Raw genomic sequence first — 57,671 nt, forward strand, 5'->3', positions numbered from 1 at the left:
CGTCACCGGGAAGACTCGTCACCCGCCGACGATAACGCCTGATCCGACGGTTCGGCGCGCACAACGCACCGCAGGGGCCGGTCCGTTCGGACGGACCGACCCCCGCGGGGAACTACCGGGTTCGCATTACTGCATGACGGCCATGGCGAGCGCGCGGCGAGCACGCATGGAGGCGCGCTCGGCCCGGCGCTGCATCCGGCGGGCGGTCGCCAGGCGGATCGCCTGGCGTTCCTGCTCGGCCTCGTGCAGCCGGTCGTGCATATGCGCACGAGCCAGGGCTTCTGGGATGAGTTGCATCTCTCGGGTCCTGTTCTGACGCGAGTCGTTCGCGTCGGTGGTGGTGAAGTCTGGGATCGCGGAGCCTGCGGGCTCGCTGGTGGACGGCTTCATCGGGGCCTGCTTCGTGGGGTCGTTCGTGAGGGGGCGGTCGATCGTTCCTGCGATGTTCATGCTGTGACCGGGTTCTTGCGCGGGCGGCCACGCGGCCGCTTCCGGGCGACGACGACACCCTGGACGAACAGCTCCCCACCCCAGACGCCCCAGGGCTCGCGCCGCTCCTTGGCGCCGGCGAGGCAGGCCTCCATCAGCGGGCAGGTGCGGCAGAGGGACTTGGCGTACTCGACGTCGGCCGGCGACTCGGCGAAGAAGACCTCCGGGTCGTAGGAACGGCAGGGGACGGGTACGCCGAGGTTCTCGATGGCGTCGTCGAGCGCGGTGAGCGCGGTGAGGGGGATCAAGGCGGAGTCCTCCGTGGAGCCGGGCGGGGGGATCGTTTCGGAAGGCGGTACGGACGGGGCGTGCGCTTCGAGTTGCACGGTTCGTCTTCCTCGTCTGTTCGGTCCGGCCCTGTTGGACCGGTAGTCGCTTGGTACCGGGTTCTTTTCTTGTCCCGAGACCCCTTCGCTCCGCTCTCCCCGTTCGGGGAAAACAGAAGGGCCGCGGATCCCGGATGGGGTTCCGCGGCCCTGAAGGCGCCGACCTGATCGATGATCAGGCTGGATCACTCCAGGGTTCTGGCCCACGGAAGGCCCACATCTGGTGGTGCTGCGTCGTCTGCTTCCGGAATCCGGCACCGGCCGCCGCAAAGGCATAGGCGTGCGCCTGTGCCACTACTGCTTCCAGTGCCTTGGTCGGTCGCTCGTTGCGCTCACGGACGGGAAGGACCGCGAGAGACATGGAGGACGCCGGACGGACGGCAGGAATGCCGGACAGACCGGTGCCCAGGTTCGAAACGCCGAGCAGGCACGTGGAGACGACCGAGAGATCGGTCATTTTGGCGGTGCTGATGGCCGTGGTGCTGTTGATGCTGATCACTTCAATCGCCTCCTCTCGGCGTCTCTGGGGACGGCGGCGCGAGCCGCTGTCCGACGGAAATGCAAGTAGAACACGGAATCGGGGCCTCCGAGAAGGCCTCCGTCCCCGTGGCTAAGAACCTATGGGGATTGCTGGGGCATGCGCAAACTATTTTTCCGACGAGTTGGAATCAGTCCTCGTCCTCTTCTTCCGTAACGTCCTGGCCTGCGCAGATGGTCAGCACATCGGCTCCGTAGCGATTGAGCTTGCGCAGGCCGACACCCGGGATCCGCGCCAGCTCGTGCTCGTCGTCGGGCACGGCCTCGGCGATCGCCATCAGCGTCTTGTCCGTGAAGACGCAGAAGGCCGGCTGGCCGCTGCGCTGGGCCTGTACGGCACGCCAGTCGCGCAGCCGCTCATAGAGCCCCTCGTCCATGTCGGAGGGGCAGTCCTCGCAACGCATCAGCTTCAGCTCGCCCGCGTCGGTGAGCGTGCGCCCGCACACCCGGCAGCGCGCCGGGGTGCGCTGGGTGCGTCTCGGCGCGGCACCGACGGGGCTGGTGAAGCCGCGCTCGACGCCTCCGGAACGGCCGCCGGCGGTTCGCCCCGTCGTGGCGGTGGAGCCGGGCCGCAGCCCGTCGAGGAAACGGCTGGGGCGGCGGTTGGGGCGGCCGCCGGGCGAGCGGGAGAGCGACCAGGAGACATGGAGACGCTCGCGGGCGCGGGTGACGCCGACATAGAGGAGCCGGCGCTCCTCCTCGATCTCATCGTCGGTCTTCGCGTAGGTGATCGGCATCATGCCCTCGGCGACACCGACCAGGAACACGGCATCCCACTCCAGGCCCTTGGCCGAGTGCAGGGAGGCGAGGGTGACACCTTCGACGGTCGGGGCGTGCTGGGCACCGGCCCGCTCGTCGAGTTCGGCCACGAGGTCGTTCAAGGTGGCGCCGGACCGCGCGGCGGCGAAGTCCTGTGCGAGGTTCACCAGGGCGGCCAGCGACTCCCAGCGCTCCCTGACGGCCCCGGAGCCGGCCGGGGGCTCGCTGGTCCAGCCCTCGCCCGACAGCACGGCACGCACCTGGGAGGGCAGGGTGACCGCGTCGTCCAGCCGCGCGTCGTTCCCGCCGAAGCGGGCCGCGCCCCGGAGGTTGACGATGGCCCTGCGCACCTCGGGCCGGTCGAAGAACCGCTCGGCTCCCCGCAGCTGGTAGGGCACCCCGGCGTCGGCGAGTGCCTGCTCATAGGTCTCGGACTGGGAGTTGGTGCGGAACAGGATGGCGATCTCGCTGGCCCGGACGCCCGCGTCCATGAGCTCCCGGATGCGGCGGGCGGCACCCTCGGCCTCGGCGGGCTCGTCGGTGTACTCGGTGTAGACGGGCTCGGGGCCGGGCCGGCGCTGCGAGATCAGTTCCAGCCGGTGGTCGGCGGCGCGGCCGCGGGCCTGGGCGAGCAGGCCGTTGGCGAGATGGACGACCTGGGGGGTGGAGCGGTAGTCGCGGACCAGCTTGACGACGGTGGCGCCGGGGTGGCGGGTGCGGAAGTCGAGCAGATGGTCGGGGGTTGCGCCGGTGAACGAGTAGATCGTCTGGCTGGCGTCGCCCACGACGCACAGATTGTCGCGCCGCCCGAGCCACAGCTCGAGCAGGCGCTGCTGCAGGGGGCTGACGTCCTGGTACTCGTCGACGACGAAGTGCTGGTACTGGGAACGGACCTGCTCGGCGATGTCGTGCCGGTCCTGGAGGATGGCGACGGTCAGCAGCAGGACGTCCTCGAAGTCGATGACGGCACGGTCGCGCTTGAGGTCCTCGTAGGCGGCGTAGAGCTGGGCGATCTCGGCCGCCGCGCGCGGGGTCTCACGGCCGGCCTTCGCGGCTGCGAGGGCGTAGTCGGAGGGCACGGTCTGGGTGACCTTGGACCACTCGATCTCGCCGGTGACGTCCCTCAGCTCGCCCCGGTCGAGGCGGATGCGGCAGGCGGCGGCCGCGTCGGCGACGAGCTGGATCTTGCGGTCGACGAGCCGGGGCATGGATCCGCCGACGGCTTTCGGCCAGAAGTACTGGAGCTGTCGCAGGGCCGCCGAGTGGAACGTACGCGCCTGGACGCCCGAGGCGCCGAGCTGGCGCAGTCGTCCGCGCATCTCCCCGGCGGCGCGGTTGGTGAAGGTGACGGCGAGCACGCTGGAGGGCTGGAGGATTCCGGCGCGCACCCCGTAGGCGATGCGGTGGGTGATCGCCCGGGTCTTGCCGGTGCCGGCGCCCGCCAGCACGCACACCGGCCCGTGCAGGGCGGTGGCCACCTCGCGCTGCTCGGGGTCGAGCCCTTCGAGCACCGCGTCGGCCGAGTCCGGTGTGCGCGGGAAGAGCGTGGAGTGCGTTGCTGCTGTCACACCGCCATGCTGCCAGGTCGGCGGAGACGGGTGAGCCGGTTGTCCACAGGCAGGTAGCCGCAGTCGTACTAATGCGGCAGGCGTCACCTGGCCGGGGACCCCGGGTCGGGAATGGCGTCCCGGTCGCATACGTTCCCTCTTCGGACGACCTCTTCCCCGAGCCACCGAAGGAGCGCGCGAGACATGCAGGGCACTGTGACGATGTACAGCACCACATGGTGCGGTTACTGCCAGCGGCTGAAGAAGCAGCTGGACCGCGAGGGCATCGCGTACACCGAGATCAACATCGAGCAGGACCCGGAGTCCGCGGCGTTCGTGGAGAAGGCGAACGGCGGGAACCAGACGGTTCCCACCGTGCTGTTCGCCGACGGTTCGACGCTCACGAACCCGTCGCTGGCGCAGGTGAAGCAGAAGGTCGGCGCGTAAGCACCGCGGTCATGGAGGCGGTTCCTGAGGCAGCTCAGGAACCGCCTTTTCGTGGTGTGTTCCACACGGCCGTGCGGCGCCGGGCGCGTGATGTCAGACGAAGCTCCTCGTCGGCAACGGCTTGCCGTACCAGAGCTCGATCAGACGGGCCGCGATCGAGATGCCGTACGGCGGCAGGACCTCGCCGGACTCGAAGGCGGCCTGGAGTTCGTCGCGGGAGAACCAGCGGGCCTCGTGGATCTCGTCGCCGTCGACGTTGATGTCGGTGGACGTGGCGCGGGCCATGAAACCGAGCATGAGGCTGGAGGGGAACGGCCAGGGCTGGCTGGCGACGTACTCGACCGGGCCGACGGTGATGCCGGCCTCCTCGAAGACCTCGCGCCGCACCGACTGCTCGATGGACTCGCCCGGTTCGACGAAACCGGCCAGCGTCGAGAAGCGGCCCTCCGGCCAGTGCACCTGGCGGCCGAGCAGGATGCGGTCCTCGTCGTCCGTGACGGCCATGATCACGGCCGGGTCGGTGCGCGGGTAGTGCTCGGCGCCGCAGGCGGGGCAGCGGCGGATGTGGCCGGCCGCGGCGATGACGGTCCGCTCGCCGCAGCGGGAGCAGTAACGGTGGGTGCGCTGCCAGTTCTCCAGTCCGACCGCGTGCACCATCAGGCCCGCCTCGCGGGCGGACAGCAGCAGGCCTGCCTCGCGCAGACCGGCGGGACGCGCGGACTGGTCGATGCGGCCCGGCAGGGAGTCCTTCTGGAGGGCGAAGTAGCGGACGCCGTCCTCGTCGATGCCGAGGAAGTAGCGGTGCGCCTCGGTGAGGGGGGCTTCGAAGGACGGGGTCATGACGAGTTCGGTACGGCCGTCCGGTGTCTCGTCTATGAGGACCTGACCGCCGGAGACCACGAAGCAGCGGGTCGTGGGGTGGCTCCACGCCGCCGCGAGCCAGGCCTCGTCGAGCCGGTGGTGCGCGGCGCGGTCGATGCCGCTGGGTGCGGTGAGCGAGACGGGACGGTCGGCGGTGTGGTCGGTCCAGGTGGTCACGGGTGCTTCCAACTCCCCCGGTGCAGCGGATTGTTTCGGCGGGCGGTGCGGCGGGACGTACGGCGTGGGGCGACCGGGTCCGGCGGGGCTTCGCGGTGCGGGGCCCTTTCAGTGTGCCCCGCGCGCTGCCGTCCGGGCGGCGCCGGAGGGTCAGGGCGCATGGCTCCAGTGCTCGGCGAGATCACCCCACAGGTAAGCGGCGGTCTCGACGCCCTTGAGCAGCAGGTCGAGCTCGACCTTCTCGTTCGGCGCGTGCCAGCCGTCGGAGGGGACGGAGATGCCGAGGAAGAGCACGGGTGCGCCGAGGACTTCCTGGAGGTCGGCGGCGGGACCCGAGCCGCCTTCGCGTGTGAAGCGGACCGGCTTGCCGAAGGCCCGGCCCATGGCCCGTACGACGGACTGCAGGGCCGGGTGGTCCAGCGGGGTCAGGCACGGGCGCGTGGCGGCGGCGAAGGTGATCTCCTGGCGGATCCCGGCGGGTACCTGTTCGGCTGCCCAGGCGCGGACGATCTTCTCGATGTGGCCGGGGTCCTGGCCCGCGACCAGCCGGAAGGAGAGCTTGACCATGGCGGAGGACGGGACGATCGTCTTGCTGCCGGGGCCTTGGTAGCCGCCGCCGATGCCGTTGACCTCGGCGGTGGGGCGGGCCCAGACGCGCTCCAGGGTGGTGTGGCCGCTCTCGCCGTGGGTGGCGTGCGACTTGGCGGTGCGCAGCCACTGCTCCTCGTCGAAGGGCAGCTCGGCGAAGAGTTCGCTTTCGCGGTCGGTCAGTTCGACGATGCCGTCGTAGAAGCCGGGTACCGCCACGCGCGCGTGCTCGTCGTGCAGGGCGGCGACCAGGCGGGCGGCGGCCGTGGCCGGGTTGGGGACGGCGCCGCCGAAGGAGCCGGAGTGGATGTCCTGGTCGGGACCGTGGAGCCGGATCTCGCACTCGGCGAGGCCACGCATGCCGGTGCACACGGTAGGAGTGTCCTCGGACCACATGCCGGTGTCGGAGACGATCACGGTGTCGGCGGCGAGCCGGTGTGCGCGCTCCTCGACCAGCGCGCGGAAGTGCGGGGAGCCGGACTCCTCCTCACCCTCGACGAGCAGCTTCAGGTGCACCGCAGGGGCGGAGCGGCCGGTGGTGGCGAGGTGGGCGCGGACGCCGAGGGTGTGGAAGAAGACCTGGCCCTTGTCGTCGGCCGCCCCGCGCGCGTAGAGACGGTTGTCGCGGACGACCGGCTCGAAGGGGTCGCTGTCCCAGCCGTCCTCGCGGGCGGCGGGCTGGACGTCGTGGTGGCCGTAGACGAGGACCGTGGGCGCCGCGGGGTCGTCGGCGGGCCACTCGGCGAAGACGGCCGGCGCGCCCGGGGTCTCCCAGACCTCGGCCGTGGGGAAGCCGGTCTCCCTGAGCTTGGCGGCGAGCCAGTCGGCGCTGCGGCGTACATCGGGTCCGTGGTCGGGCTGGGCCGAGACGGACGGGATGCGCAGCCATTCAGCGAGGTCGTCGAGGAAGGCGGCGCGGTGCTGCTCGATGTAGGTACGGACAGCGCTGACGACACTGTCAACGGGATGGCTCATGGTCATGAGCCTATCGGCCCGCACCGACATCCTCATTGGGCGGTTCCTCACAGTTCGCCGGCACGGAACCGTTCGACCGCCCTCCCGGTTCCTGGGTGAGCAGCCGCTCCAGGGCGGTCCGGTCCGGCAGGTTCGTGGGGCGTACGACGTCTCCGGTCCGGACGTACAGGAACGTCGCCGTGACGGATTCCACAGGGACGCCCTGCCGCTCGGCCCAGGCCAGCCGGTACACGGCGAGCTGGAGGGGATCGGCGGTGCGGGTGCGGCCGGTCTTCCAGTCGACGATCTCGTACGTCGTGGTGTCCCCGTCGCTCTGCCGGTACACGGCGTCGATGCGGCCCCGGACCACACGGCCCGCGATGGCGAGCTGGAAGGGCGTCTCCAGGCAGTAGGGGGTGCGGTGGGCGTACTCGGTGCGCTCGAAGGCGTCCTTGAGGGCTTCCAGGTCGCGTTCGTCGGCGATCTCGGCGTCGCTGCCGGGCAGGTCCTCCGGTTCCAGCATCGGCAGGGTCAGGGCTTCGAAGCGGGCCTCGACCCAGGCGTGGAAGCGGGTGCCCTGACGTGCGGCGGGTTGCGGAGGGCGCGGCATGGGGCGCGCGAGCTCCTGCGCGAGCCCGTCGGGGTCGGCGGCCAGGCGGAGCACCTGGGACGCGGTCAGCGACGCGGGCAGGGGGACGTCGGTGACGGCTTCCCGCGCGCGCAGGAGTTCGCCGGTGAGGGCGTCGAGGTCGCGGTCCCAGGAGGCGATGGCGCGGGCTTCCTCGGGGCTGAGGGTTGCCCGTTCCGCGGGGTGGGGGCGTGCCCGAGTGGTGGGGGGCTCAGGAGCGGTGGCCTGGTGCGGGACGGCCGGGCGGTCCGTCGTGAAGGTGTCCCAGTCCTCGTCCTCGGAGACATCCGCCCCGACGCTCCCGTCCTCGAAGGGCGGCTCTTCGCCGTTCGGGGGCTCTTCGCCGTACTGCGGCTCGTCGTCGGGCGGCGGGGGCCAGTCCGGGTCGTCGTAGGTGTCCGGGTCGTGTACGGCCGAGGGGTGGGCGTCCGTGTGGGCGGCGAGGTCCTCCAGGTGGTCCAGGACCGTCCGGGCGGCCGCCCGACGTCGGGCCAGGGCCCTGTCGTCCAGGGGGAGGGGCCAGATCTGGTCCTCGGTCCGGCTGTGCAGCGCGGGGTTCTCCTCGTCCTCGGCGGGCTCGTCGGCCCACGCCTCGATCTCGCCGTGACCGGCCGCGCAGTGGTCGTGCAGGGCCTGGAGGAAGTCGGACGGTCCTCGGGGCTTCTTCTGTGTGGGCCCCCACCAGTGGCCGGAGCCGAGCAGGAGGGAGCGGGGCCGGGTGAAGGTGACGTAGCCGAGGCGGAGTTCCTCGGTGTGCTGGTGGTCCTTCATGGCCTCGTGGAAGGCCTTCATGCCCCGCGCGTCCCAGGAGGTGATGTCGGGGAGGGTCTCGGTGTCGCCGCGCAGTGCGTGCGGCAGCACCTTGCCCTGGGCGGTCCACTTCTCGCGGCCCTGGCTGCTCGGGAACGTCCCGGTGACCAGGCCGGGGACGGCGACGACGTCCCACTCCAGCCCCTTGGACTTGTGCGCGGTGAGCACCTTGACGGTGTTCTCGCCGCCCGGGAGGGCGTTGTCGAGGCCCTTCTCGTACTGGGCGGCGGTGCGCAGGAAGCCGAGGAAGGCCAGGAGGCTCGCCTCGTTGTCCCCGGCCGCGAACGAGGCGGCGATGTCGAGGAAGTTGGACAGGGTCTCGCGGCGGCGGGCGGCCAACGCGTGCGGGGACGCCGACAGTTCGACCTCCAGGCCGGTGACGGCGAGGACGCGGTGCAGGACGTCCATCAGGGGGTCGGCGAGCGAGCGGCGAAGGTCGCGCAGTTCGGCGGCCAGGCGCGCGAACCGCACGCGCGCGTCCGGCGAGAAGGGCAGCCCGTCGTCGTCCTCGTCGCCGCTGTAGAGGGGTGTCTCCAGGAAGGTCTCCAGGGCGTCGGCGAGCGAGATCACCTCGGCGGGGTCGACCCCCTCGACGGCCGCGGCGAGCCGGCGGTCGGGGTCGTCGTCGCCGTCCACGCGCGCGTGGGACACCAGACGCCGGGCGCGCCTTCCGAGGAGGGCGAGGTCGCGGGGGCCGATGCGCCAGCGCGGGCCGGTCAGCAGGCGGACCAGGGCGGCGTTGGCGCCGGGGTCCTGGAGGACCTCGCAGACGGCGACCAGGTCGGCGACCTCGGGCAGGTGCAGCAGGCCCGAGAGGCCGACGACCTCCACCGGGACGTCCCGCTCGACGAGGGCGCCCTGGATCTCGGCGAAGTCGGTCGCCGTGCGGCACAGGACGGCGATCTCGCCGGGCGCCTTCCCGGTCCGTACGAGATGGGCGATGGAGTCCGCGAGCCAGTCGATCTCCTCGGCGTGGGTGGGCAGGAGGGCGCAGCGCACCATGCCGTCGCGCTCGGCACCGGGGGCCGGGCGGAGGGCTTCCACGCCCGCGTGCATGGCGCGCAGGGGTTCGGCGAGGTCGTTGGCGAGGTCGAGGAGGCGGCCGCCGCTGCGGCGGTTCTCGCTGAGCGACTGGCGGGTGGCGGGGCGTCCGTCGGGGTGGGCGAAGTGCTGGGGGAAGTCGTCGAGGTTGGCGACGGAGGCTCCGCGCCAGCCGTAGATGGCCTGGCAGGGGTCGCCCACGGCGGTGACCGGGTGGCCGGTGCCCTCGCCGAACAGGCCCGCCAGCAGGACGCGCTGGGCGACCGAGGTGTCCTGGTACTCGTCCAGCAGCACCACCCTGAACTCGTCGCGCAGGACGCGGCCCACCTCAGGGATGCCCGCGAGGCGGGCGGACAGGGCGATCTGGTCTCCGAAGTCGAGCAGGTCGCGTTCGCGTTTGGCGGCGCGGTAGCGGACGACCAACTCGGCGAGTTCACGGCGGGCGGCGGCCGTCTCGGGGACCTTGCGCAGGGCGTCGTTGGTGAGCTTGGCGCCCTGAAGGGTCAGCAGGAGCTCGGCGTCGTGGGCCCGCACCTGTTCGGGGCGGACCAGGTGCTCGGCGAGTTCGGCGTCGAGGGTGAGCAGATCGCTGACCAGATCGGCGAAGGAGCGGGTCAGGGCCGGGTAGGGGCCGGGGGCCTCGCGCAGCACCCGCGCGGCGAGCTGGTAGCGGGTGGCGTCGGCGAGCAGCCTGGAGGTCGGCTCCAGGCCGATGCGCAGGCCGTGGTCGGTCAGCAGGCGGCCCGCGAAGGCGTGGTAGGTGGAGATGACGGGTTCGCCCGGCGGGTTGTCCGGGTCGATGACGTCGGGGTCGGTGACGCCCGCTTTGACGAGTGCCTTGCGGACGCGCTCGGCGAGTTCACCGGCGGCCTTGTTGGTGAAGGTGAGGCCGAGGACCTGTTCGGGGGCGACCTGTCCGGTGCCGACCAGCCAGACCACGCGGGCCGCCATCACCGTCGTCTTGCCCGAGCCGGCACCGGCCACGATCACCTGCGGGGCGGGCGGCGCGGTGATGCAGGCCGTCTGCTCCGGGGTGAACGGGATGCCGAGGAGCTCCTTGAGCTGATCGGGATCGGTGATACGGGCGGGCATGTCGCAGAGGCTAGCGGCGCGCACTGACAGCGGAGGACGAATCGCCCTTCGGGCCAGAAGATGCGCAGGTCAGCACGTGTGGTGCGACTGATCACACCGGCATGCTCACCTCACTCCACGACGTGCCGTCCCTCCGGCCGGGCGCTGCACGAGGCCCGGAACGCGCAGTGGGTGCAGTGCTGGCCGGCGTTCGGCGTGAACCGTTCGTCGAGGACCTTGCCGGCCGCCGTGGCGAGCAGGTCGCCGACCCACTCCCCCTGCAGCGGCTCCTGTGCCTGCACCTTGGGCAGTGTCTCGCCGCCGTCCCGCTTGGGGGCGCCCTGGCGCAGTTGGACGAGTTCGGCGCCGCCCGGCTCGGGCCGTACGCCGTCGAAGGCCTCGTCGACGGCGCCCTCGCGGACGGCGAGCTGGTAGACGGCCAGCTGGGGGTGGTGTTCGACCTCGGCGGAACTCACGGGCTGCTTGCCGGTCTTGAAGTCGACGACGTACGCGCGCCCCTCGGCGTCGGCCTCGACCCGGTCCATCTGGCCGCGGATGCGCACCTCGACCTCGCCCGCCTCCAGGGTGACGTCGAAGTCGTGCTCGCTGGCCACCGGCGTGCGGCCGGTGCGGTCCATGACGTGCCACTTCAGGAAGCGTTCGAGCGCCACGCGCGCGTTCTCCTTCTCCTGCGCCGACTTCCAGGGCGCGTCGAAAGCGAGCGCGTTCCACACGGAGTCGAGGCGCTCCATGAGGACGGCGAGGTCCGCGGGGGTGTGCCCGGAGGCGACCTCGTCGGCGAGGACGTGCACGACGTTGCCGAAGCCCTGGGCGACCGTCGCGGGGGCGTCGGCCTTCACCTCGCGGCCCAGGAACCACTGCAGGGCGCAGGTGTTGGCAAGCTGGTCGAGGGCGCTGCCGGAGAGCACGACGGGCTGGTCGCGGTTGCGCAGCGGCACCTTGGACTCGGTCGGCTCGAACATGCCCCACCAGCGGTAGGGGTGGGCCGAGGGGACGAGCGGGCGGCCGTCCTCGTCGGCGAGGGCGGCGAGCCGGGCCAGGCGGCGGGCGGCGGCCTCCCTCAGGGTGTCGGAGACGCGCGGGTCGACGGTGGTGGCGCGGAGTTCGGCGACCAGGGCGGCGACCGACAGGGGGCGGCGCGGGCGGCCGGTCACGTCCTTGGGTTCGACGCCGAGTTCGGTCAGGAAGCGGGAGGGCTGGTCACCGTCGTCGGCCGGCGCCTTCACCGCCGTGACGACGAGTCGCTCACGCGCGCGCGTGGCGGCCACGTAGAACAGGCGGCGCTCCTCGGCGAGCAGGGCGCCAGGGGTGAGCGGTTCGGCGAGGCCGTCGCGACCGATGCGGTCGGCCTCCAGGAGGGAGCCGCGGCGGCGCAGATCCGGCCACAGGCCCTCCTGGACGCCCGCGACGACCACCAGCCGCCACTCCAGGCCCTTGGAGCGGTGCGCGGTCATCAGGCGGACGGCGTCGGGGCGGACGGCACGCCGGGTGAGGGTGTCGGCGGCGATGTCCTCGGCGTCGATCTCCTCCAGGAAGTTCAGGGCGCCGCGTCCTCCGGTGCGCTCCTCCGCGCGCGCGGCGGTCGCGAACAGGGCGCACACGGCGTCGAGATCCCGGTCCGCGTTGCGCCCCGCGGCACCGCCGCGCCGGGCGGCCCGCTCCAGACGCCCCGGCCAGGGCGTGCCCTCCCACAGGTCCCACAGCGCCTCTTCGGCGCTGCCGCCGTTCGCGAGCCGCTCACGCGCCTTGCCGAGCAGCGCGCCGAGCCGCTGGGCACCGCGCGCGTACGCGGGGTCGTGCACGGCCAGACGTTCGGGCTCGGCAAGCGCCCGCGCGAGCAGCACGTCGGAGGGCGGCGGCAGGGCGTTGCCCGCGGCCCGCTCCTCGTCCCGCAGGGCACGGCCGAGGCGGCGCAGGTCGGCGGCGTCCATACCGGCGAGGGGGGAGGCCAGGAGGGTGAGGGCGGTCTCGGTGTCGAGCCAGCAGTCCTCCACCGACGGCGCCCCTGAGTCCGCCGGCGACTCCTCGGGAGCGGTCTCGTCGTCCGGCGACGGTTGGGCGGACGCGGCTTCCTCGACCGGTGGCCGCGGCCCCGGTGGCCGCGGCCCAGAAGCGGCCTCCTCGGCCGACGGCCCCGTCATCGAGGCAGCTTCCTCGTCCGACGACCGTTCCTCAGAAGCAGCGCCCTGGTCAGAAGCAGCGCTTTCGTCGGGCCGTACCTCTTCAGGCCGTACGCCACTCTCGGCGGCCTCCGCCGTAGCCACCGCCCTGAGGGCCGTCAGCAGCGGTGCCACCGCCGGTTCGTGCCGCAGCGGCAGGTCGTCGCCGTCGATGTCCAGGGGTACGCCCGCCGCGGTGAGCGCGCGGCGCACCGTCGGGATCGTGCGCGAGCCCGCGCGGACCAGGACCGCCATCTCGCCCCAGGCCACGCCGTCCTCCAGGTGTGCCCTGCGCAGGATGTCCGCGATGTTGTCCAGCTCTGTGCCCGGGGTCGGGTAGGTGAAGACCTCGACGCGACCGCCCTCGCGGACCGGGGCGAGCTCGCGGTGGGCGCGGACCTTCTCCGCCGGCAGCCGGGTCAGGGGCATGCGCTGGGTCACCAGGCGGGTCGCGGCCAGCAGGCCGGCGCCGGAGCGGCGGGAGGTGCGCAGGACCTCGACGGGAGCGGCCCGGCCGTCCGCGCGCGGGAAGGCGTACGGGAAGTCGAGGATGCCGTTGACGTCCGCGCCGCGGAACGCGTAGATCGACTGGTCGGGGTCGCCGAAGGCGACGAGGGTGCGGCCACCCCCGGCCAGGGCGTGCAGCAGCCGTACCTGGGCCGGGTCGGTGTCCTGGTACTCGTCGACGAACACGGCGTCGTACTGGGCGGCGAGTCGCTCGGCGACCTCGGGGCGGCGGGCGAGGAGCACCGCGCGGTGCACGAGTTCGGCGTAGTCGAGGACGCCCTGGAGGTCGAGGACGTCGAGGTACTCGGCGAGGAAGGCGGCCGCGGCCCGCCAGTCGGGGCGGCCGATGCGGCGGGCGAAGGCGTCCAAGGCGCCGGGGCCGAGGCCCAGTTCGCGGCTGCGGGCGAGGACCGCGCGGACCTCGTCGGCGAAGCCGCGGGTGGTCAGGCAGGCGCGCAGGTCGTCGGGCCAGCGCACGTGCGCGAGGCCGAGCCGCTCCAGGTCGGGCTGGCCGGCGAGCAGTTCACGTACGGTCACGTCCTGCTCGGGTCCCGACAGCAGCCGCAGCGGCTCCACGAACAGCTCACTGTCCTGGTGGGCGCGGACCAGGGCGTAGCAGAACGAGTGGAAGGTCGTCGCCTGCGGGGCGCGCGCCGCTCCTATGCGCAGCGCCATGCGGTCGCGTAGTTCGACGGCCGCCTTGCGGCTGAACGTCAGCACGAGCACGCGCGCGGGGTCCCCTCCACGGGCGATTCGTGAGGCCACCGACTCGACGAGCGTGGTGGTCTTTCCGGTGCCGGGACCTGCGAGAACGAGCAAAGGGCCGCTTCCGTGCTCAACCACGGCGCGTTGTGCGGCGTCCAGACGAGGGGGATCCACGCGGGCCGGTGGGGTACGTACCAGTCGGTAAGCGCCACGGTTCCCCTGGCGCACCTGGGAGTGCGACAGACGCCTGGTGGAGGAAGAGGAGCTCACGTGGTTCGCCGGTCCTGGTGGGTGTGCTGTTGGGCGGCCCGCCGCGCGTGGAGGGCGGTGGACGGGGGGTGAGGGGGACGCGTGCAGCCGACGCTACGCCGACGCCGAGTGCGGAAGCAGGGCTTCCGCTTCTTCCCGCACGACCCATGCGGCCCACGCGACCCGTACGTCCCTCACCCCACGAACGTACGGCATGCCACAGACGTGCCGTCTTTCCCCCGTACGGGCCTCCGGGTACTCCCGGGCCCGCGGGATGGCGGAAGCTGTCAGGTGTGACCCTCCGCACGGCCGCCGCCGTCCCAGCGTGCGCGTCTCATGTCGAGACGCGGCAGATGGCCCTCGGCGGCCCTGCTCGCCTCTTTCAGGGGCGTGCCCTCGGCGCGGTACCGGTCGAGCGCCCGCAGTTCGTGCCCCGGGAGCAGGACGCCGTCCGCGCGGACCACACGCCACCAGGGAACGGACCCGCCGTACAGGGCCATGACCCGGCCGACCTGGCGGGGGCCGCCCTCCTCCAGCCACTCGGCGACGTCGCCGTACGTCATGACGCGCCCGGGCGGAATGCGTTCGGCCACGTCGAGGACCCGCTCGGCGTAGTCCGGCAGCGCGTCCGCGTACTCCGGGTGGGCGTCCTGAGGAAGGCTCTGCTCGCTCATCCGCCCCATCCTGCACCACCCCACCGACAATGTGACGGGCTCGCGACCGTGCGTATCCCTCGCCCGAGGACAGCGCTTCCGGCAGACTGTGCGCCCCGCATGTGCACCCTGACACCCCGGTGTGTCGGTGGGGCATGCCACCATCGTGCGGGCGGTGACTGGTGATACGAGATCAAGAAGAGACGATGAAGCCACAGGGTGTGCACCCGGAGGGCGCCGAGAGCACCTCTGACGCTTCGTCGCGCCCCGACACCGCCGACGCCGAGGAAGTGCACGCCGACGCGGTCGAGAGCGACGAACCGCTGCTCCCCGCGCGCGTGCACCGGCCCTCCGATCTGATGCGGTTGCTGGTCGGTGTGCTGGCCGTCGTGGTGCTGCTCGCGGTCGCCGCGTTCGCGCACGGCACCACGTCGGGACTCGAGCAGGACATCAACAAGGGCACCGGACAGGCGCCCGACCTGCTCATCAAGATCGCCGGTCTCGTCTCCAGCATCGCGATCCTCCTGGTCCCGGTCGCGTTCGCGATCGAGCGGCTGATCAAACGCGACGGACTGCGGATCGCCGACGGCGTGCTCGCCGCGGTCCTCGCCCACGGTGTGACGCTCGCCACCGACCTGTGGGTCGCCAAGGGCGCCCCCGGCTCGATCCAGGAAGCGCTTACCCAGCCCTCCCCCGGCGACGTCCACGCCCTCACCGACCCCGTGCACGGCTATCTGGCGCCCGTCATCGCCTATATGACGGCCGTCGGCATGTCCCGCAGGCCGCGCTGGCGGGCGGTGCTGTGGATCGTGCTGATGCTCGACGCGTTCTCGATGCTCGTCACCGGCTACACCACACCGTTCTCGATCATCCTGACGGTGCTGATCGGCTGGACGGTCGCCTACGGGACGCTGTACGCGGTCGGCTCGCCCAATGTCCGGCCCACCGGGCGGACACTGATCGCGGGCCTGCGGACCGTCGGCTTCCACCCGGTCAGCGCGGCCCGCGAGGAGGCGTCGGAGACCGCGGAGAACAGCGACCGCGGCCGGCGCTACTTCGTCACCCTGGAGGACGGCCCGCCGCTGGACGTGACGGTGGTCGACCGGGAGCAGCAGGCGCAGGGCTTCTTCTACCGCGTGTGGCGCAACCTCACCCTGCGCGGCTTCGCCACCCGCAGCAGCCTCCAGTCGCTCAGACAGGCGCTGGAGCAGGAGGCACTGCTCGCCTACGCGGCGATCGCGGCCGGCGCCAACGCACCCAAGCTGATCGCCACCTCCGAACTCGGCCCCGACGCCGTGATGCTCGTCTACGAGCACACCGGCGGGCGCACCCTCGAATCGCTGGCCGAGGACGAGATCACCGACGAACTGCTGCGCAACACCTGGCGCCAGGTGCAGGCGCTGCAGTCACGGCGCATCGCGCACCGCAGGCTCGCGGGTGACGCGATCTTGGTGGATCGTTCCGGCGCGGTGATCCTCACCGATCTGCGCGGCGGTGAGATCGCGGCCAGCACCCTGCTGCTGCGCATGGACGTCGCCCAGCTGGTGACGACCCTGGGGCTGCTGGCGGGCGCGGAACGCGCGGTGGCCTCGGCGGTCAGCGTCCTCGGCCCCGACACCGTGGCCGACTGTCTGCCGATGCTCCAGCCGATCGCACTGACGCGCTCCACGCGCGCGACGCTGCGCAGACTGGCCCGGGAACGGGCCCAGCGCGAGCGTGAGGCCGTCCTGGAGGCGTCCCAGCAGGCCAAGCAGGCCCATCTGGACGAGGCGCCGGAGCACGCCAGGCCCGTACTCGAAAAGCCCGACAAGAAGACCGTCAAGGCGGAGGCGCGGGCGGAGAAGCGCGCCATCGACGAAGCCATCGAAGAGTCGCGCGAAGAGGACCTGCTGACGCAGATCCGCCACCAGGTGCTGCTGATCAGGCCGCAGGCGCCGGTCGAACCGGCCCGCCTGGAGCGGGTGAAGCCGCGCACGCTGATCAGCTTCATCGCGGGTGCCATCGGCGCGTACTTCCTGCTGACGCAGCTGACCCACATCGAGTTCGGGCCGCTCATCGAGAACGCCGAGTGGGGCTGGGTCGCCGCGGCCGTGCTGTTCTCGGCGTGCAGTTACTTCGCCGCCGCCATGGCGTTGCTGGGCTTCGTGCCGGAGCGGGTGGGATTCCTGCGGACGGTGGCGGCCCAGGTCGCCGGTTCGTTCGTGAAGATCGTCGCCCCGGCCGCGGTGGGCGGTGTGGCGCTCAACACGCGCTTCCTGCAACGCCAGGGGGTGCGGCCGGGGCTCGCGGTGGCGAGTGTCGGCGCCTCGCAGTTGTTCGGGCTCGGCTGCCACATCCTGATGCTGCTGTCCTTCGGTTACCTGACCGGTACCGAGAAGACACCGTCGCTGTCGCCGTCGCGAACGGTCATCGCGGGTCTGCTGACGGTGGCGGTGCTCGTCCTCGTGGTCACCTCGGTGCCGTTCCTCAGGAAGTTCGTCGTCACGCGCGTGAGGTCGCTGTTCGCGGGTGTCGTGCCGCGCATGCTGGACGTGCTCCAGCGACCGCAGAAGCTGATCACCGGCATCGGCGGCATGCTGCTGCTGACGGCCTGCTTCGTGATGTGCCTGGACGCCTCCATCCGCGCCTTCGGCAGCGAGGGCACCTCGCTCAGCATCGCCAGCGTCGCGGTCGTCTTCCTCGCCGGCAACGCGCTCGGTTCCGCGGCCCCGACACCGGGCGGTGTGGGCGCGGTGGAGGCCACCTTGACGGTCGGTCTGATCGCCGTGGGGCTCCCCAAGGAGGTCGCCGCACCGGCCGTTCTGCTGTTCCGCCTGCTGACGCTGTGGCTGCCGGTGCTGCCGGGCTGGCTGGCCTTCAACCAGTTGTCCCGGAAGGGCGCCCTGTAGCCCGCGCGGCCCTGGTGGGACAGATACCTCTTACGGCTCGCGCCCCGAGCGTCCTCCCGCGCGCGAGCGCAGGATGGGTTCATGCCGAATCCCCCTCGACTGCGCGCCACCGCCCTGGCCGCCACCGCCCTTCTGCTGGCCGCCACACTGGCGGGCTGCGGCGACGACTCCCAGGACGAGGACCTGTCGGCCCAGAAGCTGAACTGGAAGGACTGCCCGGCTCCCTCCCGGGCCGAGGGCGGGGGCGACGCCCCCTCACCGCTGCCGGGCGGCGCCGAGTGGCAGTGCGCCACCCTCAAGGCACCTCTCGACTGGGCCAAGCCCAAGGGCGACAGGATCGACATCGCGCTGATCCGGGCCAAGGCCAGTGGCGCCGAAGGCAAGCGCATCGGCTCGCTCGTCTTCAACTTCGGCGGCCCCGGCGGCTCCGGAGTCACCACGCTGCCCGCCTTCGGCTCGGACCACGCGAAGCTGCGCACCCGCTACGACCTGGTGAGCTTCGACCCGCGCGGGGTCGGCCGCAGCGCCCCGGTGGAATGCCTGAACGACCCGCAGCTCGACGCGTACTTCGAGCAGGACGCGACCCCGGACGACGCCGCCGAACGCGCCACACTGCTGGACAACACCAAGGAGTTCAACGCGGCCTGCGAGGAGAACTCCAAGAAGATGCTGCCGCATGTGCGCACGACCGACGCCGCCCGCGACATGGACCTGATGCGCCAGGTCCTCGGCGACGACAAGCTGTACTACTTCGGCATCTCGTACGGCACCGAACTCGGCGGGGTCTACGCCCACCTGTTCCCGAAGCACGTGGGGCGCGCTGTCTTCGACGCGGTCGTCGACCCGACGCAAAGCAGCGAGCAGGGTTCGCTCGGACAGGCCGAAGGCTTCCAGCTCGCGCTCGACAACTTCGCCGAGGACTGCACGTCACAGCCCACGGACTGCCCCGTGGGCGACACCGCTCAGGACGTCAGGAACCGCATCGCGAAACTCCTGGCCGACCTCGACCGGAACCCGCTCCCTGGCATCGGGCAGCGGGTGCTGACCCAGACCGCGGCGACCAACGGCATCGCCCAAGCCCTGTACTCGAAGGACTTCTGGGAGTACCTGACCGAGGGCCTTGAGCAGGCGTACGAGGGTGACGGCAGGGTCCTCATGCTGTTGTCCGACTCGATGAACGGGCGCAGCGAGAACGGCGAGTACAGCAACATCGCCGCGGCCAACATCTCCATCAACTGCGCCGACGACAAACCCAGGTACACCGCCGCCGAGGTCGAGGGGAAGCTGCCCGCGTTCCGTGCCGCGTCACCGCTGTTCGGTGACTTCATGGCCTGGTCGATGGTGACCTGCACCGACTGGGCCGTGGCGGGGGCCGCCGACCATCCCGACGTGAGCGCCACCGGCTCGGCGCCGATCCTGGTCGTGGGCAACACCGGGGACCCGGCGACGCCGTACGAGGGTGCCCGCAAGATGGTGCAGGCACTCGGTGAGGGCGTCGGCGTCGAACTGACGTACAAGGGGCAGGGGCACGGGTCGTACGACAGCAGGAACAAGTGCGTCCAGGACGCCGTGAACGGCTATCTCCTCACCGGGAAGGTACCGGCGGCCGGGACCGTCTGCTCGTAGCGCACGCCCGGCTCCGCCTCCACGAAACTGCTGGTCAAAGGGTTATCCACAGGCTCGGACGGGTGTCTCGTGATCGGCCTACCATGGCCGGACCGACGTTCGTGGCTCGACGCGGACGGCTTGGGAGGGGGACTGGAATGGGGCGTTACGTACGGTGGGCGGCTGTGACCGCCGCGGCCGCGCTGCTGGCGGCCGGCTGCAGCGGCGGGTCGTCCGGCGACGGGGCGGCGGCGGAGCGGTCGGGCGGCGCGAGGCCCAGCACGACCGGCGCGAAAGCGCTGCCCGCCGCGCTGACCTCGCAGCAGCCCGACTGGGAGCGCTGCAAGGCCACCGCGGACTCCTCCGCGCCCGGCAGGGACTGGCAGTGCGCGACGCTGAAGGTGCCGCTCGACTGGTCGAGGCCGGGAGGCGAGACGATCGACCTCGCACTGATCCGCTCCAAGGCCCGCGGCGGCGACCGCATCGGATCGCTCCTGTTCAACTTCGGCGGCCCCGGCGCCTCGGGCGTCGCCGGACTGCCCGGATACGCCGCCACCGTCTCCCTGTTGCGCGAGCGGTACGACCTGGTGAGCTGGGACCCGCGAGGGGTCGGCGCCAGCGAAGGCGTCCGCTGTCGCAGCGACAAGGAGACGCAGGCGGCCGAGGCCGTGGACGCCACCCCGGACACCCCGGCCGAGGAGCGGGCGTACCTCAAAGACGCCACCGACTTCGCCCGGGGCTGCGAGAAGGACGCGGGCGACCTGCTGGCGCACGTCTCGACCACCGACACCGCGCGGGACATGGACCTGATGCGCCAGGTCCTCGGCGACACCGAGCTGCACTACTTCGGCATCTCGTACGGCACCGAGATCGGCGGCGTCTACGCCCACCTGTTCCCGGAGAACGTGGGGCGGCTGGTGCTCGACGCGGTCGTCGACCCGAGCGCCGACGCGGTGGCCCAGCGCGAGAACCAGGCCCGGGGCTTCCAGCGCGCGCTCGACAACTACCTGATGTCCACCGGGCAGGACCCCGCGCAGGGCACCCGGAAGATCGCGGACCTGCTGGATCGGATCGACGCGCGCCCATTGGACACCTATTCCGGGCGGAAGCTGACCCAGGTCCTCGCGTTCACCGGCATCGTCTGGCCGTTGTACCGCCAGGACAGCTGGCCCTCGCTGACCAGCGCTCTCGACACGGCCGAGCAGGGGGACGGCTCCGAACTGCTGGCGCTCGCCGACGGCTACAACGAACGGGACTCCTCGGGCCGCTACGGCCTGCTCCCGCAGGCCCAACGGGTCATATCGTGCTTGGACGACAAGCAGCGGCCCACCCTCACGCAGGCGAAGAAGCTGCTGCCCGAGTTCGAGAGGATCTCCCCCGTGTTCGGCCCCTTCCTCGGCTGGGACGCGGCCGGCTGGTGCCACGACTGGCCGGTGCCCGGGCAGTACGAGACCCCGGAGGTGAGCGCGCCCGGTGCGGCACCGGTCCTGGTGATCGGCAACACGGGCGACCCGGCGACGCCGTACGAGGGTGCCCGGAGGATGGCGGACGAGTTGGGCCAGGGGGTCGGTGTGGAGCTCACCTGGAGGGGCGAGGGACACGGCGCGTACGGGAACGGGAGCGACTGTGTGGACTCCACGGTGAACGCGTATCTGCTGAAGGGCACGGTGCCGAAGGACGGCAAGGTCTGCGCCCTGCGCGGGTAGGGGAAAGGGGCCCGGCACCCGTGGTGCCGAGCCCCTCCCGGGAAGCCGTTGGACTAGTAGACCGGCTTGTGCGGCTCGATCTGGTTGACCCAGCCGATCACGCCGCCGCCGACGTGGACGGCGTCGGAGAAGCCCGCGGACTTCAGGACCGCGAGGACTTCCGCACTGCGGACACCCGTCTTGCAGTGCAGGACGATCTTCTTGTCCTGCGGGAGGCCCTCCAGGGCGGTGCCCATGAGGAACTCGTTCTTGGGGATCAGCTTGGCGCCCGGGATGGAGACGATCTCGTACTCGTTGATCTCGCGGACGTCGATGATCTCGATGTTCTCGCCGTCGTCGATCCACTCCTTGAGCTGCTTGGGAGTGATCGTCGAGCCGGCGGCCGCCTCCTGGGCCTCCTCGGAGACGACGCCGCAGAAGGCCTCGTAGTCGATGAGCTCGGTGACGGTCGGGTTCTCGCCGCAGACCGCGCAGTTCGGGTCCTTGCGGACCTTGACCTGGCGGTACTGCATCTCCAGGGCGTCGTAGATCATCAGGCGGCCGACGAGGGGCTCACCGATGCCCGCGAGGAGCTTGATGGCCTCGTTGACCTGGATGGAGCCGATGGACGCGCACAGCACGCCCAGCACGCCGCCCTCGGCGCAGGAGGGGACCATGCCGGGGGGCGGGGGCTCCGGGTAGAGGCAGCGGTAGCAGGGACCGTGCTCGGACCAGAAGACGGAGGCCTGGCCGTCGAAGCGGTAGATCGAGCCCCAGACGTACGGCTTGTTCAGCAGCACACACGCGTCGTTGACCAGGTAGCGGGTCGCGAAGTTGTCGGTGCCGTCGACGATCAGGTCGTACTGGCTGAAGATGTCCATCACGTTGTCGGCCTCGAGCCGCTCCTCGTGAAGGACCACGTTCACGTACGGGTTGATGCCGAGGACGGAGTCACGGGCGGACTCGGCCTTGGAGCGGCCGATGTCGGCCTGGCTGTGGATGATCTGGCGCTGCAGGTTCGACTCGTCGACCTCGTCGAACTCCACGATGCCGAGCGTGCCGACGCCCGCCGCGGCCAGGTACATCAGCGCCGGCGAGCCCAGGCCGCCGGCGCCCACACAGAGCACCTTGGCGTTCTTCAGCCGCTTCTGCCCGTCCATCCCGACATCGGGGATGATCAGGTGGCGGGAGTACCTGCGGACCTCGTCTACGGTGAGCTCGGCAGCGGGCTCGACCAGGGGTGGCAGCGACACGGGGACTCCGTTGGTCGGTCAATCACTACAGTTGTTCTCCCCGTAACACTGCCACGGCCTTCTTCATTCCGAGACACCCGTTCCGATCCGCGAGACGATCTCGTCCCAGTAGCCGGGCATGGCCTCCCAGGGGTCGACGCGGCCGCCGCGGTCCGTGCGGTCGGTGAACCAGATCGTGGCGGCGCCCTGCCAGCGGGCGATCCGCAGTGCCTCCTCGAGGTGCGGTCCGGGCACTCCGTGGACGAGATGGCAGAAGCGGTCGGGCGGGTAGTCGGCGGTCCACTCGGCCACCTGCGACCAGCGGTAGTCGCTCCAGGAGCCGGAGAAGGTGACCAACTGGTCGGCGTTCTCGGCGTAACCGGGGTGGGGGTGGGTGCCGTGGCCGAGGACGATGTGGGCATCGTCACCGACCGCGCGGAGGGTGGAGACGGTGCGGCGGACGTCGGGGAGCGTGGCGCGTTCGGTCGGACAGCGGTCCAGGAGGAAGCCGTCGACCTGGTACCAGTCGATGTAGCGCTGGCCCTCGGAGACCGTCTCGCCGTAGGTGCGGGTCCCGTAGGCGCTGTCGAGGCGGCCGAGGACGCGGACGCCCGCGTTGCGCAGCCGGCCGGCCGCTTCGAGGCAGTGCGGGTCGGGGCGGGCGCCGGGGCCGTCGGCGACATCGAGGACCGCCCAGTGCACGGGGGTGCCGGGGCGGGTCAGTTCGGCCCATTCGGCGGGGGCGACCAGGGGGTGGGCGAAGCCGGGGACGCCGAGGCCGGTGCGCAGTTCGGTGCTCGACGTGCTTGTCTTCGTGCTGGTCAGATGCGGCATGCCGCCTCCATCCAGATGTCGGCGAGAGACTCTTCGAGGTTGATGCGGGGGCGCCAGCCGAGCCGGTCGCGCGCGGTGCGCACATCGGCCTGCTGCCAGCTGCCGCAGCCGTCGGGGTACGGGTACGCGACGGGTGCCGCGTGGTCGGGCTCCGAGCGGGGGTGGCCGATGGTCGCCCTCAGCGGGCCGGGAGGGCCGTCGAGTTCATGGAGGGCGCCGCCGTATCCGGCGACCCGGGCCAGGACGGCGGCGGCGTCGCGGAGGCGGACGGCTCGGCCCGAACCGATGTTGATGACGCCCTGTGCGGCGGAGAGCGAGGCCGCATGGACGGCGCGGGCCACATCGCGGACGTCGACGAAGTCGCGTTGGGCGCCGAGTCCGCCGAGCTTGAGTTCGCCGTCGCCGGACTGCATGGCGCGGCGCATGGCCTCGGCCAGACGGCCGAGCGGTGAGCCCGCGGGGGTACCGGGGCCGGCCGGTGAGAAGACGCGCAGGACGACCGCGTCCAGGCCGGAGCCGAGGACCAGTTCGGTGGCGGCGAGTTTGCTGACGCCGTACGGGCCGCCGGGGCGCGGGACGGCGTCCTCGGCCGTGGAGGAGCCGGGCTGGCTGGGCCCGTACTCGGCGCCGCAGCCGATCTGCACCAGACGAGCTCCGCAGCCGCTGCGGCGCAGGGCCTCGCAGACGGTGGCGACGGCGACCGTGTTGTGGCGGGTGAGTTCGCGGGCGCCGCCGCGGGTGGCGCCGGCGCAGTTGACGACGACGCCCGGATGGACCGCGTCGAGGAAGCGGGTGAGGGCGCCGGGGCTGCCGGACGCGAGGTCGAAGCGGACGTCGGCGTCGTCACCGCGGCCGAGGGCGGTGAGCTGGACAGCGGGGTCGGCGAGCAGGCGGTCGGCGACGAAGCGGCCGAGGTAGCCGTTGGCTCCGATCAGCAGGACTCTCATCGGGCTGCTCCCGGGGCCTTGGGGGGTCGGGAGGTGGTCATTGCGGGTTCTCCTTCGGGAGGGGCTTGCGAGTTGCCTCCGGCGGGACCGGAGGGGGTGCCTGCGGCGGGGGCCGTAGGGGCTGCCTGCGGCGGTGTGTGCGGGTCGGCGGGGCGGTTCCCCCACCGCGGGTGGCGCGGGTGGAAGGCCGCGCCCACAAACTGGGGGTTGCTCTCGCCCACGGCGGGTGGGCGGCCGCGCCTACGGCGGGTGTGTGGCTCGGGGGCGGGTCAGCACGAGTCCTCCGCTCGGGCGTGGGCCGACGCTCTGGTCAGCTTGCGGGCCCCGTGGATCAACAGGGCCAGGGCGCCGAGGCCGCAGGAAAGGGTCTGGATGCCGCCCGCGCCCCAGAGATCCACCAGGGCGTCCACCGGTGCGGCCAGGACGCCGCAGCCCGGCAGACGGGAGGCGAAAGCCGCTGCGAGGGCGGACGCCTGGGCCGTGGCCGCGGCGGTGAGGACCACCCCGGGGGCGTGGGTGAAACCGTGGACGGTGAGGAGGCGGGCGAGGAAGAGGAGCGCACCCAGGGCGATGACCTGTGGGAGGGCTGCTGGTTCGGCCACGGCGGCGGCGGACAGGGCCGACAGAGCCGTCAGGACGCACAGGTACAGGGCGAACGTGCCGAGCAGCAGAGGGCGCACCGAGGCCGCGAAGTCCTCCAGGCCTCGACTGACGGCCAGTTTGCGGCGGGCGCGGGCCGCGAAGAGGTGGGCGGACCAGGCCGCCGGGCCGCAGGACAGGGTGAGGGCGAGGAGGGGGGCCGTGGCCAGGGGCCAGGGGGCGTCGGCGGCGCCGGTGGGCAGGGCGTCGGGACCGCCGGTCACGGCCGCGGCGAGGAGGCCGTCGCCGAGGGCGGCGTAGGCGAGGAGCCAGTACGTCCAGGTGGAGGTGCCGGTGGCGGGGGCGCGGTCGGGTGTGCCGAGGGGGCCGCGGGACAGGGCCGCGCGCACGGCCAGGGACACGGCCAGGAAGCCCACCAGGGCGGCGACCAGCCGGGAACGGCCGTCGGTGAGGTGGATGCCGGTCACCGTGGCCACGCAGAGGGCGCCGGGGAGGAGGGTGAGCAGGGCCCAGTCGGCGCGGGGCCCGGAGGTCTGCTCCACCGTGGGTGGCGGGGTCGCCTCGCCGTCCCTCGCGACACGGGCGTACATCTCCTCGGCGAGGGAGAAGACGTCCCGGTGCCGGAAGCGGACAGCGGTGCGGTCGGTGACGCCGTGGGCCTCCAGGCCCGCCGCGATCTCCAGGGGGTCGACGGCCCGTGCGCACAGCTCGCGGTGACGGTGCATCAGGGCTTTCACCGGGTCGGCGGCGGAACGGCGTGCGGGGCCGGGGGTGGTGGGCTTCAGGCCGGTGGAGACCTCGGGGGCACGCGGGGTGGGCGCCGACGGGGCGTACGGGTCTGCGTCCTCGGAGGAGTCGACCGTGGGCGGGTCGGTGTCCTCCGGCTCAGCCAATTCGGGCACCTCGGGCTCGCCGGTCACCTCGGACCTGCCGGAGACCTCGAACTCCCCCGACACCTCGGGCGCCCCGGAGCCCCACGCACCGGGGCTGCCCGGGGTGTCGGGGCGGTCGAGTTCCACGTCGCTCATCCGGTCGCTCCTTCCGGGGCGGCGAAGGGAGGCGTCGCGCGGACCGGTGGTCCCGCGGCCCAGCCGGGGCCGCCTCGGGCCACGACACGAGTGCTGTGCTCGGTCCAGCGGCCGGGTACATGGGCTTCGGCGGGTGCGGCGAAGGGCAGGGGCTCGCCGGTGTTGTCCAGGACGACCCGGCGGACCGGGGTGTGCGAGACGATCTCCAGGTAAATGCCGTGAAATGCCGTGATGTTCTGTTCCACGGTGAACAGTTCGAGCGCCCGGGCGCGTGCGGCGGCGCCCAGGCGCTCTCGGCGCTCGGGGTCGCGCAGCAGCGTGACGCACGCCTCCGCGAGCGCCTTCGGGTTGCGGGGCGGGACGACGAGCCCTGTGCCGCCGATGACCTCCACGACCGCTCCGACGTCGGTGGACACGGTGGCCCGGCCGCAGAACATCGCCTCGACGAGGGTGATCGGGAAGCCCTCGACGACACTGGACAGGACGGTGACCGCGCCCGAGGCGTACGCGTCGGCGAGGGTCGGCACCTCGGGCCCGCCGATCTCCTCGAAGCAGACGGGGTTGTCGCCGACGGCGTGCAGCCCCTCCGCCTCGTCGGGGAAGAGCTGCGCGGCCAGCGCCTTGCAGTGCCCGAGATAGGCCGCGCCCTCGGGGCCGGTGGGCGCGCCGACGATTCTCAGCCGGGTCTTGGGCTCCTCCTTGCGGACCTCCGCGAAGGCGTGGAGCAGGGAGATCAGGTCCTTGGCGGGTTCGATCCGGCCGACCCAGACCAGCGCGTCCGGGTCCACGCACTCCGCGGACTCGCCCACCTCCGTGAAGCGGGCGGCGTCCATGCCCGGGTAGACCGTGCGCAGCTTCGCGCGGTCGGCGCCACAGCGCTCCTGCCAGCGGCGGGCGTGGGTGTTGCCGGGCGTGACGACCGCCGCCCGCCGGTAGGTCTCGGTGGCCAGCCGGCCGTGGAAGGCGGTGAGCAGGCTCCGTACGGCGGGCGGGGACTCGGTGTCGGCCAGGTAGTGCGTGCGCAGCCGTACCCCGTACTCCGTGACCAGCAGCGGCACACCGCAGAAGTGGTGCGCGAGGAGCCCGGGCAGGGCGGCCGGGCCGCCGGAGGTCGCGTGGCACAGGTCGACCGCGCCGAGGCCGTCGTCCTCGTACCAGTCGAGGGACAGGGGGCGCAGGGCGCGCTCCAGGTGTCCGGCCACGGCGAGCAGCTCCGGTACCCGCGCCGCGCGCGCCGTCTGCCGGGCGCCGGGCGCACGACAGGCGCGCTCCAGGGCTCGTACGGCGGTCTCGGAGCGGAGCGCTCCGACCAGCCCGCCCTCGTCGCGGGCGAGTTCGGCGAGTCCGTACAGGGCGTTGGCGAAACGGTCCGCCTCCGTGGCCGACGACTCCCCCGAGGTGTCGCCGACCGCCCCTTCGCACAGTGCCGACGCCAACTCGCCGTACGACTCGGCGAACCGACGGCGCGCGCGCCGCCCGTACACCACGCCGTCGTCCTCCGCGGTCCACAGCGGGGCCGTGATGACCCTGCCGACCTGCGGTGGCAGTTGGACCCAGCCCTCGTCCTCCTGGTGCTCGCTGCGGCTGAGCGCATAGATGTCGAACTCATGCTGCTCGAGCCCGCGCACGAGCCGGTCGCACCAGAGCCTGGCGTCACCGCTCACATACGGATAGCCACCCTCCGTAAGCAGTCCTATGCGCACGAGTGCACCCCCGATCTCCCGTATGAGGAGCCGCCGTTGGCCCGGCGGCTCGCAGCGGGACGAAGGTATGCGGACAAGGCGGTGGCGCGACGGACGGTTGTCCATCGCGCCACCAGAAGGGGTGAACGCTCGTAACTTTCCGGTGCGGGTCGCGTTCGGTCGCGCTAAGAGATCACCCGGACACGGAACGTCAGGTCACGGCCACTTCCCGGCGCTCCGCCCTGCGCCGGGCCGCGATGTGCGGATCGAGCGCCGGTACGGCGGCCAGGAGTTGCTGGGTGTACGGGTCCCGCGGGCTTTCGTAGACCTCGTCCGCCGGCCCCTGTTCGACGATCCGGCCGCGTCGCATCACGGCGACGCGGTCGCTGACCTGGCGTACGACGGCGAGGTCGTGCGCGACGAAGACCAGCGCGAGTCCGAGCTCCCGCTGCAACTCGCCGAGCAGGGCCACCACCTGGGCCTGGGTGGTGACGTCGAGGGCGGAGACCGGTTCGTCGCAGACGATGACGCGCGGGTCGGCCGCGAGCGCCCGGGCGATGCCCACGCGCTGGCGCTGGCCGCCGCTGAACTCGTGCGGGTAGCGGTCGTAGTGCGCCCCTTCGAGCCCCACGCGCTCCAGGAGTTCCGTCACGCGCCCCCTGATCCGCTGCTCGTCCCTCTCGCCCCGCGCGCGGAGCGGGTCGGCGATGGACTCGCCCACGCTGCGGCGGGGGTTGAGGGAGGAGACAGGGTCCTGGAAGACCATCTGCACGGCCGGGTTCACGCCCACGCGCGCGTGGCCGTCGTGACGGACCTCCCCCGCCGTCGGCTCCAGCAGGCCGACCAGCATTCGCCCCAGCGTGGTCTTGCCGCTGCCGCTCTCGCCGACGACGCCGAGGGTCTCGCCCCGGCGGACGGTCAGCGAGACGTCGTCGACGGCCGCGAAGGCCTTCTTGCCGCGGCCGAACTCGCGCCTCAGGCCCTTCGCTTCGAGGACCACCTCGTCGGATGCCCGGGAAGGTGCCCGCGGCGCGTCCAGGCGCGGTACCGCGGCGAGCAGTTCGCGCGTGTACGCCTCTCCCGGCGCCCCGAGCACCGCGGCGACCGGCCCCTGCTCGACCGCGCGACCGTGCCGCATGACGAGCACGTCATCGACGCTCTCGGCGGCGACACCCACGTCGTGCGTGACGATCAGCAGGCCCATGCCGGTCTGCCGGCGCAGCGTGTGCAGCAGGTCGAGGATCTGCGCCTGGACCGTCACGTCGAGCGCGGTGGTCGGCTCGTCGGCGATCAGCAGGGCGGGCTCGCAGGCCAGTGCCATCGCGATGAGGGCGCGCTGGCGCATGCCGCCGCTGAACTCGTGCGGACGGGACCGGGATCGCCGTACGGCGTCCGGAATGCCGACCCGGTCCAGCACCTCCACCGCACGCGCGCGTGCCGCTCGTCGCGACCCACGCGTGTGCACGCGGTACACCTCGGCGATCTGGTCGCCGATCGCGTAGTAGGGGTCCAGGGACGACAGCGGGTCCTGGAAGACCATCGCGGCCTTCGCGCCCCGCAGCCGCCGCAGTTCCTCGTCCGACGCCTGCTGTACGTCCACTCCGGCGACCTCGACCGAGCCGCCCACGCGCGCGCCCGTGCCGCGGTGCAGCCCGAGCAGGGCCGAGGCGACGGTGGACTTGCCGGAGCCGGACTCGCCGACCAGAGCGAGGGCCGCGCCCTGCTCCAGGCGGAAGGAGAGGCCGTCGACGGCGCGCAGGTCGCCGAACTCGACGGTCAGGTTTGTGACATGGACGAGGCTCATACGAGCACCACCCGTCGGTCGGCCACCGCGTACAGGACGTCCGCGACGGCGTTGGCGAGCACCACGAAGAAGCCGATGACCAGAACCATCCCGACGACGACCGGGAGGTCGACGACGGTGACGGCGTGGACCAGTTCCTGGCCGATGCCGGGCAGGCCGAACAGCGACTCGACGAGGACGGCCCCGCCCATCGCGCTGCCGAAGTCGTTGGCGTTCAGGGCGATGATCGGAGCCAGGGCGCCGCGCAGGGCGTGCCGGCCGACGATCGACCGCTCGCCGACGCCGTAGGCGCGGAAGGTGCGGATGTGGTCCTCGGCGAGCGTCTCCAGCATCGACGCCCGGGTCAGCCGGGCGAAGTAGGCCGCCTCGCCGAGGGCGAGCGTGACCCAGGGCAGCAGCAGACCCCACATCCACTGTTCGGGGTCGTCGGAGAAGGAGACGTACTCCGGGAAGGGCAGCAGTTCCAGCTGTCCGCAGACCACGATCATCAGGACGAGGCCGATGACGAACACGGGCGTGGCGACGCCGGCGAGGGTGATGCCGGTCAGCGCGCGCTCGGTGAACCGGCCGCGCCGCCAGGCGGAGAGCACGCCGGTGCCGACGCCCAGCAGCAGCCAGAGCACCATCGCGCCGACCACCAGCGACAGGCTGACGGGCAGCTTGTTCAGGATGATCCGGGTGACCTGCTGGTCGCTCTGGTACGACAGCCCGAGGCAGGGCGCCGGGCAGTGTTCGACGGAGGTGCCGGTGGAGTAGTCGTGGCCCGCGACGATGCCCTGGAGGAAGTGCCAGTAGCGAAGGTAGAGCGGGTCGTCGAGCCGGAGTTGCTGGGCGACCTGGTGCACCTGTTCCGGCGAGCAGCGTGGGCCGCAGGTGATCTGGGCGACGTTGCCGGGGGTGGCGTAGAAGACGACGTAGATGATCACCGAGAGGGCGAGGAGGGTGAGTACGGCGCTCACGGCCCGGCGCAGGGCGAATGCGGTGAAGCCGCTCATGCGGTGCCCTCCTTGGCGGCCTCGGACTTACGGGGCTCGGACTCGCCGGCCTCGGGCTTGCGGGCCTCGGACGTGTCGGCCTTGGACTCCTGTCTGCGGCCCGTGCCGACGCGCAGTCGGGAGGCCGCGCGCGGGTCGAGGGCGGTGCGGACGCCGTCGCCGAGGACGGTGAGCGCGAGGACGGTGACGAACAGCGCGGCCGCGGGCAGCAGCAGGTACTGCGGGGCCGCCTGGTACCAGACGTCGGCCGAGGTGAGCATCTGTCCCCAGGACGGGGTGGGCGGCTTGACGCCGACACCGAGGAAGGACAGGGACGCCTCGATGGCGATGTTCGCGGGCACCATGAGGGCCGCGTAGGTGATGACGGGAGCGGCGAGTCCGGGCAGCAGTTCCCGGCGGGCTATCCGCAGGGTGCCCCAGCCGCTGAGCCGGGCGGCGGCCACGTAGTCGAGTTCCTTGAGGGTGAGGGTCTGTGCGCGGGCGATCTTGCCGATCGTGCCCCAGGCGACGAAACCGATGATGAGCGCGACCAGGACCGGCCGGGGGAAGCTGCTCGGCACGATGGCCAGCAGTGCCAATGCCATGATCATCAACGGCATGGCCACGATGATGTCGGTGATCCGGCTCAACAGTTGATCAACCCATCGGTTGCCGAGCGCGGCCGCGACACCGACGACGACACCGAGGAAGACCTGTACGGCGGTCGCGGCCAGCGCGACGCCCAGGGAGACCCGGGCGCCGTACACCAGGCGCGCGAACAGGTCGCGTCCGGTCTGGGGCTCGACGCCGAGCCAGTGGTCCCCGCTCACGCCCCCGAAGGACCCGATGGGCACGCCTCCGCGCGCGGAGTCGATGAGCGACGGATGGTAGGTGGTCGGGTCCTGGCCCTCCAGCGCGGTGAGCAGGGGCGCCCCGAGGGCGACCAGGACGAGCAGCGCGACGACGACGGCCGCGACCATGGCGGCGCGCTGCGCCCGCAGCCGTCGCCAGAACTGACGGGCCCCCGAGGCCCCCGGGACAGATGCCTCGGGGACCTCGGTGGCGACAAGTGCCTCGCTCATCGGGTTACTTGACCGCGACCTGCGAGATGTCCAGAACACCGGTCCAGTCGCTGATCACGACGTTCTTGATGTCCTTGCCGTACAGGCGCTTGTAGACCGGGTGGAACAGCGGCACGGTCAGCGCCTGCTCGCCGATCTTCTTGTCCAGTGCACCCCATCGCTTGGCGGCAGCGTCAAGGTCGGTCAACTTGTTGATCGCGTCAATCTCGTCATTGACCGACTTGTCATTGAGCAGGCCCGTGTTGAAGTTCGCGCCGTCCTTGACGATCTGCCGGCCGTCGAAGATCGGCGCGAGGAAGGGACCGCCGGAGGGCCAGTCGGCACCCCAGTGGGCGAGGAAGAAACCGGGCTCGGTCTTCACGCTGTGGATCGTGTCCGAGTAGTCGTTCTCCTCAAGACCCTGCAGCTTGACCGTGATGCCGGCCTTCTTGAGCGCGTCCTGGACCGCGGTCGCGATCTCGGGGCTGGTCTCGAAGTCCTTGGAATTGGAGTGCGTCAGCGTGACTGTGAGCCCGTTCGGGTGACCGGCCTGCTTCAGCAGCTCCTTGGCCTTGGCCGCGTTGCCCGTCGCGCCCGCCGGGAAGAGGTCGTACGGCTCGTAGCCGAAGGACTTCTGGTTCGGCAGGAAGGTGGTGGCGGACTCGGCGAGCGCGCTGCCGCCGGCCGCGTTGACCACGGAGGAGCGGTCGATGGCGTACGAGATGGCCTGCCGCACCTTGACGTTGTCGAACGGCTTGACCGTCGGGTTGAACGCTATGTAGTTCGTGTAGCCGAAGTGCCCGGTGCCCACGCGGGAGGCGAGCTCCTTGTCCCCCGTCACCTTGGCGAGCTCGGCCGGGCCGAGGTTGGTGTCCGTGGTGACCGCGGCCGCGTCCGCCCCTTGGGACGACGACAGCCGCTGGTTGATCACCGACGAGTCGAGCCCGGACTTGACGTCGATCCGGTCCGGGTACGCCTTGCGCTCGGCGTCCGTCGAGGCGGACCAGTACGTGTTGCGCTCCAGGACGAGATGCTCACCGTCGTTCTGGTTCGTGACGACCTTGTACGGGCCGGACGAGACCGGGTGCTCCTCGTACTTCGTACCGGTGTCCTTGGCCTTGGGGACGGGCGTGAACTGCGTCTGCGTGGCCAGGTACGGGAACTCGCCCTCGGGCTTGTTCAGGTGGAAGACGAGGGTGCGCTCGTCCGGCGTCTCGATCGCCGCGAGGCCCTTCTTGTCCTTGTACGGCCCCTGGTAGTCGGCCGCGCCGACCAGCCAGTCCCGCAGGTAGGGGGCGCCGCCGGAGAGTTCGGGCGCGAAGGAGCGCTCGATGCCGTACTTGATGTCGGCCGAGGTGATCGCGGTGCCGTCCTCGTACTTGAGGCCCTTCTTCAGGGTGTACGTCCACACGGTCGCGTCCTTGCTGGGGCGCCCGGTGTCGGTGGCGAGGTCGGGAACGACCTTGGCGCCGGCGGCGCCGTTCTCGCGGTTGCGGGTGGTGAGGGTGCGGAAGACGAGCGAGGGCACGTTGCCGCCGCCGGAGGTGTAGAGGCGGGCCGGGTCGAAGTCCTGCTGCGGGTTGGAGTTCAGGACCGTCAGGGTGCCGCCCTTGTGGGGCGTGGAGTCGCCACCGGAGCTCTTGGCATCGTTGTCCTCCGGGCCGCAGGCGGCGGCGCCCGCTGCCAGAACCAGGCTTACGGATACCGCGGCCATGCGGCGCGCTGTGAGGGACGGTTGACGCATCGGAGACGACCTCTCGCATGTGTGTCTCGAATGACGAGACGGATTACCGAAGGGTGAGACGAACGTGGACAGACGTCCGCCCCGGCGTCGGGTCGTCGAAAGGCCATGACTCGAAGTCACGGAGAACTGCGGGATTCGCGACGCGCGCGCCTGGGGCGGGCGTCAGCGACAGAGAATGTCGGCCACACAGAGCGGGGTCACACCGATGAGCGCCAGCTGAATGGCGGCGCTGTTGTTGACGGCATGACTAGACCACATGAGCAGCAATATGTACGACCGATCAACACATGTCAATGTGACATATGCGCGCCCTGTCAACTTCCGGGATAGGCCCAGGGGTTGGCCCGGCAGTGGATCCCGTCGTGGTCGAGGAACTTGGTCTGCTGCTGCATGACCGGCGCGAGCTCGCCGTTCTTGTCGCACGTCACATGGGAGTAGCCGAGGCGGTGGCCGACCTCATGGTTGATCAACATCTGCCGGTACGCATGGATCCGATCACCGTATGTGGTTGATCCCTGCGCCCATCGATACGCATTGATCATCACGCGTTCGGTGGCGGCCGAGTCGCACGAGACGTTGTCCTCCGTCGTGTCGAGTCCGGACTTGGCACACCAGTCGGCCGTGGTGCCGGGGCTGGCGAGCGTGATCACGAAGTCGGGCTTGCCGGAGTAGATGCGCTCGAAGGTCCGGGCGCCGTTGTGGGCCCAGCTGCGGTCGTCGTTGAGCGTCTTCTGCACAGCTTGGGCGAAGAGTTCGCCGTCGAGTCCGAGACCCTGTTCCACGTCCACGCGGTAGGTGTACTTCTGTCCCTTGCCGGGCGCCTTGTCGAAGCCCGGGACCGCGTCGAACTTCCCCGAGCCGTCGAGCTTGGCGCTGAGCGGGTACTTCGTGTCCATCTTCTGCTCGTACGTCAGCGGCGCCACGACCACCGAGGACGACGGCGAGGGCTGTCCGGCCGCGCCCGTGGCCGGACCTCTGGCATCCCGCGCCTGGTCGGTGGCGGACTGCGAGCCCGCGGCGGTGTCGCGCGTGTCGGTGACCTGTCCGGCCACGACGACGGCGAGCACGGTGACCACGGCGGCGGCCGCGATGCCGGTGAACGCCCGGCCCTTGCCGCCCTTGGCCGCCGACGGGTGGTCATCCGGCGGCACGTGGCCGTCGTCGGGGCGGGCGTCCGCGTCGGTGTCGTGGGGCCGGTCGGTTACTGCGGGACCGTACGGGTCGGAGCGGTGCGCGGCGGCGGGATGTGCGGCGGCGGGATGTGCGGCGGCGGGATGTGCGGCGGCGGCCGTTCCGGCGCCTGCGACGGGACCGTTCACGGGAACAGGGCCACGGGGACGGCCCGGACCACGAGGACCGCCGGGCGCGACGACGTCGACGTCGTCGGCGAACGCGTCGACGTAATCCTGTCGCGGCCCCGACCGCCGTCCCGGAGGGCCCTGCCGCTGCCGTGGCGGAGCGACCCCGAGGCCGGCGGCATGCCCGCCCGGCTCCTGACCGCTCAACTCCCCCCAGCCACCCCCGGATTCACGCTGCTCGGGATGCCCACCACGGACCCGCGGCACGCCCTGGGCAGGCATACCGTCGGAAACCCGCGGGAAGCCACGCGGAGGCGTACCGTCCGGGAACCGCCGCGCACCCTGACCGGACGACTGACCATCCGACACCCGCGGAACTCCACGCGCGGGCGTCCCGTCAGGCAACCGCGGAAAACCGTGCGCAGGCGTCCCCTCAGGTAGCCGAGGCACGCCACGCGCAGGTGTCCCGTCAGGCAGCCGCGGGCCGCCCTGTGCCGGCACCCTGCGCCCGGCAGCGCCGCTGACCGGGTCGGCCCCCGGCACGCCGTACTCGGGCCCCCGACGCCCCGGCATTCCCTGCCGAGCCGCCTGTGGCACCGGAGCGGGGGCAGCCGGCGTCCGTTCCCGGCCCGTCGCGCCCCGTGCCGCCTCGGCGGCCGTCTGGCCCGTACCGTCCTTGCCTGAACTGCCTTTGTCGGGCCCCTTCTTGGGGGCGGGCCCGCGCCGACTGTGGCGTCCCACGCCGCGCCTCAGCTCCCCACAGTGGTGGTGTCGGCCCCGTCGCCGGAAGCCGTTGCGGCGTCCGCCCCGTCACCCGAGTTCCCCTCACCGGAGGCACCCGCGGAGCCGTCACGCCGCTCAGAGCCTCCCACGGAACCGTCGGAAGCTCCCTTGTCCGCGGCGAACTCCCGAAACGCGGCCGCCACCGTCTCGGGGTACTCCATCATCGCCACGTGCCCCGCCTCCGGCAGGGTCAGCAGGCGGGAGTCGCGGAAGGCACGGGCCGCCTTCTGGGCCATACGGAAGCCGACGAGCTGGTCACGGCCGCCGTAGACGAGCAGCGTGGGCGCGAGGACCCGCTCGGCCTGGCGCCACAGCGCGTGCTGGCCGCCCAGTGTGTACGCGTTCACCAGCCCGCGCGCGGAACGCGCCAGCGCGTCCCAGAAGTACGGCAGTTGCAGCCGCCGTTCCATCTCCTCCACCGCGTACTGGAAGCCCTCCGGACTGACCCGGCCGGGGTCGCCGTAGCACAGGGCCGTGACCCCTCGGACACGCTGCTCGGCCGTCCAGCCCTTGCTGTAGCGGGTGAACAGGCCGGCCACGCCGGGCAGCGCCAGCAGTCCCGTGGGCACGGCGCTGCGCTGGACGCGGATCTCGGGGAGGGCCGGCGAGACGAGGGTGAGAGTGCGCACCAGGTCCGGCCGCACCGCGGCGACGCGCGTGGACACCGCGCCGCCGAGGGAGTTCCCGAAGAGGTGGACGGCCCCGCGGCCGGACGCGTCGAGGAGACGGATCACCGCGCGCGCGTGAGCGGTGACCGAGTAATTGCCGTCGTCCGGCGGCGGGGAGTCACCGAAGCCGGGCAGGTCGACGGCCTCACCGTCGACATCGCCCTCCAGTTGCTCCATCAGCGCCGACCAGTTCTGCGAGGAACCGCCGAGCCCGTGGACGAACAACGCGGGCGGCAGCCCCTCGCGCGCGGGCGGCCTCGAACGCACCGTCAGCGTGATCCCCGGCAGCCTCACCGACCTGAGCCGCTCGCCCTCGCCGACCCTGACGGGTGCCACTTTCGGAAGGACGGTGGCGGGCGGCACGAAGGGCAGCTCGGTCGAAGACATGCGGCAATGTTACGAGACGATCACGCAGTGGTTCATGTGTTCGCCATCACAGCGCACATGTACGAGGTGGGCGGGGCTCGGCGGACCCGGTGCGACACGCACACGGCATGGCGTACAGATCGTGTGTCTCCTAGGCTCGTACGCAGGGCACCCGAATGTGGCCCCCTGTGTACATCAGGGACGTTCTAGGAAGGGAGCCCACCATGGCCTACGACCCGACCGACCCCGAGACCTTCACCGACCCGGAGGCCTTCGAGGAGGACGACGCCGTCGAGATCGCCGTCGAGGCCCCCGAGGGCGACGCCGCCGAGCAGCGCACCGACATCGCGCCCGACCGCGACGACCCGCTGACCGGCGTCGACCCCGACCGGGCCAACGAGGCCGACCTCGTCGAACAGGCGCGGGTCGTCTCGATCGACGAGGACGACTATCGGTGACGTCGGCGGCGGAATCGGTGACGGAATCGGTGGCGACACCGGTACGGATGGAGCAGCCGACAAAGCACTCACCAGGGCATTTCCGAGTGCGAACGGGGCGGGCTCTGCCCGCTACATACCCGTTCGAAACCTTTGCGCGGCTTTCGTCACCGTCCGGTCCGTGAAATTCTGCGCTCGCACCGCGCACAGCAGGGTTACCGAAAAGTACGATGGCGGCGCGGCGCACACCGCACGTGGACGACATTGGGAGGCGGCGTGACAGCCATCGAGCAGACAGAGGCGGCACGCCCGAGGGGGACGCGCCTGCCGCGCCGTGCCCGACGGAACCAGCTGCTGGGCGCCGCGCAGGAAGTCTTCGTGGCGCAGGGCTACCACGCGGCCGCGATGGACGACATCGCCGAGCGGGCCGGCGTCAGCAAGCCGGTGCTCTACCAGCACTTCCCGGGCAAGCTCGACCTCTACCTCGCGCTGCTGGACCAGCACTGCGAGTCCCTGATCCAGGCGGTGCGCACCGCGCTCGCGTCGACGAGCGACAACAAGCAGCGCGTACGGGCGACCATGGACGCCTATTTCGCGTACGTCGAGGACGACGGCGGCGCCTTCCGCCTGGTCTTCGAGTCGGACCTGACGAACGAGCCCGCGGTGCGCGAGCGCGTCGACAAGGTCACGAACGAGTGCGCCGAGGCGATCTGTGACGTGATCGCCGAGGACACCGGTCTCTCGCGCGCGGAGTCGATGCTGCTCGCGTCGGGCCTCGGCGGACTCGCCCAGGTGGTGGCCCGGTCCTGGCTGCACAGCGACCGCAGCGTCCCGCGCGACCAGGCGGTCCAGCTGCTGACGTCGCTGGCGTGGCGGGGCATCGCCGGATTCCCGCTGCACGGCACGGAGCACCACTGAAAGCCTTCGGGTGATCCCGAAGGCTTTCGGGATCGCGAACGACCCGCACGCACGCGTGCGGGTCGTTTGTTCCCGCCCGATGTTCGCTGTTGGCGTTCTTGCGCGGAGCGTGTACGTCCCCTCACCGGGCTAATGTGTGCTGGGTACGGCGCGGAAGGTCGCGCACTTCACTGACCGTCGGAGGGACATAGCCGTGGAGGTCAAGATCGGCGTGCAGCACGCGCCCCGCGAGATCGTTCTGGAGAGCGGTCAGAGCGCCGAGGAGGTCGAGCGGGCGGTGGCGGAGGCCCTGGCCGGCAAGTCGCAGCTGCTGAGCCTGGTGGACGAGCACGGCCGCAAGGTCCTCGTCCCGGCTGACCGTCTCGCGTACGTCGAGCTCGGCGAGCCGGCTCCGCGCAAGGTGGGCTTCGGCGCGCTGTAGGCAGACAGACGAAGAGGGGCCCGGCGGCCGGAAGGCGCCGGGCCCCTCTTCGTGCGACGGGCAGGTGGGCGGGCAGGCACGTGGGCGGGATTTTTTCCGCCACGTATGGAGCATGAACGGCACCCGCAGGAGGATTGCATTCCGCAGGTCACGGGTATGACGGGCTACGACCGTAACGCGCAGTGTGGCCGTGTGGGAGGGACCCCATGATGTTGATCGAAGCGCTCGGCTCCGCTCTGCTCGGTCTCGTGCTGGCAGGAGTGGCGGCGCACCGCCTCTCCCACCGCCTGCCGAACCGTTCCCTGGTCCTCGCGACGGGCACCGCGGGAGCCCTCTTCGGCGCCTTCGTGACCCACACCGCGCTGGACCCCGGCAACATCCTGCTGATCCTCCTGGGCGCGACCGTGGTCTCGGTCGCCTCCCTGTCCCTGCTCCTGCGCCCGTCGGGAAGACTCCGCCGTTCGGCGACGGCGTGAGCGGAAGGCGCCCGTAGCGGCGCGGGCGGCTCCGTCACATGGGCGCAGCCGGCGAGCGCCACGCAGCACCAGCCGGAGCCGCAACCGCACCGCAACCGCAACCGCAACCGCAAGCGCAACCACTCAACGGTCCGAGCGCTACGCCGACGGTGCTACGCCGCCAACCCGAGCGCGGCCATCCGCTTGGTGTGCGCCTCGGTGATCCGGGAGAACATCCGCCCCACTTCGGCGAGGTCGAACCCGTCCGCGACGCCCCCGACGAGCATCGTCGACAGCGCGTCCCGGTCCGCGACGACCCGCTGCGACTGCGAGAGGGCCTCGCCCATCAACCGCCGCGCCCACAGGGCGAGTCGCCCGCCCACGCGCGGATCCGCGTCGATGGCCGCCCGCACCTTCTCGACGGCGAACCCGGCGTGCCCGGTGTCGTCCAGGACGGCCAGCACCAGCTCGCGCGAGTCCGTGTCGAGCCGTGCGGCCACCTCCCGGTAGAAGTCACTCGCGATCGAGTCGCCGACGTACGCCTTGACGAGCCCCTCCAGCCAGTCCGAGGGCGCCGTCTGCCGGTGGAAGCCGTCGAGCGCCGCGACGAACGGCTCCATCGCCAGCGTCGGCTCCTCGCCGATCTCCGTCAGCCGGTCGCGCAGCTTCTCGTAGTGGTGGAACTCGGCCGACGCCATCTTCGCCAGCTCCGCCTTGTCCGCCAGCGTCGGCGCCAGCTTGGCGTCCTCCGCGAGCCGCTCGAAAGCCGCCAGTTCGCCGTACGCGAGCGCGCCGAGCAGGTCGACGACCGCGGCTCGGTACTGCGGGTCGGCGGCGGCCTTCGTCCAGTCCTGGGCGGCGACACCGGTGTGCTCGACGGTGGGTTCGTCAGGGGTCTCGGAGGCGTTGTCGGGCTTGTCAGAGGTCGTCATGAAGCGCACAATAGCCCGCTCTCCGGACGGCGTAAGGCCCTGGTCAATCAGTGTGACGACGACTACGTGACCAAATCGGCCATCGCATGTGCACGATTCCGGGGTATGGTGGTAATGCGCCTGCTGGTACGACGGCACGTTGTGAGTGTGCCGTACCTCGACAGGCCGCACGTATGAGGATGCCCGGTCGGTGGCCCGATCGGCTCCGACCCGACAGCCCTCCTCGCCCGTACGGCACAGTGCGTACGGAGTTCGGAGGGGGACCCTCAGCGGTACGAGCGCTAGAGCGTCGGCAGTGGTCCCGTGCCATTACGGCTTAGCCCGTAAGGCAGCCGACGTCCCCAGCACGGTAGACGACACCCCGCGCTCGCCTCGCACCGCGCACACAGAAGAGGCAGCACCCTGACTACGACCTTCCGCGATCTCGGGATTCTGACCGAGACGGCCGAGGCCCTCGAAGCCGTCGGCATCATCAACCCCTTCCCCATCCAGGAGATGACGCTCCCGGTCGCCCTCTCGGGCTCCGACGTCATCGGCCAGGCCAAGACCGGCACCGGCAAGACGCTGGGCTTCGGCCTCCCGCTCCTCGAGCGCGTCACCGTCCCCGCCGACGTCGAGGCCGGCCGCGCCAAGCCCGAGGACCTGACCGACGCCCCGCAGGCGCTCGTCGTCGTCCCCACGCGCGAGCTGTGCACACAGGTCACCAACGACCTGCAGACCGCGGGCAAGGTACGCAACGTCCGCGTTCTCGCCATCTACGGCGGCCGCGCCTACGAGCCCCAGGTCGAGGCCCTCAAGAAGGGCGTCGACGTCGTCATCGGCACCCCGGGCCGGCTCCTGGACCTCGCGGGCCAGAAGAAGCTCAACCTCAGTCACATCAAGGCGCTCGTCCTCGACGAGGCCGACGAGATGCTCGACCTGGGCTTCCTGCCCGACGTCGAGAAGATCATCAACCTGCTGCCGGCCCGCCGCCAGACCATGCTGTTCTCGGCGACCATGCCGGGCGCGGTCATCAGTCTCGCGCGGCGCTACATGTCGCAGCCCACGCACATCAACGCCACCTCGCCCGACGACGCGGGCAGGACGGTCGCGAACACCAAGCAGCATGTGTACCGGGCGCACAACATGGACAAGCCCGAGATGGTCGCGCGGATACTGCAGGCCGAGGGCCGGGGACTGGTCATGGTCTTCTGCCGTACCAAGCGCACCGCGGCCGACCTCGCCGACCAGCTCAAGCAGCGCGGCTTCGCGGCCGGCGCGGTCCACGGCGACCTCGGCCAGGGCGCCCGCGAGCAGGCGCTGCGCGCCTTCCGCAACGGCAAGGTGGACGTGCTCGTCTGCACCGACGTCGCCGCACGCGGCATCGACGTCGAGGGCGTCACGCACGTCATCAACTACCAGTGCCCCGAAGAGGAGAAGACGTACCTGCACCGCATCGGCCGTACCGGCCGCGCGGGCGCCAAGGGCATCGCGATCACTCTCGTCGACTGGGACGACATCCCGCGCTGGCAGCTGATCAACAAGGCGCTGGAGCTCAAGTTCAACGACCCGCCGGAGACGTACTCCACCTCCCCGCACTTCTACGAGGACCTGAACATCCCCGCGGGCACCAAGGGTGTCCTGCCGCGGGCCGACCGCACCCGTGCGGGGCTCGACGCGGAGGTGCTCGAGGACCTGGGCGAGACGGGCGGACGCGGTGCGCGCGGCCGCGGTGACCGTGACCGTGACCGGGGCGACCGTGACCGGGGACGCGGACGGGGTGGCCGGGATGAGTCCCGCTCCGCCGACCAGGAGCGTCCGGACCGTACGCCCCGCCGTCGCCGTCGTACCCGTAGCGGGACCCCGCTGGACGCGAACGCCCCCGCCGAGGCGGTCGCCCCGTCGGAGGCCACCGCGGTCGAGGACGCCACCGCGACCCGCACCCCGCGCCGCCGTCGCCGCACCCGCGGCGGAGCGTCCGACGCGGCGCCGGCCACGGCGACCACGGCAGCGCCCGCGGTCGAGCCGGCCGTGACCGAGGCCGCGGAGTCGGCCGTCACGACGGCGGAGGGCCCGTCCCTCGACACCGAGACCCCGGCCAAGCCGCGCCGCCGCCGGACCCGCAAGTCCGCGGAGACGCCGGCCGCCGTGGAGACGGTCGTCGAGACCGCTCCGGTCACGCAGGCCGCTCCGGTCGCCGAGACCGCCCCGGAGGCGGGGGCCCCGGCCGCGAAGCCGCGCCGCACCCGCAAGACGGCTGCTGCGGCCCCCGCGGAGGCCGCCGTGGACACGGCCGAGGCCACCGAGGCCAAGCCGCGCCGCACCCGCAAGGCAGCTGCGGCTCCCGCAGCCGAAGCCGCCGTGGACACCGCGGAGGGCACGGTCACCAAGCCGCGCCGCACCCGCAAGACCGCGACCGCCGCTACGACCGCCCCCGAGACCGTGGCGGACACGGCCGAGGCCACCGCGGCCAAGCCGCGCCGCACCCGCAAGACGGCTGCCGCGGCTCCCGCAGCCGAGACAGTGGTGGACACGGTCGAGGCCACGGAAGCCAAGCCGCGCCGCCGCACCCGCAAGGCCGCCGAGCCCGCCGTGACCGCCGACATCCCGGCCCAGACGGTCCCGGAGCCGGATGCCGCCGAGGTGACCAAGCCCCGGCGGACGCGCAAGACGGCGAGCACCGCGAAGGCGGCCGAGGCGGCCGTGGACACCGCGGAAGGCACGGTCACCAAGCCGCGCCGCACCCGCAAGACCGCGACCGCCGCTACGACCGCCCCCGAGACCGTGGCGGACACGGCCGAGGCCACCGAGACCAAGCCGCGCCGCACCCGTAAGACGGCCGCCGCTGCTCCCGCAGCCGAGGTCGCCACGGACACGGCCGAGGCCAAGCCCCGTCGGCGTACCACCCGCAAGGCCGCCGAGCCCGCGGTGACCGTCGAGATCCCGGCCCAGGCGGACCAGGAGCCGAAGGCTGCCGCACCGCGCCGCCGGGCCCGCAAGACGGCCGCCGCGGAGCCCGCGGACAGCTGATCCCACACCGCGACGGCCCGGCCCCTCACCTGGGGCCGGGCCGTCGGTGTTCCCGGCACCGGCCCGTGGAAGCCGACGCCCGGCCGCACCCACCAGGAGCGCGGGGAACCACGCGCCAAGCCACGACGATCCCGCCGACACTCGACCCCGCCGCCACCCCGACAACGCCCTGCGGCACCCCCTGAGCCCCCCTCAGCACCCCTCGGCCCCCTACGACACCGCCCCGCCACCCCCGCCCGATACCCTCACCCCGTGAGCACCCGAGCCGTCTTCACCCCGCCGCCCGGCGCCCGCACCTACCCCCTGCGCACCGCTCGCGGCGAGTTCGCGGCCGTGGACTCGGCCGTGGCCCCCGGTGTCACCCCCAAGGGCACCGCGCTGCTGCTGCCCGGGTTCACGGGGAGCAAGGAGGACTTCACGCTGCTCCACGAACCGCTCGCCGCGCGCGGGTACCGGGTCGTGGCCGTGGACGGGCGGGGGCAGTTCGAGTCGGACGGACCACAGAGCGACGAATCCGCCTACACACGGGGTGAGTTGGCGCGGGACGTGCTCGCCCAGGCCGCCGCGCTCGGCACCCGCGTGCACCTGGTCGGGCATTCCCTGGGCGGTCAGATCGCACGCGCCGCCGTGCTGCTCGACCACGCCCCCTTCCTCTCCTTCACCCTCGTCTCCTCGGGCCCGGCGCAGATCTCCGACTCCCAGCAGCAGCGGGTGAAGCTGCTGCGGGACGCGCTCGGTGTGATGACGATGGAGGAGGTGTGGGACGCGATCCTGGCCATGGGCCCGCCGGAGGACGTCGGCGGCCCCGCCAAGGGCATCGGGGACGTCGTACAGCTGCGCCGCCGCTGGCTCGGCAACAAGCCTGCCCAACTCCTCGCGACGGGAAGCCAGTTGTGCACGGAGCCGGACCTGGTCGGCGAACTGGCCGCCGTCCCGCTGCCGTTCCACGTCCTGTCCGGCTCGCAGGACGACACCTGGCCGGTTCCTCTCCTGGACGACATGGCCGTACGGCTGCGTGCCCGCCGCACGGTGATCCCGGGAGCCGACCACTCCCCCAACGCCGACGAGCCCCTCCCCACGGCCCACGCCCTGGCCGACTTCTGGGACTCCCTCGGCGGCTAGGCGGTCAGTACTGCCCCTGCAGGTGCTCCCAGAACCCGTCCCGCAGTGCCCGCCGCAGATCCGCCTGCCCCCGCAGGGAGTACTGGAGACGCCCCTCCGCCTCCACCAGCAGGTCCTGGTCCACCGAGCCCGGCAGGTAGGGATACCCGGGAAGCAGGTCCTGCAGCGCCGCCCGCCCTCGCTCCGCCAGCCACTTCGCGGCGATCTGGGCGCCCACGAAACGGACGTCCTCACGGGCGGGCCGGGTGGTCGTCGCCTCGTAGGGCACAGCCGCCCGCCGGGAGACGTACGGCTTGAAGAAGTCGAGGTCGAGGGTGCGCTGGCTGTCGACCTCCCACAGAAGGGGTTCCGCCTGGTTGCGGCCCTCCGGTGCCTCGATGCCCCACAGGTGGACGCGGGCGCCGTACCCCTGGGCCGCCTCGACCGCCGAGACCAGGTCCTCGTCCCCGCCCAGGAGCGCCGCGTCGCTGATCGCGCGGTGCCGGGCCAGGGACTCCAGGTCGGAGCGGATCAGCGAGTCGACGCCCTTCTGCTGGTTGTTGGCGTTGAGGTTGCCCAACCGGACCTTGACGTCCGGGAGTTCGGCGATGGACTGCTGCTCCGTCGTGTGGATACGGCGTCTCGCGCCGTCGTACCAGTAGACCCTCAGCAGTCTGCTGTCCGCGAATATGGTCCGTGCCCGGTCGATGAGGGCCTCGATCAGGCCTTCGGCGTCGAGGTCGAAGGCGCGACGGTCCTCGGTGCCGGCGACGAGTCGTCCCGCGGCCGCGTAGAGGTATCCCGCGTCGACGAAGATCGCATGCGTCGAGGGCGTCTTCGCCACCTCGGCGAGCATGCGCGTGAGCAGCTCGTTGGTGCGGTCGATGCGGGCGCTCAGCGGCGCCAGGTCGTCGTTCATCGCCTCCATTGTCCCGGCGGTCACGCTGCGAACACAACCGGTCCCAAGGAGTCTCCGAAGACTCACTTACCGGTCAGTAGTTAGCTGTTCGAAAAATTTCTTTAGCGTAGGGAATGTTTGTAACACGCACCCCGTTGACTATCTGTGTACGCAGTAATTCTCCGCAGGAGGATGACCAGACGAAGGGAGAAGCCATGCGCTTCGAAATCATGCGACTCGACGACGTCGACGGCACGCCCGTGGACAGCACTGTCGTGGACGCCGCCTCCGTCAACCGGATCGTTCAGCAGGCCGCCGCCATAGGACAGCGGCTCTGGATCCGTCCGGCCGACACCTCGGCCTCATAACCCGAACAGTACAGACGCGGATCACCGCTGAAGCTTCAGAGCCCCCGCCCCAGGCACCGACGCCGGGCGGGGGCTCTGCGCATGCACGCGGGCCGCTCAGCTCCCCTGGATCACCTGGGTGATCCCGTTGATGATCTGCTGCACGGCGATGGCGGAGAGCATCATGCCCGCGAGCCGGGTCACCAGCACGACACCGCCGTCCTTGATGACCCGGATGATCAGCAGGGAGTACCGCATCACCAGCCACAGCACGACGTGGATGGCGAGGATCGCCGTCCACACCGAGACCTGCGTGGCGACGCTGTGGGCCTTCTGCACGGCCAGGATGACGGAGACGATCGCCCCCGGACCGGCCAGCAACGGCATGCCCAGCGGTACGAGCGCCACGTTGACGTCCTTGGTCTGCTTCGGCTCGTCGGTCTTGCCGGTGAGCAGGTCGAGCGCGATCAGCAGGAGCAGCAGCCCGCCCGCGATCATCAGCGCGGGCACGGAGACGTGCAGGTAGTCCAGGATCTGGTGGCCCAGGACGCCGAAGACGGCGATGACACCACCCGCCACGCAGACGGCCTGGAAGGCCATCCGCTTCTGCACCTTGCCGGGCCGGCCGGCGGTCAGCGCGAGGAAGATCGGGGTGATCCCGGGGGGATCCATGATGACGAACAGGGTGAGGAAGAGCGAGCCGAAGACGGCGACGTCGAACATGACGGAACTGGCCTTACAGAAAGGGGTGGAACACGGAGCCGGGCACGGGCACGGGGCACGGCCCGCGGCGCCGAGTGATGGGTGGAGCGGGGTCGGACCTCAGATTCCGCCGGTACCGGGGACGGGGAACGCACCCGTCGCCCGACGCGTGATCTCCCCGTACACCTCGGGGTCCGTCGTGTACTCGCCGAGGGCGACCGTCTTGCGGCTGCCGTGGTAGTCGCTGGAGCCGGTGACGAGCAGCCCCAGGTCGGCAGCGAGCCCGCGCAGCCGTACGCGCGTGTCCTCGTCGTGGTCCATGTGGTCGACCTCGATGCCGTCGAGGCCTGCGGCGGCCATCTCGGCGATCGCGGACTCCGGGACGGTGCGGCCGCGCTTGCTGGCACCCGGGTGGGCGAACACGGTGACCCCGCCCGCCCCCTTGACCAGCCGGATGGCCTCGAAGGGGTCAGTCTCGTGCTTCGGCACGTAGGCCCGGCCGCCGTCGGCCAGCCAGTCGCCCGTGAAGGCGTCGTCCACACTCGCTACGACCCCGAGCTCGACGAGCGCGGTGGCCACGTGCGGCCGTCCGACGGAACCGTCCCCGGCGATCCGCGCCACCTGCTCCCAGGTGACCGGCACACCCAGCTCCTGGAGCCTGGCCACCATCCCGCGCGCCCGGGGCACCCGGTCGTCGCGCACCAGTTCCCGCTCGGCGAGCAGCTCCGGCTCCTCGGGATCGAACAGGTAGGCCAGCAGGTGCATGGACACCCCGTCGATCCGGCAGGACAGCTCGGCCCCGGTGACGAGCGTCAGCCCGGCGGGCAGCGCGGCGATGGCCTCGCCGTACCCGCGGGTCGTGTCGTGATCGGTGAGGGCGACGACGTCCAGTCCGGCAGCGGCGGCGTTGCGCACCAGCTCGGCGGGCGTGTCGGTGCCGTCGGACGCGGTGGAGTGGCAGTGCAGATCGACACGCACGACACGGACTCCAGACGCTGACGGAACAGAAGAGGACGCTCAAGGATAACCGGATTTTCCGACTCCCCCGTCACACTCGCAGCCGGGGTACGCCCCCTACACTCAGGGCTTCAGCAGGCGCGGCGACAGCGCCCCGCAGGGCACCAGTTCCACTTCCGCCCCCGCGTCCCGCAGATCCGTCAGCACCAGTTCGTCGTACATCAGCAACCCGGACTGCTCGGGCCACACCACGGCCCACAACCACAGCCCCAGCGCCTCCCCCGCGAACACCGCCCGGTCCTCAGGCGCCCCGGAGACATGCCACAGCGGAGTCGGCCGGCCGGCGGCGAGCACCTTCGCCTGCGGCGGCTTCTCCACGCTCATGTAGGGCCCCGGATCCGGCCCGTCGATTCCCGCATAGCGCGCCCCGAGCCCGACCCCGAGCTCCTCGGCCACGAGAATCAGCTCGCCGACGCCCCCGAGCGGTCCGGGTCCCGTGCACGCCACGGCCGTGGCGCGACCGCCGCTGCGGTCGTCACCGGCGCAGGCCACTCCCGTGAACAGCCAGCCCACCGGCAGCGGCCACGGCATCCACACCGGTACCTGCGTGCGGTGCACCACGACATCGAGGGCCTCGACGCTGGGCGGGATCACGGGCTGCATCGGATGCACCGTCCCGTGCACATCGCACTGCCAGGAATCGGCGAAGAGTCCGGGAGCCCTGACCCGGCCACCACACTTCGGGCAACTGGGTTCGCCCCTCATAGAGCCCCACGGTCCTACCCTCACTCCGCCACGTCAAGGACGATCACCCGTCCGGACGGAACGGGTTCCCCCGGGCCTCACCAGGCAGAACTAGATGTAACTTGCATTAATTAGCCGCTCTAACTTACTATGTGCATATACCAACTATCTCAAGGAGTGGAGGACCGACCATGGACCCCTTCGATGCGGGAGCCGGCGGCATCCTGCGCCAGCCGAAGGCCGTATGGGCGACGGCGGGCGCCTCCGTCGTCGCCTTCATGGGCATCGGGCTCGTGGACCCGATCCTGCCGTCGATCGCCCAGGGCCTGGACGCCACGGCGAGCCAGGTCTCCCTCCTGTTCACCTCGTACTTCCTGATCACCGCGATCGCGATGCTGGTCACCGGCTTCGTCTCCAGCCGCATCGGTGGCAAGAAGACCCTGCTGCTCGGCCTCGCCCTCGTCGTGGCCTTCGCGGGGCTCGCGGGCACCTCGGGCTCGGTCGGGGAACTGGTCGGCTTCCGGGCCGGCTGGGGCCTCGGCAACGCCCTGTTCGTCTCCACGGCCCTCGCCGTCATCGTCGGCGCGGCGGCCGGCGGCAGCGCGGCGGCGATCCTGCTGTACGAGTCCGCCCTCGGCCTCGGCATGGCGTGCGGGCCGCTGCTCGGCGCCCTGCTCGGCGACGCCAGCTGGCGCTACCCGTTCTTCGGCACGGCCTTCCTGATGGCGATCGGCTTCCTGTGCGTCACGGTGTTCCTGAAGGAGCAGCCGAAGCCGACCCGCAAGACGTCCCTGCTCGACCCGCTCAAGGCGCTCGGCCACGGCGGGCTCGCGTCGGCCGCGGTCTCGTCCTTCTTCTACAACTACACGTTCTTCACCGTGCTGGCCTTCACGCCGTTCGTGCTGGACATGACCCCCTACAAGTCGGGTGCCGTGTTCTTCGCCTGGGGCGTGCTGCTCGCCGTCTTCTCGGTGTTCGCCGCGCCGCGTCTGCAGGAGCGGTTCGGTTCACTGAAGGTGCTCGGCGGTTCGCTCGTCCTGCTCGCGCTCGACGTGCTCGTCCTCGGCTACGGCGACCACACCACGGCCATCGTCTGCACGATCCTGTCCGGCGCCTTCATCGGCGTGAACAACACGGTCTACACGGAGCTGGCGCTCGGCGTGTCGGACGCCCCGCGGCCCGTGGCGAGCGCCGGCTACAACTTCGTGCGCTGGTTCGCGGCGGCCGCGGCGCCCTACTTCGCGCCGAAGATCGAGGAGTGGACGAACATCCACATCCCGTTCGTGGTGGCGGCGGTGACCGCGGTGCTCGGCGCGCTCGTGGTCGTCGTACGGCGCAAGGCGCTCACACACGAGGCGGAGGAACTGGAGCCGAAGCACGCGGTCGAGGACAGTGTCGCCGTCTTCGCCAACTGACGGCTTCCGGCCACCACTTGGTGACCTTGCTCACGCGAAGGTCACTCCAGCGGGACGGACTTGCGGGACGGATCCCTCAGGTCCGTCCCGTTCGTCAGCCAGCGCTCCTGGAGGGCCTGGGCGCCGTGGACGCGCTTCCAGGCGGCCTCGTTCGGCGTCATGGGGAGCAACGGCAGGAAGTGGACCGGGTCGAGGGGCTCGTCGAGCTCCAGGTCCTCGACAAGGCCGCCCGGCTCGGCGACCAGGACCGAGGTGAACGGGGCGCCGGGCCACAGCGGTTCACCCACGTCGAGCGAGGCGCCCGGAGCCACGACCACGCCCTCGACCTGCGGGGACGCGGCGAGCACGGCGAGCGGGCGGAGCACCTTGTCGGTGTCGGCGAGGCCGGACCGTACGGACAGCAGCAGTTCGGCGCGCGGACCTTTGACGGGGTCGGCGAGCATCGCGGAGGGGTCGCCCATCGGCTGGGCCGACATGCCGAGGGTGGTGTAGCGGACGACGTCCCCGTCGGTGAAGCGGAGCACCTCGATACGGTCCGTACCGAGGAAGGTGACGGCCGCGCGCGCGTCCGGCTCGCCCAGTGCGCTGCGCAACCGGGCCTCGACCAGAGGAAGAACATCTGCCATGCCGCGAGCATAGAACTCGTCAGTACCGGGCAAAGCAGCGCCTTGACACTTCGGCCTGCTGGTACTCTGGCCCGGTCGTCGGGGCAGCACGCAGAAGCGTCGCGATCGAGTCCCGACGCCTGTGAGACTCCCTTACGGGAATGGATCGTCCCTTACGAGGGACCGGCCGGAGGAGGTGGGGCTGTCATGGATCGAAGTCGACCTGGTAGTACCACTCGTTCTTCCGGCCGCTGATGCAGCTCTGTGACTTTCGGCAACCGCCGCCTCTCACGTTCGCGTCTTCGTGCGGAAGAGCACTTCGTTCGTTTTGCCTGATCTGCCTGATCACCAGCAGTAGCTGAATCAGTAACGAAGTTCGCCACCGCGATGGTGCGGTGCTCCCCGCTTTGTGGACGTGCCAAACACCCTTCCCCTGCCTCAAGGGCGGGGAGACCCCTTGCAGGACGTCCTCATTCCGGGTAGTTCCACCCGTCGCCGGGGCCCTTTGTTGCCCGTCACGAAGGAGCCTGCCATGTCGATGATCCGTGACCTGCGTGCCGCCGTGCGCCCGTCGCGTCCCTCGCTGCGCAAGGACACCGGCGCGTACGACGCGACGCGCGACCCCTCGACGCCCTCCGCCGTCGTCGACTGCGCCGTCTACCGCGACGGCCGGCGCGTGCAGACCGACCAGCAGCTGAGCCCGCACGAGGCGATGCGCCAGGTGCGCCGCGACGGCGGGTTCGTGTGGATCGGCCTGCACGAGCCGAGCGAGGCCGAATTCTCCGGTATCGCCGGGGAGTTCGGGCTCCACCCGCTCGCCGTCGAGGACGCCGTGCAGGCCCACCAGCGGCCCAAGCTGGAGCGCTACGACGACTCCCTGTTCACCGTCTTCAAGACCATCCACTACGTCGAGCACGACGAACTCACCGCCAACAGCGAGATCGTCGAGACCGGCGAGGTCATGTGCTTCACCGGCCGGGACTTCTTCATCACCGTCCGGCACGGCGGCCAGGGCTCGCTCAGGGCGCTGCGGCACCGCCTCCAGGACGACCCCGAACTGCTCGCCAAGGGCCCCTCGGCGGTGCTGCACTCGATCGCCGACCATGTCGTCGACGGTTATGTCGCGGTCGCCGACGCGGTGCAGGACGACATCGACGAGGTGGAGACCGAGGTGTTCACCCCGGGACGCGGCGGCAAGGTCTCGCGGGGTGTCGACTCGGCGCGGATCTACCAGCTCAAGCGTGAGGTGCTGGAGTTCAAGCGGGCCGTCGCCCCGCTGCTGCGGCCCATGCAGCTGCTCAGCGAGCGGCCGATGCGGCTCGTCGACCCCGACATCCAGAAGTACTTCCGGGACGTCGCCGACCACCTCGCCCGCGTCCAGGAGCAGGTCCTCGGCTTCGACGAGCTGCTCAACTCGATCCTCCAGGCCAACCTCGCGCAGGCGTCCGTCGCCCAGAACGAGGACATGCGGAAGATCACCTCCTGGGCCGCGATCATCGCCGTACCGACGATGGTGTGCGGGGTCTACGGCATGAACTTCGACTACATGCCGGAGACCCACTGGAAGCTCGGCTATCCGGTGATCATGGCGATCACCGGTGTCATCTGCCTGGGCATCCACCGCACCCTCAAGCGCAACGGCTGGCTCTAGGGTGGGCCTCATGACAAGTGAGCTGCTCGACCGGGCCCTCGTCGAGGAGGCCACGAAGAAGTCCGGCCTCATCTGGGTCGAGGGACCCGGCGGCCCGGCCCGCGCCCTGTGGCACGTGTGGCACGAGGGCGCCGCGTGCCTGGTCGGTGACGGGCCCGGAGAGCAGCCACTGCCGGGGCTGACCGACGGGGGCACCGCCGAGGTGACCGTCCGCAGCAAGGACAAGGGGGGCCGGCTGGTCTCCTGGACGGCGAAGGTCATCCAACTGGCGCCCCGGTCCGAGGCCTGGGGGGCGGCGGTCGGCGAGCTCAAGGGGAAGCGGCTGAACGCCCCCGACGGCGAGGCGATGACGGACCGTTGGTCCCGCGAGTGCCGGGTGCTCCGGCTCGAACCGACCGGGGTCACGTCGGCGCTCCCGGACGGCGACCTCGCCGAACCGCCGCTGCCGACACCGGCGACCACGCGCGAGCCGATCCCGGCGGGCCTTCCGCGGCTGCTGATGAAACGCCGCAAACGCTAGAAAGCGGCGGTCTTTCGGGACGTCGGCAAGTCGCGTCAGGACCTCGGCAGCGGCGTCATGATGTCGGCAGCTGCTTGCCGTAGTCCACGGTCTCGTCCTTCTCCGGCTCGGTCAGGGGGAAGTTCTTGCCCCAGGCCGAGAAGGTCAGGGTGCCCGCGCCGCCCGCCCGGGCCAGGCGCAGGGGGTAGGGCTGACCCTCCAGGGAGACGTCCAGCGTGCCGCCGTCGCCCTTGTCACCCGTGATGCGGATCGTGCGGGTACCCGCCTGCTCGTGGTGGCCGTCGGTGTCCAGGCTGCCGTGCAGTGTCAGAAGTCCGTCGAGGAGAACGTCCTTGTCCGTGAAACCGCTGAACTTCTTGTACGCCGGGTCGCCCGACGGCACCTTCACGTACTTGCCGTCGAGCTTGTCGGCGGCCGCGTCCGAGTCGTCGCCCTTGCCGTCGGCCTGCGTCCAGAAGTCCGCGCCGGCCTTCAGATACAGCTCCTCACCGATCCGCAGCAGCTGGAAGGTGGTCCCCTCCGCGGTGACCGAACCCGAGCCGCCTTCGGAATTCAGGCGCATGTCGAGTCTGTACGTGCGCCCGCTGGTGACCACGTTTCCCGACAGGCGCAGCGCGTGGGCGGACCCGGCGGCCGCTCGCGTCTTCGACTGGATCTGGGCGGCGGGCAGTTTGCCGACCCCGTTGGTGCCGGCGTCGGGGTCCTCGCTGCAGCCCGTCAGGCCCGTTCCCGTCACGACCAGGGCACACATCGCGCCCACCACAACGGTCCTGCGGGCTCGGCCCTGGGGAATCGCGGTCACAGGTGGGGCTGCCTTTCCGACGAGGGTCCTTCAGCGGCGTACGGCAGCGTACCGGGGCCCCGGGCCCCGGGCGGAGCCAGACCGTCCGGACGCCTCACCAGGGCGTATCCGATCGGTACGGGCTAGCCTTAAGCCCTCCCGAGCGGGCAATCCGGACAAGGAACGACGAACGCAACACCCCGTACGCAAGCCCGCGGTACGCGGCCTCGTATGCAAAGGAAACACAGCCATGGCAGCGGGAGCCCCCCGGATCTTCGTCTCGCACCTCGCCGGCGTCGCCGTCTTCGATCCCAACGGCGACCAGGTGGGCCGCGTGCGCGATCTGGTCGTCGTGCTGCGCGTCGGGCGCAGGCCACCACGCGTGCTCGGCCTGGTCGTCGAACTCTCCACCCGGCGCCGCATCTTCCTGCCCATGACCCGGGTCACGAGCATCGAGTCCGGACAGGTCATCACCACCGGCGTGCTCAACGTCCGCCGCTTCGAGCAACGGCCCACCGAGCGCCTGGTCTTCGGCGAGCTCCTCGACCGGCGGGTCACGCTCGTGGAGACGGACGAACAGGTCACCGTCCTCGACGCGTCGGTGCACCACCTGCCGGCCCGCCGGGACTGGGAGATCGACCGTGTCTTCGTCCGCAAGGGCGGCAAGGGCGGGGCGTTCCGGCGCAAGGGCGAGGCGCTGACCGTCGAGTGGTCCGCCGTCACCGGCTTCACGCTGGAGGAGCACGGACAGGGCGCCGAGAGCCTCCTCGCCACCTTCGAGCAGCTGCGCGCGGCCGACCTCGCCAACGTCCTGCACCACCTCTCCCCCAAGCGGCGCGCCGAGGTGGCCGCGGCTCTCGACGACGACCGCCTGGCCGACGTACTGGAAGAGCTCCCCGAGGACGACCAGATCGAGATCCTCGGCAAGCTGAAGGAGGAGCGGGCCGCCGACGTCCTGGAGGCCATGGACCCGGACGACGCGGCCGACCTGCTCTCCGAGCTCCCCACGGAGGAGCAGGAGCGGCTGCTGAGCCTGATGCAGCCGGGCGACGCGGCCGACATGCGGCGCCTGATGGCCTACGAGGAGCACACGGCCGGCGGTCTCATGACCACCGAGCCGATCGTCCTACGGCCCGACGCGACCGTCGCCGACGCGCTCGCCCGTGTCCGCAACGCCGACCTCTCCCCGGCCCTGGCCGCCCAGGTCTACGTGTGCCGCGCGCCCGACGAGACGCCGACCGGCAAGTACCTCGGCACGGTCCATTTCCAGCGGCTGCTGCGCGACCCCCCGTACACCCTCGTCAGCTCCATGGTCGACGACGACCTCCAGGCCCTCGACCCGGACGCGACGCTGCCGGTGATCGCCGGGTTCTTCGCGACGTACGACATGGTCGCGGCGCCCGTGGTCGACGACTCGGGCTCGCTGCTCGGCGCGGTGACCGTGGACGACGTGCTCGACCACATGCTGCCCGAGGACTGGCGGGAGACGGAGTTCGACGCGGAGGGGGTGGTCCGGGATGACGCCTGAGCGCGAGACCCCGAGCCGCGAGCGCACCCCTTCCGGTACCCGCGAGCGCACCCCGTCCGGTGCCACGGCGGCCGGCCGTCCCCGCACCCGACTCGACCAGCCGCGCTCGCCGCGGCGCAGGCTGCTCCCCGAATGGGACCCGGAGGCCTTCGGACGGCTCTCCGAACGGATCGCCCGCTTCCTGGGCACCGGGCGGTTCATCGTCTGGATGACGGTCGTCATCATCGCGTGGGTCCTGTGGAACATCTTCGCGCCGGGCCCTCTGCGCTTCGACAACTACCCGTTCATCTTCCTCACGCTGATGCTGTCCCTCCAGGCCTCCTACGCCGCCCCGCTGATCCTGCTCGCGCAGAACCGGCAGGACGACCGGGACCGGGTCAACCTCGAACAGGACCGCAAGCAGAACGAGCGGTCCATCGCGGACACCGAGTACCTGACCCGTGAGATCGCCTCGCTCAGGATCGGCCTCGGAGAGGTGGCCACCCGTGACTGGATCCGCTCGGAGCTCCAGGACCTGATGAAGGAACTGGAGGCACGGCAGCACGACGGGCATGTCACATTCCCGACAGAACGGTCGGATCGGCCGTCGGGACGTGACGTAGAAGACCGTTGAGAGCCGTACAGGGGTTCCTGTACGGCGCCGTACCATCGTCTGTATGGCTAGCGAAGACGCGGTGCGCGAGGCACTGGCGACGGTGAACGACCCCGAGATCAACCGCCCCATCACCGAACTCGGGATGGTCAAGTCGGTCGACATCGGCGCGGACGGGGCGGTCGCGGTCACCGTGTACCTGACGGTCTCCGGCTGCCCGATGCGCGAGACGATCACGCAGCGCGTGACGGACGCGGTCGCGGCCGTCGAGGGCGTCACGCGCGTCGACGTCACGCTCGACGTGATGAGCGACGAGCAGCGCAAGGAGCTGGCCACGGCTCTGCGGGGCGGCCAGACCGAGCGCGAGGTCCCCTTCGCGAAGCCGGGGTCCTTGACCCGCGTGTACGCGGTCGCCTCCGGCAAGGGCGGCGTCGGCAAGTCCTCGGTGACGGTGAACCTGGCGGCCGCGATGGCGGCGGACGGCTTGAAGGTCGGTGTCGTGGATGCCGACATCTACGGCCACTCGGTACCGCGCATGCTGGGCGCCGACGGTCGTCCGACCCAGGTCGAGAACATGATCATGCCGCCGTCCGCGCACGGCGTGAAGGTCATCTCGATCGGCATGTTCACGCCGGGCAACGCCCCCGTCGTCTGGCGCGGCCCGATGCTCCACAGGGCCCTCCAGCAGTTCCTGGCGGACGTGTACTGGGGCGACCTGGACGTGCTGCTCCTGGACCTTCCCCCCGGCACGGGCGACATCGCGATCTCGGTGGCCCAGCTGGTCCCGAACGCGGAGATCCTGGTGGTGACGACCCCGCAGCAGGCCGCGGCGGAGGTCGCGGAACGGGCCGGCTCGATCGCCGTCCAGACCCACCAGAAGATCGTCGGCGTGGTCGAGAACATGTCCGGCCTGCCGTGCCCGCACTGCGGCGAGATGGTCGACGTCTTCGGCACGGGCGGCGGCCAGACGGTCGCGGACGGCCTCACCCGCACGACGGGAGCGACGGTCCCGGTCCTCGGCTCCATCCCGATCGACGTCCGCCTCCGCGAGGGCGGCGACGAGGGCAAGCCGGTGGTGCTGACCGACCCGGACTCTCCTGCCGGGGCGGCTCTGCGGGGGATCGCGGGGAAGCTGGGGGGACGGCAGCGGGGGCTTTCGGGGTTGTCCTTGGGGATCACTCCCAGGAACAAGTTCTGAGTCACATGCGCTGAAGCGGGGTCCCACGGGCCAGGTAAGGTCCGTGGAATGCCGAGAGTCAAAGTCAGCGTCGTCGTTCCCGTCTACAACACCGGGAAGTACGTCGACGAGTGCGCGCCGTCGCTGCTGGGGCAGAGTCTGCCCGCCGACGAGTACGAGGTCATCTACGTCGACGACGGCTCGACGGACGACACGCTGACCCGGCTGGAGAAGATCGCCGACGCGCACCCGAACGTCCAGGTGCACACCCGGCCGAACTCCGGCTGGCCGGGCGCACCGCGCAATCTCGGCATGCGGCACGCGCAGGGCGAGTACATCCAGTTCGTCGACCACGACGACACCCTCGGGCCCGAGGCCCTGGAGCGGCTGTACGAGCACGCGCAGCGGAACGACGCCGATGTGGTGCTCGGCAAGATGTCCAGCACGATGGTGCGGCCGCGGCGGCTGTTCCGGCACACGGTGGGCGCCTGCACGATCGAGAACGACGAGCTCATGCAGAGCATGTCGCCGCACAAGATGTTCCGGCGCGCCTTCATCGAGGAGCACGGTCTGCGCTTCCCCGAGGGCCCCTGGATCCTGGAGGACCTGGCCTTCGTCAGCGCCGCCTATCTGAAGGCCGAGCGGATCGCGGTGCTCGCCGACTACCCCTGCTACTACTGGATGAAGCGGGACGACGGCGGCAACAACACCCAGCACCGGTTCAACGCGCGCCACGGGTTCTGGTCCAACTGCCGGACCATCGTCCGCCAGATCAAGGACGGCACGACCCCGTCCGACGACGTCGACGCGCTGCAGAACCGCCTCCTGCACCGCCTCTACCACGTAGAGATCCTCTCCCGCACCCGCGAACCCGAGATCCTCCGCGAGGACCCCGCCGAGCAGCGCGAGCGCTTCGAGGCGGCCCGAAAGCTTGCCGTCGAGGAGTTCCCGGCCGCCGTACGCGAAGGCCTCCCCACCGTGTCCCGCCTCCGCGCCGAACTCCTCGAACGCGGTGACTTCGACGGGGCCGTCGCCCTCGCCGAGCGCGTCCGTGAGGTCAAGGCACGCAGCGCGGTCGGCGGGCTTCGGTGGGAGGACGGCCGGCTGGTCGCCGACGTCACGCTGGACCTGGTACGCGGGGACGGCGAGCCGCTGGTGCTGATCGAGCGGGACGGGAAGCGGTGGCTGGACCCGGAGCTGCTCGCCGGGGTGCCGGGGACCGAGGACGGCTGGGAGGTCCGCGATCCGTTCCGGCTGGCGTACGCCGAACTGGTCGTCAAGGACCGCGACCGGGAGGACTGGTGGTACCCGGAGGGTGATCTGGAGGTGCGGCTGGAGCCCTGCGGCGAGGGGCGCTCGCGGCTCGTCGCGTCCGGGCGGCTGAGCCTGGACCCCGAACGGCTCGCGGGCGGGCGGCCGTTGGAGCGCGGTGTGCACGACGTGTGGGCGTACGTCCAACTGCTGGGCGTGGACCGGATGGTCCGCCTCACCGGCGACGGCACTCCGGGCGCCCCGGCCGCGGGCCCGGCGCTGACCGGCGGGCGGCTCGCGCTGCCGTACTGGACGGGCAGCGGGCAACTCGCCCTCGACGTGGACCAGCGCCAGCGACGGCTCGGCTCCGACACGGCCGCTGCCGCCGCGGCGAACTCCGGACGCGGGGAGCGGTCGCTTCCGCTGCCTTACGTGGCGGCGGCGACGGACAGCGGCCCGGCTCGCCTCAAGGTCACCGTGTCCGCCCTGACGGTGGACGCCGAGCTGGTCCCCGGTGGGGGTGGGAAGACGGCCGCGCTGCGGCTGCCCGCCCGGCTCAAGCTCCCGGCCGGACGGCACCCGGTCAGCCTTCCGAAGACCGACGCCCCGCTCGCCTACGCCGTCGTCCGTGACGGCGCCCTGCTGCGCCTTGAGGGCCCGGCCCACGAGACCGGCACCGGGCGCCGGCTGCTCGACGCGGTCGCCGACAACCGCCAGGTCCGGCGGGTACGGCGACGACTCGGCCGATAGACAGCCCGGCAGGACGGTCGTGGGGCACCGCACGGACCCTCGGTGCCCCACCGCGCGCTACGCGTACGCCGAGATGTCCTTGATCATCGCGAATCCGAGCCCGTACGCGCTCATGCCTCTCCCGTACGCCCCCACGTGCACCCCCTCCTGGGTGGAGCCCGCGAGCACCCAGCCGAACTCCGACTCCCGGTAGTGGAACGGCGTGGGCACGCCGTCCACCGGGAGGGACAGGGTGGACCAGTCGGGTCCTTCGAGGTCGTCCGCCAGGACCCAGGCCGTCTCGGTCTGCTGGTCCAGCCAGTCGTCGCGCAGGGAGTGGTCCATCTGTCCGGGCCAGGTGAACGACAGCAGCCCCACCCCGGCCAGCCAGGCGGCGGAGGAGACCGACGTGGCCTCCAGCAGCCCCGTGCCGTCCGCGCTCCTGCGGGACGGGTTCGCGGCGACGGTCACCACGACCGCGAACTTCTCCTTCGGCTCCCCCGTGGAGCCCGCCTCGTTCTTCACCGAGGGCTCGTCACCGTGGCCGATCGACCCGTGCTCGACGGCCCCGTCGGCCGACGTGCCGACTTGCATCAGCCAGCGCGGCCCCGTGAAGGCCTCGTCGAGGCCGTACCAGGGGAAGGGCGCCTGAAGGTAGCCGTCGACCGTGCGCCGGGCGAAGGGAACCTGCTGGCCACCCTCCGCGGCCGGCGCCTGCGCGACTGCCCCACTCGTCGTCTCCATGTGCCGGACGCCTCCTACTAGCTCTCGTC

General features: G+C 71.4%; 48 protein-coding genes (1 of these 48 running past the window's edge). 18 read left to right on the plus strand and 30 right to left on the minus strand.

All coding sequences use genetic code 11. The features are described 5' to 3' along the window. The 5 genes from D1369_RS13630 to D1369_RS13650 form a co-directional block, all read right to left on the minus strand. Positions 1-22 carry the start of a hypothetical protein gene (locus D1369_RS13630; protein ID WP_007384565.1) on the minus strand. 176 nt of this gene lie to the left of the window's left edge, so only the first 22 of its 198 coding nucleotides appear in the window; the start codon lies at positions 20-22; the stop codon falls past the left edge of the window. Positions 23-126: 104 nt separating this feature from the next. Continuing rightward, positions 127-450: a hypothetical protein gene (locus tag D1369_RS13635; RefSeq protein ID WP_007384564.1), complete on the minus strand. Its 324-nt coding sequence runs from the start codon at positions 448-450 to the stop codon at positions 127-129. Continuing rightward, positions 447-815 (minus strand): WhiB family transcriptional regulator, encoded by a 369-nt coding sequence (locus D1369_RS13640; RefSeq protein WP_007384563.1) that lies wholly within the window; start codon positions 813-815, stop codon positions 447-449. Before D1369_RS13640 ends, D1369_RS13635 begins: the two co-directional genes overlap by 4 nt. A 175-nt stretch (positions 816-990) precedes the next feature. Continuing rightward, on the minus strand, positions 991-1,314 hold the full coding sequence (locus D1369_RS13645; RefSeq protein WP_007384562.1) for a hypothetical protein: 324 nt from the start codon (positions 1,312-1,314) through the stop codon (positions 991-993). A 169-nt stretch (positions 1,315-1,483) separates the two neighbouring features. Next, entirely contained in the window at positions 1,484-3,679 is a 2,196-nt protein-coding gene (locus tag D1369_RS13650; protein ID WP_205574467.1) for an ATP-dependent DNA helicase UvrD2, read from the minus strand. A 183-nt stretch (positions 3,680-3,862) separates the two neighbouring features. On the opposite strand from D1369_RS13650, the gene D1369_RS13655 reads away from it, so the two are divergent. Continuing rightward, the gene (locus D1369_RS13655; protein ID WP_007384560.1) at positions 3,863-4,105 is read left to right on the plus strand and encodes a mycoredoxin; all 243 of its coding nucleotides are present in this window, start codon (positions 3,863-3,865) and stop codon (positions 4,103-4,105) included. A gap of 93 nt (positions 4,106-4,198) precedes the next feature. Here the strand turns inward: D1369_RS13655 and nudC are convergent, their stop codons facing one another. The 5 genes from nudC to D1369_RS13680 all read right to left on the minus strand — a co-directional run bounded on the left by nudC (position 4,199) and on the right by D1369_RS13680 (position 14,550). After that, on the minus strand, positions 4,199-5,143 hold the full coding sequence (gene nudC / locus D1369_RS13660) for an NAD(+) diphosphatase (RefSeq protein ID WP_037901372.1): 945 nt from the start codon (positions 5,141-5,143) through the stop codon (positions 4,199-4,201). 150 nt (positions 5,144-5,293) lie between these two features. Next, positions 5,294-6,706 carry a dipeptidase gene (locus D1369_RS13665; protein WP_037903631.1) on the minus strand — a complete coding sequence of 471 codons (1,413 nt, stop codon included), beginning with the start codon at positions 6,704-6,706 and terminating at the stop codon, positions 5,294-5,296. Positions 6,707-6,716: 10 nt separating this feature from the next. Further along, the gene (locus tag D1369_RS13670) at positions 6,717-10,256 is read right to left on the minus strand and encodes an ATP-dependent DNA helicase (RefSeq protein WP_118082463.1); all 3,540 of its coding nucleotides are present in this window, start codon (positions 10,254-10,256) and stop codon (positions 6,717-6,719) included. A 110-nt stretch (positions 10,257-10,366) separates the two neighbouring features. Further along, complete coding sequence (locus tag D1369_RS13675) at positions 10,367-13,897, minus strand: ATP-dependent DNA helicase (protein ID WP_082319455.1); 3,531 nt, start codon at positions 13,895-13,897, stop codon at positions 10,367-10,369. Between the two features lie 266 nt (positions 13,898-14,163). Then, a complete protein-coding gene (locus D1369_RS13680; RefSeq protein WP_037901367.1) occupies positions 14,164-14,550 on the minus strand; it encodes an MGMT family protein in 387 nt (128 codons plus the stop codon). 185 nt (positions 14,551-14,735) lie between these two features. Between D1369_RS13680 and D1369_RS13685 the strand changes: the two genes are divergently transcribed. From D1369_RS13685 to D1369_RS13695, 3 genes are all read left to right on the plus strand, one after another. Next, positions 14,736-17,417 carry a lysylphosphatidylglycerol synthase transmembrane domain-containing protein gene (locus D1369_RS13685; protein WP_037901365.1) on the plus strand — a complete coding sequence of 894 codons (2,682 nt, stop codon included), beginning with the start codon at positions 14,736-14,738 and terminating at the stop codon, positions 17,415-17,417. An 81-nt stretch (positions 17,418-17,498) separates the two neighbouring features. Next, positions 17,499-19,043 carry an alpha/beta hydrolase gene (locus tag D1369_RS13690; protein WP_007384552.1) on the plus strand — a complete coding sequence of 515 codons (1,545 nt, stop codon included), beginning with the start codon at positions 17,499-17,501 and terminating at the stop codon, positions 19,041-19,043. Positions 19,044-19,180: 137 nt separating this feature from the next. Further along, positions 19,181-20,728 carry an alpha/beta hydrolase gene (locus tag D1369_RS13695; protein WP_118082464.1) on the plus strand — a complete coding sequence of 516 codons (1,548 nt, stop codon included), beginning with the start codon at positions 19,181-19,183 and terminating at the stop codon, positions 20,726-20,728. A 53-nt stretch (positions 20,729-20,781) separates the two neighbouring features. On the opposite strand, the gene moeZ is transcribed toward D1369_RS13695, so the two are convergent. From moeZ to D1369_RS13750, 12 genes are all read right to left on the minus strand, one after another. Next, entirely contained in the window at positions 20,782-21,960 is a 1,179-nt protein-coding gene (gene moeZ / locus D1369_RS13700) for an adenylyltransferase/sulfurtransferase MoeZ (protein ID WP_007384550.1), read from the minus strand. Positions 21,961-22,023: 63 nt separating this feature from the next. Then, positions 22,024-22,773 carry a spherulation-specific family 4 protein gene (locus D1369_RS13705; protein WP_007384549.1) on the minus strand — a complete coding sequence of 250 codons (750 nt, stop codon included), beginning with the start codon at positions 22,771-22,773 and terminating at the stop codon, positions 22,024-22,026. Continuing rightward, positions 22,761-23,720 carry an NAD-dependent epimerase/dehydratase gene (locus D1369_RS13710; RefSeq protein ID WP_007384548.1) on the minus strand — a complete coding sequence of 320 codons (960 nt, stop codon included), beginning with the start codon at positions 23,718-23,720 and terminating at the stop codon, positions 22,761-22,763. The genes D1369_RS13705 and D1369_RS13710 overlap by 13 nt, the downstream gene beginning before the upstream one ends. A 269-nt stretch (positions 23,721-23,989) precedes the next feature. Then, the gene (locus D1369_RS13715) at positions 23,990-25,348 is read right to left on the minus strand and encodes a hypothetical protein (protein WP_118082465.1); all 1,359 of its coding nucleotides are present in this window, start codon (positions 25,346-25,348) and stop codon (positions 23,990-23,992) included. After that, a complete protein-coding gene (locus D1369_RS13720; protein ID WP_118082466.1) occupies positions 25,345-27,051 on the minus strand; it encodes a DUF3492 domain-containing protein in 1,707 nt (568 codons plus the stop codon). The genes D1369_RS13715 and D1369_RS13720 overlap by 4 nt, the downstream gene beginning before the upstream one ends. 190 nt (positions 27,052-27,241) lie before the next feature. Then, a complete protein-coding gene (locus D1369_RS13725; protein WP_118082467.1) occupies positions 27,242-28,834 on the minus strand; it encodes an ABC transporter ATP-binding protein in 1,593 nt (530 codons plus the stop codon). After that, positions 28,831-29,829 (minus strand): ABC transporter permease, encoded by a 999-nt coding sequence (locus tag D1369_RS13730; protein ID WP_007384544.1) that lies wholly within the window; start codon positions 29,827-29,829, stop codon positions 28,831-28,833. The genes D1369_RS13725 and D1369_RS13730 overlap by 4 nt, the downstream gene beginning before the upstream one ends. Then, positions 29,826-30,890 carry an ABC transporter permease gene (locus D1369_RS13735; protein WP_007384543.1) on the minus strand — a complete coding sequence of 355 codons (1,065 nt, stop codon included), beginning with the start codon at positions 30,888-30,890 and terminating at the stop codon, positions 29,826-29,828. Before D1369_RS13735 ends, D1369_RS13730 begins: the two co-directional genes overlap by 4 nt. A 4-nt stretch (positions 30,891-30,894) precedes the next feature. Further along, a complete protein-coding gene (locus D1369_RS13740) occupies positions 30,895-32,613 on the minus strand; it encodes an ABC transporter substrate-binding protein (RefSeq protein WP_007384542.1) in 1,719 nt (572 codons plus the stop codon). Between the two features lie 162 nt (positions 32,614-32,775). Continuing rightward, complete coding sequence (locus tag D1369_RS44755) at positions 32,776-32,871, minus strand: Ms4533A family Cys-rich leader peptide (RefSeq protein WP_342364924.1); 96 nt, start codon at positions 32,869-32,871, stop codon at positions 32,776-32,778. Positions 32,872-32,927: 56 nt separating this feature from the next. After that, complete coding sequence (locus tag D1369_RS13745; protein WP_237557666.1) at positions 32,928-34,484, minus strand: DUF3152 domain-containing protein; 1,557 nt, start codon at positions 34,482-34,484, stop codon at positions 32,928-32,930. A 176-nt stretch (positions 34,485-34,660) separates the two neighbouring features. Then, a complete protein-coding gene (locus D1369_RS13750; RefSeq protein WP_007384540.1) occupies positions 34,661-35,749 on the minus strand; it encodes an alpha/beta hydrolase in 1,089 nt (362 codons plus the stop codon). 203 nt (positions 35,750-35,952) lie between these two features. On the opposite strand from D1369_RS13750, the gene D1369_RS13755 reads away from it, so the two are divergent. The 4 genes from D1369_RS13755 (at position 35,953) to D1369_RS13770 (ending at position 37,980) form a co-directional block, all read left to right on the plus strand. Further along, positions 35,953-36,186 (plus strand): hypothetical protein, encoded by a 234-nt coding sequence (locus tag D1369_RS13755; protein WP_007384539.1) that lies wholly within the window; start codon positions 35,953-35,955, stop codon positions 36,184-36,186. Positions 36,187-36,441: 255 nt separating this feature from the next. Next, the gene (locus D1369_RS13760) at positions 36,442-37,083 is read left to right on the plus strand and encodes a TetR/AcrR family transcriptional regulator (protein ID WP_007384538.1); all 642 of its coding nucleotides are present in this window, start codon (positions 36,442-36,444) and stop codon (positions 37,081-37,083) included. Between the two features lie 193 nt (positions 37,084-37,276). Further along, positions 37,277-37,504, plus strand: coding sequence for a DUF3107 domain-containing protein (locus tag D1369_RS13765; protein WP_020119766.1), 228 nt, complete (start codon positions 37,277-37,279; stop codon positions 37,502-37,504). 209 nt (positions 37,505-37,713) lie between these two features. After that, entirely contained in the window at positions 37,714-37,980 is a 267-nt protein-coding gene (locus tag D1369_RS13770) for a hypothetical protein (protein WP_037903630.1), read from the plus strand. 152 nt (positions 37,981-38,132) lie between these two features. Here D1369_RS13770 and D1369_RS13775 read toward each other — a convergent pair whose 3' ends face one another. After that, on the minus strand, positions 38,133-38,900 hold the full coding sequence (locus D1369_RS13775; protein WP_007384535.1) for a ferritin-like fold-containing protein: 768 nt from the start codon (positions 38,898-38,900) through the stop codon (positions 38,133-38,135). A 486-nt stretch (positions 38,901-39,386) separates the two neighbouring features. Between D1369_RS13775 and D1369_RS13785 the strand changes: the two genes are divergently transcribed. After that, positions 39,387-41,900 carry a DEAD/DEAH box helicase gene (locus D1369_RS13785; RefSeq protein WP_118082469.1) on the plus strand — a complete coding sequence of 838 codons (2,514 nt, stop codon included), beginning with the start codon at positions 39,387-39,389 and terminating at the stop codon, positions 41,898-41,900. A gap of 252 nt (positions 41,901-42,152) precedes the next feature. Then, positions 42,153-43,022, plus strand: a complete 870-nt coding sequence (locus tag D1369_RS13790; RefSeq protein ID WP_007384533.1) for an alpha/beta hydrolase — start codon at positions 42,153-42,155, stop codon at positions 43,020-43,022. A 4-nt stretch (positions 43,023-43,026) separates the two neighbouring features. Here the strand turns inward: D1369_RS13790 and D1369_RS13795 are convergent, their stop codons facing one another. Next, positions 43,027-43,920, minus strand: a complete 894-nt coding sequence (locus D1369_RS13795) for an NYN domain-containing protein (protein ID WP_037901360.1) — start codon at positions 43,918-43,920, stop codon at positions 43,027-43,029. Between the two features lie 194 nt (positions 43,921-44,114). Between D1369_RS13795 and D1369_RS13800 the strand changes: the two genes are divergently transcribed. Beyond that, a complete protein-coding gene (locus D1369_RS13800; RefSeq protein ID WP_007384531.1) occupies positions 44,115-44,267 on the plus strand; it encodes a hypothetical protein in 153 nt (50 codons plus the stop codon). A gap of 96 nt (positions 44,268-44,363) precedes the next feature. Here D1369_RS13800 and D1369_RS13805 read toward each other — a convergent pair whose 3' ends face one another. The 3 genes from D1369_RS13805 to D1369_RS13815 form a co-directional block, all read right to left on the minus strand. Continuing rightward, entirely contained in the window at positions 44,364-44,969 is a 606-nt protein-coding gene (locus D1369_RS13805; RefSeq protein ID WP_007384530.1) for a MarC family protein, read from the minus strand. Between the two features lie 99 nt (positions 44,970-45,068). Beyond that, positions 45,069-45,926: a PHP domain-containing protein gene (locus D1369_RS13810; RefSeq protein ID WP_007384529.1), complete on the minus strand. Its 858-nt coding sequence runs from the start codon at positions 45,924-45,926 to the stop codon at positions 45,069-45,071. A 102-nt stretch (positions 45,927-46,028) separates the two neighbouring features. After that, entirely contained in the window at positions 46,029-46,670 is a 642-nt protein-coding gene (locus D1369_RS13815) for a DUF6758 family protein (protein WP_007384528.1), read from the minus strand. A gap of 170 nt (positions 46,671-46,840) precedes the next feature. Here D1369_RS13815 and D1369_RS13820 point away from each other — a divergent pair, with 170 nt between their 5' ends. After that, entirely contained in the window at positions 46,841-48,064 is a 1,224-nt protein-coding gene (locus D1369_RS13820; protein ID WP_007384527.1) for an MFS transporter, read from the plus strand. A gap of 41 nt (positions 48,065-48,105) precedes the next feature. Here D1369_RS13820 and D1369_RS13825 read toward each other — a convergent pair whose 3' ends face one another. Then, positions 48,106-48,690 carry a suppressor of fused domain protein gene (locus D1369_RS13825; RefSeq protein ID WP_007384526.1) on the minus strand — a complete coding sequence of 195 codons (585 nt, stop codon included), beginning with the start codon at positions 48,688-48,690 and terminating at the stop codon, positions 48,106-48,108. A 511-nt stretch (positions 48,691-49,201) separates the two neighbouring features. On the opposite strand from D1369_RS13825, the gene D1369_RS13830 reads away from it, so the two are divergent. Together D1369_RS13830 and D1369_RS13835 are read left to right on the plus strand one after the other, a co-directional pair. After that, positions 49,202-50,320: a magnesium and cobalt transport protein CorA gene (locus D1369_RS13830; protein ID WP_007384525.1), complete on the plus strand. Its 1,119-nt coding sequence runs from the start codon at positions 49,202-49,204 to the stop codon at positions 50,318-50,320. 10 nt (positions 50,321-50,330) lie between these two features. Further along, a complete protein-coding gene (locus tag D1369_RS13835; RefSeq protein WP_007384524.1) occupies positions 50,331-50,840 on the plus strand; it encodes a hypothetical protein in 510 nt (169 codons plus the stop codon). 55 nt (positions 50,841-50,895) lie between these two features. Here the strand turns inward: D1369_RS13835 and D1369_RS13840 are convergent, their stop codons facing one another. Continuing rightward, a complete protein-coding gene (locus D1369_RS13840) occupies positions 50,896-51,642 on the minus strand; it encodes a hypothetical protein (protein ID WP_007384523.1) in 747 nt (248 codons plus the stop codon). 229 nt (positions 51,643-51,871) lie between these two features. Between D1369_RS13840 and D1369_RS13845 the strand changes: the two genes are divergently transcribed. From D1369_RS13845 to D1369_RS13860, 4 genes are read left to right on the plus strand one after another with little or no spacing between them, the layout of a single operon-like run. Next, positions 51,872-53,149 (plus strand): CBS domain-containing protein, encoded by a 1,278-nt coding sequence (locus D1369_RS13845; protein WP_007384522.1) that lies wholly within the window; start codon positions 51,872-51,874, stop codon positions 53,147-53,149. Further along, positions 53,139-53,762, plus strand: a complete 624-nt coding sequence (locus D1369_RS13850; protein WP_007384521.1) for a DUF1003 domain-containing protein — start codon at positions 53,139-53,141, stop codon at positions 53,760-53,762. Before D1369_RS13845 ends, D1369_RS13850 begins: the two co-directional genes overlap by 11 nt. A 43-nt stretch (positions 53,763-53,805) precedes the next feature. Further along, a complete protein-coding gene (locus tag D1369_RS13855; RefSeq protein WP_007384520.1) occupies positions 53,806-54,939 on the plus strand; it encodes an Mrp/NBP35 family ATP-binding protein in 1,134 nt (377 codons plus the stop codon). 48 nt (positions 54,940-54,987) lie between these two features. Further along, positions 54,988-56,919, plus strand: coding sequence for a glycosyltransferase family A protein (locus D1369_RS13860; protein WP_007384519.1), 1,932 nt, complete (start codon positions 54,988-54,990; stop codon positions 56,917-56,919). A 57-nt stretch (positions 56,920-56,976) separates the two neighbouring features. Here D1369_RS13860 and D1369_RS13865 read toward each other — a convergent pair whose 3' ends face one another. Beyond that, positions 56,977-57,642: a hypothetical protein gene (locus tag D1369_RS13865; protein WP_037901357.1), complete on the minus strand. Its 666-nt coding sequence runs from the start codon at positions 57,640-57,642 to the stop codon at positions 56,977-56,979. Positions 57,643-57,671 lie beyond the last annotated feature (29 nt).

Source organism: Streptomyces sp. CC0208, from assembly GCF_003443735.1.
Taxonomy (GTDB): domain Bacteria; phylum Actinomycetota; class Actinomycetes; order Streptomycetales; family Streptomycetaceae; genus Streptomyces; species Streptomyces sviceus.

What these genes read in the sequence shown, in the direction of transcription:
- D1369_RS13635 (WP_007384564.1), bottom strand. Translation starts at nt 450, where the DNA reads ATGAACATCGCAGGAACGATCGACCGCCCCCTCACGAACGACCCCACG.
- D1369_RS13655 (WP_007384560.1), top strand. Translation starts at nt 3,863, where the DNA reads ATGCAGGGCACTGTGACGATGTACAGCACCACATGGTGCGGTTACTGC.
- D1369_RS13665 (WP_037903631.1), bottom strand. Translation starts at nt 6,706, where the DNA reads ATGAGCCATCCCGTTGACAGTGTCGTCAGCGCTGTCCGTACCTACATC.
- D1369_RS13670 (WP_118082463.1), bottom strand. Translation starts at nt 10,256, where the DNA reads ATGCCCGCCCGTATCACCGATCCCGATCAGCTCAAGGAGCTCCTCGGC.
- D1369_RS13680 (WP_037901367.1), bottom strand. Translation starts at nt 14,550, where the DNA reads ATGAGCGAGCAGAGCCTTCCTCAGGACGCCCACCCGGAGTACGCGGAC.
- D1369_RS13685 (WP_037901365.1), top strand. Translation starts at nt 14,736, where the DNA reads ATGAAGCCACAGGGTGTGCACCCGGAGGGCGCCGAGAGCACCTCTGAC.
- D1369_RS13690 (WP_007384552.1), top strand. Translation starts at nt 17,499, where the DNA reads ATGCCGAATCCCCCTCGACTGCGCGCCACCGCCCTGGCCGCCACCGCC.
- D1369_RS13695 (WP_118082464.1), top strand. Translation starts at nt 19,181, where the DNA reads ATGGGGCGTTACGTACGGTGGGCGGCTGTGACCGCCGCGGCCGCGCTG.
- D1369_RS13705 (WP_007384549.1), bottom strand. Translation starts at nt 22,773, where the DNA reads ATGCCGCATCTGACCAGCACGAAGACAAGCACGTCGAGCACCGAACTG.
- D1369_RS13710 (WP_007384548.1), bottom strand. Translation starts at nt 23,720, where the DNA reads ATGAGAGTCCTGCTGATCGGAGCCAACGGCTACCTCGGCCGCTTCGTC.
- D1369_RS13715 (WP_118082465.1), bottom strand. Translation starts at nt 25,348, where the DNA reads ATGAGCGACGTGGAACTCGACCGCCCCGACACCCCGGGCAGCCCCGGT.
- D1369_RS13725 (WP_118082467.1), bottom strand. Translation starts at nt 28,834, where the DNA reads ATGAGCCTCGTCCATGTCACAAACCTGACCGTCGAGTTCGGCGACCTG.
- D1369_RS13730 (WP_007384544.1), bottom strand. Translation starts at nt 29,829, where the DNA reads ATGAGCGGCTTCACCGCATTCGCCCTGCGCCGGGCCGTGAGCGCCGTA.
- D1369_RS13735 (WP_007384543.1), bottom strand. Translation starts at nt 30,890, where the DNA reads ATGAGCGAGGCACTTGTCGCCACCGAGGTCCCCGAGGCATCTGTCCCG.
- D1369_RS13740 (WP_007384542.1), bottom strand. Translation starts at nt 32,613, where the DNA reads ATGCGTCAACCGTCCCTCACAGCGCGCCGCATGGCCGCGGTATCCGTA.
- D1369_RS44755 (WP_342364924.1), bottom strand. Translation starts at nt 32,871, where the DNA reads ATGTGGTCTAGTCATGCCGTCAACAACAGCGCCGCCATTCAGCTGGCG.
- D1369_RS13745 (WP_237557666.1), bottom strand. Translation starts at nt 34,484, where the DNA reads ATGCCGGGGCGTCGGGGGCCCGAGTACGGCGTGCCGGGGGCCGACCCG.
- D1369_RS13750 (WP_007384540.1), bottom strand. Translation starts at nt 35,749, where the DNA reads ATGTCTTCGACCGAGCTGCCCTTCGTGCCGCCCGCCACCGTCCTTCCG.
- D1369_RS13755 (WP_007384539.1), top strand. Translation starts at nt 35,953, where the DNA reads ATGGCCTACGACCCGACCGACCCCGAGACCTTCACCGACCCGGAGGCC.
- D1369_RS13770 (WP_037903630.1), top strand. Translation starts at nt 37,714, where the DNA reads ATGTTGATCGAAGCGCTCGGCTCCGCTCTGCTCGGTCTCGTGCTGGCA.
- D1369_RS13785 (WP_118082469.1), top strand. Translation starts at nt 39,387, where the DNA reads ATGACGCTCCCGGTCGCCCTCTCGGGCTCCGACGTCATCGGCCAGGCC.
- D1369_RS13795 (WP_037901360.1), bottom strand. Translation starts at nt 43,920, where the DNA reads ATGAACGACGACCTGGCGCCGCTGAGCGCCCGCATCGACCGCACCAAC.
- D1369_RS13800 (WP_007384531.1), top strand. Translation starts at nt 44,115, where the DNA reads ATGCGCTTCGAAATCATGCGACTCGACGACGTCGACGGCACGCCCGTG.
- D1369_RS13805 (WP_007384530.1), bottom strand. Translation starts at nt 44,969, where the DNA reads ATGTTCGACGTCGCCGTCTTCGGCTCGCTCTTCCTCACCCTGTTCGTC.
- D1369_RS13815 (WP_007384528.1), bottom strand. Translation starts at nt 46,670, where the DNA reads ATGAGGGGCGAACCCAGTTGCCCGAAGTGTGGTGGCCGGGTCAGGGCT.
- D1369_RS13820 (WP_007384527.1), top strand. Translation starts at nt 46,841, where the DNA reads ATGGACCCCTTCGATGCGGGAGCCGGCGGCATCCTGCGCCAGCCGAAG.
- D1369_RS13825 (WP_007384526.1), bottom strand. Translation starts at nt 48,690, where the DNA reads ATGGCAGATGTTCTTCCTCTGGTCGAGGCCCGGTTGCGCAGCGCACTG.
- D1369_RS13830 (WP_007384525.1), top strand. Translation starts at nt 49,202, where the DNA reads ATGTCGATGATCCGTGACCTGCGTGCCGCCGTGCGCCCGTCGCGTCCC.
- D1369_RS13835 (WP_007384524.1), top strand. Translation starts at nt 50,331, where the DNA reads ATGACAAGTGAGCTGCTCGACCGGGCCCTCGTCGAGGAGGCCACGAAG.
- D1369_RS13845 (WP_007384522.1), top strand. Translation starts at nt 51,872, where the DNA reads ATGGCAGCGGGAGCCCCCCGGATCTTCGTCTCGCACCTCGCCGGCGTC.
- D1369_RS13850 (WP_007384521.1), top strand. Translation starts at nt 53,139, where the DNA reads ATGACGCCTGAGCGCGAGACCCCGAGCCGCGAGCGCACCCCTTCCGGT.
- D1369_RS13855 (WP_007384520.1), top strand. Translation starts at nt 53,806, where the DNA reads ATGGCTAGCGAAGACGCGGTGCGCGAGGCACTGGCGACGGTGAACGAC.
- D1369_RS13860 (WP_007384519.1), top strand. Translation starts at nt 54,988, where the DNA reads ATGCCGAGAGTCAAAGTCAGCGTCGTCGTTCCCGTCTACAACACCGGG.
- D1369_RS13865 (WP_037901357.1), bottom strand. Translation starts at nt 57,642, where the DNA reads ATGGAGACGACGAGTGGGGCAGTCGCGCAGGCGCCGGCCGCGGAGGGT.